Annotated in this window: 44 protein-coding genes, 2 tRNA genes and 1 pseudogene (1 of these 47 only partly in view); 27 read left to right on the forward strand and 20 right to left on the reverse strand. The window is 52.3% G+C overall.

Annotated elements, in window-relative coordinates; genetic code table 11:
- The 6 genes in view from OEW58_02315 to OEW58_02340 are tightly spaced (at most 46 nt apart) and all read left to right on the forward strand, a layout consistent with a single transcriptional unit that may run on beyond the window.
- Positions 1 to 735: the 3' portion of an outer membrane beta-barrel protein gene (locus OEW58_02315; GenBank protein ID MDH5300180.1), read on the forward strand. 387 nt of this gene lie to the left of the window's left edge; 735 of the gene's 1122 nt are visible here — the last part of the coding sequence; its start codon lies beyond the left edge, outside the window; it ends in the stop codon at positions 733 to 735.
- Positions 736 to 781: 46 nt separating this feature from the next.
- Positions 782 to 1480 carry an SLBB domain-containing protein gene (locus OEW58_02320; protein ID MDH5300181.1) on the forward strand — a complete coding sequence of 233 codons (699 nt, stop codon included), beginning with the start codon at positions 782 to 784 and terminating at the stop codon, positions 1478 to 1480.
- Positions 1481 to 1489: 9 nt separating this feature from the next.
- On the forward strand, positions 1490 to 3646 hold the full coding sequence (locus OEW58_02325) for a polysaccharide biosynthesis tyrosine autokinase (protein ID MDH5300182.1): 2157 nt from the start codon (positions 1490 to 1492) through the stop codon (positions 3644 to 3646).
- A 21-nt stretch (positions 3647 to 3667) separates the two neighbouring features.
- Positions 3668 to 4345, forward strand: a complete 678-nt coding sequence (locus OEW58_02330) for a hypothetical protein (GenBank protein MDH5300183.1) — start codon at positions 3668 to 3670, stop codon at positions 4343 to 4345.
- Entirely contained in the window at positions 4338 to 5819 is a 1482-nt protein-coding gene (locus OEW58_02335; protein ID MDH5300184.1) for an O-antigen ligase family protein, read from the forward strand. Before OEW58_02330 ends, OEW58_02335 begins: the two co-directional genes overlap by 8 nt.
- Positions 5816 to 6415, forward strand: coding sequence for a hypothetical protein (locus OEW58_02340; GenBank protein ID MDH5300185.1), 600 nt, complete (start codon positions 5816 to 5818; stop codon positions 6413 to 6415). The genes OEW58_02335 and OEW58_02340 overlap by 4 nt, the downstream gene beginning before the upstream one ends.
- A gap of 5 nt (positions 6416 to 6420) precedes the next feature.
- Here the strand turns inward: OEW58_02340 and OEW58_02345 are convergent, their stop codons facing one another.
- Positions 6421 to 7167 (reverse strand): endonuclease, encoded by a 747-nt coding sequence (locus OEW58_02345; protein MDH5300186.1) that lies wholly within the window; start codon positions 7165 to 7167, stop codon positions 6421 to 6423.
- Positions 7168 to 7313: 146 nt separating this feature from the next.
- Between OEW58_02345 and OEW58_02350 the strand changes: the two genes are divergently transcribed.
- The 3 genes from OEW58_02350 (at position 7314) to OEW58_02360 (ending at position 9966) form a co-directional block, all read left to right on the forward strand.
- Positions 7314 to 7769 (forward strand): hypothetical protein, encoded by a 456-nt coding sequence (locus OEW58_02350; protein ID MDH5300187.1) that lies wholly within the window; start codon positions 7314 to 7316, stop codon positions 7767 to 7769.
- A 175-nt stretch (positions 7770 to 7944) separates the two neighbouring features.
- A complete protein-coding gene (locus OEW58_02355) occupies positions 7945 to 8511 on the forward strand; it encodes a hypothetical protein (GenBank protein ID MDH5300188.1) in 567 nt (188 codons plus the stop codon).
- A 117-nt stretch (positions 8512 to 8628) separates the two neighbouring features.
- Positions 8629 to 9966, forward strand: a complete 1338-nt coding sequence (locus tag OEW58_02360) for a DUF3422 domain-containing protein (protein ID MDH5300189.1) — start codon at positions 8629 to 8631, stop codon at positions 9964 to 9966.
- A gap of 56 nt (positions 9967 to 10022) precedes the next feature.
- On the opposite strand, the gene OEW58_02365 is transcribed toward OEW58_02360, so the two are convergent.
- Together OEW58_02365 and OEW58_02370 are read right to left on the reverse strand one after the other, a co-directional pair.
- Positions 10023 to 11114, reverse strand: coding sequence for a multicopper oxidase domain-containing protein (locus OEW58_02365; GenBank protein MDH5300190.1), 1092 nt, complete (start codon positions 11112 to 11114; stop codon positions 10023 to 10025).
- Between the two features lie 135 nt (positions 11115 to 11249).
- Positions 11250 to 11642, reverse strand: a complete 393-nt coding sequence (locus OEW58_02370; protein MDH5300191.1) for a hypothetical protein — start codon at positions 11640 to 11642, stop codon at positions 11250 to 11252.
- A gap of 129 nt (positions 11643 to 11771) precedes the next feature.
- Here OEW58_02370 and OEW58_02375 point away from each other — a divergent pair, with 129 nt between their 5' ends.
- The 3 genes from OEW58_02375 to OEW58_02385 are packed head-to-tail and all read left to right on the forward strand — an operon-like array spanning position 11772 to position 13322.
- Positions 11772 to 12299 carry a glycine cleavage system protein R gene (locus tag OEW58_02375; protein ID MDH5300192.1) on the forward strand — a complete coding sequence of 176 codons (528 nt, stop codon included), beginning with the start codon at positions 11772 to 11774 and terminating at the stop codon, positions 12297 to 12299.
- 9 nt (positions 12300 to 12308) lie between these two features.
- A complete protein-coding gene (locus OEW58_02380) occupies positions 12309 to 12560 on the forward strand; it encodes a zinc ribbon domain-containing protein (GenBank protein MDH5300193.1) in 252 nt (83 codons plus the stop codon).
- A gap of 3 nt (positions 12561 to 12563) precedes the next feature.
- Positions 12564 to 13322, forward strand: a complete 759-nt coding sequence (locus OEW58_02385; protein MDH5300194.1) for a methyltransferase domain-containing protein — start codon at positions 12564 to 12566, stop codon at positions 13320 to 13322.
- A 5-nt stretch (positions 13323 to 13327) separates the two neighbouring features.
- On the opposite strand, the gene OEW58_02390 is transcribed toward OEW58_02385, so the two are convergent.
- Complete coding sequence (locus OEW58_02390) at positions 13328 to 13816, reverse strand: hypothetical protein (protein MDH5300195.1); 489 nt, start codon at positions 13814 to 13816, stop codon at positions 13328 to 13330.
- Positions 13817 to 14038: 222 nt separating this feature from the next.
- Between OEW58_02390 and OEW58_02395 the strand changes: the two genes are divergently transcribed.
- Together OEW58_02395 and OEW58_02400 are read left to right on the forward strand one after the other, a co-directional pair.
- A complete protein-coding gene (locus tag OEW58_02395; GenBank protein MDH5300196.1) occupies positions 14039 to 14245 on the forward strand; it encodes a hypothetical protein in 207 nt (68 codons plus the stop codon).
- A 289-nt stretch (positions 14246 to 14534) separates the two neighbouring features.
- The gene (locus OEW58_02400; protein MDH5300197.1) at positions 14535 to 14693 is read left to right on the forward strand and encodes a hypothetical protein; all 159 of its coding nucleotides are present in this window, start codon (positions 14535 to 14537) and stop codon (positions 14691 to 14693) included.
- Between the two features lies 1 nt (position 14694).
- Here the strand turns inward: OEW58_02400 and yacG are convergent, their stop codons facing one another.
- From yacG to ispB, 5 genes and pseudogenes are all read right to left on the reverse strand, one after another.
- Entirely contained in the window at positions 14695 to 14889 is a 195-nt protein-coding gene (gene yacG, locus OEW58_02405; GenBank protein MDH5300198.1) for a DNA gyrase inhibitor YacG, read from the reverse strand.
- Positions 14886 to 16385 (reverse strand): cell division protein ZapD, encoded by a 1500-nt coding sequence (zapD, locus tag OEW58_02410; protein MDH5300199.1) that lies wholly within the window; start codon positions 16383 to 16385, stop codon positions 14886 to 14888. Before zapD ends, yacG begins: the two co-directional genes overlap by 4 nt.
- Before the next feature lie 2 nt (positions 16386 to 16387).
- Positions 16388 to 17246, reverse strand: a pseudogene (locus OEW58_02415) (A24 family peptidase).
- Between the two features lie 438 nt (positions 17247 to 17684).
- Positions 17685 to 17761 (reverse strand) — tRNA-Pro (locus OEW58_02420).
- A gap of 6 nt (positions 17762 to 17767) precedes the next feature.
- Positions 17768 to 18736, reverse strand: coding sequence for an octaprenyl diphosphate synthase (ispB, locus tag OEW58_02425; protein ID MDH5300200.1), 969 nt, complete (start codon positions 18734 to 18736; stop codon positions 17768 to 17770).
- A 212-nt stretch (positions 18737 to 18948) separates the two neighbouring features.
- Here ispB and rplU point away from each other — a divergent pair, with 212 nt between their 5' ends.
- From rplU to proB, 4 genes are all read left to right on the forward strand, one after another.
- Entirely contained in the window at positions 18949 to 19260 is a 312-nt protein-coding gene (gene rplU, locus OEW58_02430) for a 50S ribosomal protein L21 (protein ID MDH5300201.1), read from the forward strand.
- 37 nt (positions 19261 to 19297) lie between these two features.
- Positions 19298 to 19555 (forward strand): 50S ribosomal protein L27, encoded by a 258-nt coding sequence (gene rpmA, locus OEW58_02435; protein MDH5300202.1) that lies wholly within the window; start codon positions 19298 to 19300, stop codon positions 19553 to 19555.
- Positions 19556 to 19681: 126 nt separating this feature from the next.
- Entirely contained in the window at positions 19682 to 20767 is a 1086-nt protein-coding gene (gene obgE / locus OEW58_02440; protein ID MDH5300203.1) for a GTPase ObgE, read from the forward strand.
- A complete protein-coding gene (gene proB, locus OEW58_02445; GenBank protein ID MDH5300204.1) occupies positions 20757 to 21869 on the forward strand; it encodes a glutamate 5-kinase in 1113 nt (370 codons plus the stop codon). Before obgE ends, proB begins: the two co-directional genes overlap by 11 nt.
- Positions 21870 to 21965: 96 nt before the next feature.
- Here proB and rpsT read toward each other — a convergent pair whose 3' ends face one another.
- The gene (gene rpsT / locus OEW58_02450; protein ID MDH5300205.1) at positions 21966 to 22226 is read right to left on the reverse strand and encodes a 30S ribosomal protein S20; all 261 of its coding nucleotides are present in this window, start codon (positions 22224 to 22226) and stop codon (positions 21966 to 21968) included.
- Between the two features lie 190 nt (positions 22227 to 22416).
- Here rpsT and murJ point away from each other — a divergent pair, with 190 nt between their 5' ends.
- From murJ to OEW58_02475, 5 genes are all read left to right on the forward strand, one after another.
- Positions 22417 to 23979, forward strand: a complete 1563-nt coding sequence (gene murJ / locus OEW58_02455) for a murein biosynthesis integral membrane protein MurJ (GenBank protein MDH5300206.1) — start codon at positions 22417 to 22419, stop codon at positions 23977 to 23979.
- 39 nt (positions 23980 to 24018) lie between these two features.
- Entirely contained in the window at positions 24019 to 24954 is a 936-nt protein-coding gene (ribF, locus tag OEW58_02460; protein MDH5300207.1) for a bifunctional riboflavin kinase/FAD synthetase, read from the forward strand.
- 64 nt (positions 24955 to 25018) lie between these two features.
- Positions 25019 to 27802: an isoleucine--tRNA ligase gene (ileS, locus tag OEW58_02465; protein MDH5300208.1), complete on the forward strand. Its 2784-nt coding sequence runs from the start codon at positions 25019 to 25021 to the stop codon at positions 27800 to 27802.
- Between the two features lie 24 nt (positions 27803 to 27826).
- Entirely contained in the window at positions 27827 to 28345 is a 519-nt protein-coding gene (gene lspA, locus OEW58_02470) for a signal peptidase II (protein ID MDH5300209.1), read from the forward strand.
- Position 28346: 1 nt separating this feature from the next.
- Positions 28347 to 29288, forward strand: a complete 942-nt coding sequence (locus OEW58_02475) for a Nudix family hydrolase (GenBank protein MDH5300210.1) — start codon at positions 28347 to 28349, stop codon at positions 29286 to 29288.
- Positions 29289 to 29302: 14 nt separating this feature from the next.
- Here the strand turns inward: OEW58_02475 and OEW58_02480 are convergent, their stop codons facing one another.
- Positions 29303 to 29737, reverse strand: coding sequence for a hypothetical protein (locus tag OEW58_02480; protein MDH5300211.1), 435 nt, complete (start codon positions 29735 to 29737; stop codon positions 29303 to 29305).
- A 242-nt stretch (positions 29738 to 29979) separates the two neighbouring features.
- On the opposite strand from OEW58_02480, the gene OEW58_02485 reads away from it, so the two are divergent.
- Together OEW58_02485 and OEW58_02490 are read left to right on the forward strand one after the other, a co-directional pair.
- Positions 29980 to 30162 (forward strand): DUF4266 domain-containing protein, encoded by a 183-nt coding sequence (locus OEW58_02485; protein MDH5300212.1) that lies wholly within the window; start codon positions 29980 to 29982, stop codon positions 30160 to 30162.
- Entirely contained in the window at positions 30153 to 31385 is a 1233-nt protein-coding gene (locus OEW58_02490) for a DUF3570 domain-containing protein (GenBank protein MDH5300213.1), read from the forward strand. The genes OEW58_02485 and OEW58_02490 overlap by 10 nt, the downstream gene beginning before the upstream one ends.
- Here OEW58_02490 and OEW58_02495 read toward each other — a convergent pair.
- The 4 genes from OEW58_02495 to OEW58_02510 form a co-directional block, all read right to left on the reverse strand.
- Entirely contained in the window at positions 31382 to 32815 is a 1434-nt protein-coding gene (locus OEW58_02495; GenBank protein MDH5300214.1) for a DUF1501 domain-containing protein, read from the reverse strand. The genes OEW58_02490 and OEW58_02495 overlap by 4 nt on opposite strands.
- Positions 32805 to 34322 carry a hypothetical protein gene (locus OEW58_02500; GenBank protein ID MDH5300215.1) on the reverse strand — a complete coding sequence of 506 codons (1518 nt, stop codon included), beginning with the start codon at positions 34320 to 34322 and terminating at the stop codon, positions 32805 to 32807. The genes OEW58_02495 and OEW58_02500 overlap by 11 nt, the downstream gene beginning before the upstream one ends.
- A gap of 88 nt (positions 34323 to 34410) precedes the next feature.
- A complete protein-coding gene (locus OEW58_02505; GenBank protein ID MDH5300216.1) occupies positions 34411 to 35301 on the reverse strand; it encodes an FAD:protein FMN transferase in 891 nt (296 codons plus the stop codon).
- A 14-nt stretch (positions 35302 to 35315) separates the two neighbouring features.
- Positions 35316 to 36926 (reverse strand): RluA family pseudouridine synthase, encoded by a 1611-nt coding sequence (locus tag OEW58_02510; protein ID MDH5300217.1) that lies wholly within the window; start codon positions 36924 to 36926, stop codon positions 35316 to 35318.
- 125 nt (positions 36927 to 37051) lie between these two features.
- Here OEW58_02510 and OEW58_02515 point away from each other — a divergent pair, with 125 nt between their 5' ends.
- The gene (locus tag OEW58_02515) at positions 37052 to 37549 is read left to right on the forward strand and encodes a peptidylprolyl isomerase (GenBank protein ID MDH5300218.1); all 498 of its coding nucleotides are present in this window, start codon (positions 37052 to 37054) and stop codon (positions 37547 to 37549) included.
- A gap of 2 nt (positions 37550 to 37551) precedes the next feature.
- Here OEW58_02515 and OEW58_02520 read toward each other — a convergent pair.
- The 5 genes from OEW58_02520 to rpsU form a co-directional block, all read right to left on the reverse strand.
- A tRNA-Ile gene (locus tag OEW58_02520) sits at positions 37552 to 37628 on the reverse strand.
- A gap of 177 nt (positions 37629 to 37805) precedes the next feature.
- Positions 37806 to 39638: an RNA polymerase sigma factor RpoD gene (rpoD, locus tag OEW58_02525; protein MDH5300219.1), complete on the reverse strand. Its 1833-nt coding sequence runs from the start codon at positions 39636 to 39638 to the stop codon at positions 37806 to 37808.
- A gap of 105 nt (positions 39639 to 39743) precedes the next feature.
- Positions 39744 to 41567, reverse strand: coding sequence for a DNA primase (gene dnaG / locus OEW58_02530; GenBank protein ID MDH5300220.1), 1824 nt, complete (start codon positions 41565 to 41567; stop codon positions 39744 to 39746).
- Between the two features lie 64 nt (positions 41568 to 41631).
- Positions 41632 to 42081 (reverse strand): GatB/YqeY domain-containing protein, encoded by a 450-nt coding sequence (locus tag OEW58_02535; protein ID MDH5300221.1) that lies wholly within the window; start codon positions 42079 to 42081, stop codon positions 41632 to 41634.
- A gap of 21 nt (positions 42082 to 42102) precedes the next feature.
- The gene (rpsU, locus tag OEW58_02540) at positions 42103 to 42348 is read right to left on the reverse strand and encodes a 30S ribosomal protein S21 (GenBank protein MDH5300222.1); all 246 of its coding nucleotides are present in this window, start codon (positions 42346 to 42348) and stop codon (positions 42103 to 42105) included.
- 265 nt (positions 42349 to 42613) lie between these two features.
- Here rpsU and tsaD point away from each other — a divergent pair, with 265 nt between their 5' ends.
- Positions 42614 to 43627, forward strand: a complete 1014-nt coding sequence (gene tsaD, locus OEW58_02545) for a tRNA (adenosine(37)-N6)-threonylcarbamoyltransferase complex transferase subunit TsaD (protein ID MDH5300223.1) — start codon at positions 42614 to 42616, stop codon at positions 43625 to 43627.
- Positions 43628 to 44124: the final 497 nt, after the last annotated feature.

Genomic DNA, 44124 nt, shown 5'->3' on the forward strand with positions numbered 1-44124 from the left:
AATTTCCTGTTTCGGCTGGGGACGCGGCGATCACAAGGTATGTTTGAATCGCAATTGGCGGGAACTTCGCTGCGCTATACCACACGTGAGGCACAAACCGCGGGCCGGAATAACGATTACATTTCCGGACGACTGACCTACCATTTTAATCTTTCCAGCAAAACCAGTTTGCTCGCAGAAACGCGTTATGGGCAGTACGACTACATCAACGAAACCTCGCTCATTCGTCGTGACAGCAGTGAGCAGCACTATTATCTCGGGTTGTCGTGGGAGCTCAGTAGTCTTAGTCGAGGTTCCATCAGAGTCGGACAGCAAAAAAAGATATTTGTTGATCAGGCATTGATGGCGGATAGCAGCAATAGTTGGGAAATGAAGCTGTTCTGGAAGCCAACACCACTGGCGAGCATCAAATTCGGTACGTCTGCAAAAAATCAGGAAAGTGTGGGAATGGGCAGTCATGTTTACAGTGAGGCTGGATTTTTCGCGATCAAAAACTCACTGACCAAGCGGTTGGGCATGGATATGAGTACGCAAATCACCAAGAACAGCTATCGCCCAAGCGGACGCAACGAGCTGTTGGGAGCAGTTGCAGCCAAAGTGATTTATAGCTCGAATCGCTGGATACATCTAGATTTCGGCATAGATCATGAACAACGTAGAAGTGACCAGGCGATGATGAATTATCGCCGAAGCATCGTCAGCATGGGGATTCGAATCAGTCCGAAAGATGATTAAGCCAAACGTAGCACGGATATGGATTGGGATATGGCTGTGCTTGCTGGTGGCAAGTGCTGGTGCGTTTGATCGCGCCTACACATTGGGTACCGGTGATGTAGTGTCTATTCAGGTATTTGGTGAACCGGAATTAAGCCTGCAATTGCGCATTGATGACAGTGGAAATATTGCCTATCCCCTGTTGGGAGAGTTACCCATCGCTGGTCAGACATTGAATGGACTGGAACAAATTTTGATTACTCGCCTTAAAGGTGGCTATCTGATCGATCCCAAAGTCAGTGTGTCGGTGATCGAATATCGGCAGTTTTTCATAAATGGCGAAGTCAGCAAGCCCGGAGGGTATCCATACATTCCCGGTTTGACTTTGCGCAAGGCGATTGCTCTTGCCGGCGGCATGACTGAATTGGCGTCGGTTGATCGTATTACCTTGATTCGTGAACACGATGTATCACGCACCGAAGTTTCAGTAGATATGGAAGCCAAGGTATTGGCTGGCGATATCATTACGGTTAAAGAATATAAAAAAATATTTATTCATGGCGAAGTAAGGAAACCGGGAAGCTATGGTTATAGCCCTGACTTGACCGTGAGAAAAGCGATCGCGTTGGCTGGCGGTTTAACTGAGCGAGGTTCGGAAGGCAAGGTGACATTGCAGCCGGACAACGGAACAGGAAAGCGCGTCGAATTGCTGGACGAAAAAGTGACCCCCGGGGATTTAATAACCGTTGGTGAACGGTTTTTTTGAGGGATGTAGGTGAAAAAACAGGATCATGCACGGCAGGAGCAGCCTGACGACGAGATCGACCTGCGCGAATATTGGCGAGTAATTAATCGACGCAAGTGGTCGATATTGGCGTTCGCCGGTAGTGTTTCACTGATTACCACGTTGGTGGTCTATTCTTTATCCCCGATATATCAGGCGACAGCGACTGTATTGATCGAATCGCCACAAAAAAATGCGACCAGTTTGGAGGAGGTTTATGGACTGGAACGAGTCGGCAATGAGTTTTTCAAAACCCAAGTCGAGATACTGAAATCCCGCGAATTGGTTGATCGAGTTGTCGGTGAACTAGGGCTGTTGGAGAATCCTGAATTTTCCATGAAAAACAATAATGGATATCGGGAGAAGTTAGCATCTATTCTTCCATTTCTCCATCAGCCAGAGAAGGAATTAACAGTTGAAGAGCGGAAAAATGAGATTGTTCGTAGCATCTCGAGTAGTTTGAATGTTTCTGATATTCGCGGTACCCAGCTTGCCAAAGTTAGTTTTGAAAGCCATGACCCGGTGATGGCAGCCAAAGTAGCTAATAAATTTGTCGATGCCTACATTGAGTACAATTTTGATATTCGTCTGGCAGCCCGAGACAAGTCATTGGCATGGTTAAATGAACGGTTGGGGCCGCTTAAAAATTCGTTGTCTGAGTCAGAAAAAAAGCTGCAGCAATATCGTGAACAGCAAGGGTTGGTGGATGTCGAGGGTGTCAGGAGTCTGGTAGCCAAAGAATTGAATGAAATCACCGTGGATTTTGTTGAAGCCAGGACAAAGCGGGCGCAGCTGGAAAACGTGCTTCAACAAATTGGAAATGGTGATGAATGGATCAACAATCCGACGATACTAAATCACCCTGCGATGCAGAAATTGATTGGTCAGCGGGCCGATGCAGAGCAGCAGTTGTCCGAATTGGGGAAAAGGTATGGGGCAAAGCATCCGAAAATGGTTGCGGCACAGAACCAGCTTCTGGCCGTTCAGAAAAATATGCAGCAGCAGCTTTCAGGTGTGGTTGAAAGCATTAAAAAGGATTACCTGATAGCAAAAAATAATGAAAATTCGCTACAAAAAAACATGGATAAAGTAAAGGAAGAAGTCCAGGATATAAATCGCAAGGAGCATCAGCTTAATGAGCTTGTGCGAGAGGTGGATGCCAATCGCAAAGTATATGAGTCATTTTTAACCCGGTTTCAGCAAACGGGAGCACTTGGAAGTTATGATCAGGTGAATATTCGTTTGGCTGAAGCTGCGGCCGTCCCTATTTCTCCATCAAAGCCTAACAAAAAACTTATTATCGCACTGTCATTTATGGCAAGTATTATGTTGGCTGTTATGGCTGCTTTCTTTCTTGAGTTTATCAATAACGGTGTTCGCCGGATTGAAGATGTTGAAAATAAATTGTCGCAGCGATTGCTGGGTATTGTTCCCCAGGTTGCGGTTGATGATGAAAGCAGACTAAAACCAGAGAGCATATTTTCGGATGAAAATCTTCGTTCTATGGCGGAGTCAATGCGTGCCGTGAGAACGGCCATGTGTCGTTCAGGTGCGGAAAAATCCAAAATTATTTTGGTCACATCCTCTTTGCCTGGCGAGGGGAAGACGACGGTGTCATGCGCGCTTTCCTATGCATTCGCGCAGATTGAAAGGGTGCTGTTGATTGATGCGGATATGCGGAAGCCATCGGTTAGTAAACTATTTTCCATTCCGCATAAGCATAGGGGCTTGAGCAATCTGATTGTTGGTGAGCCCAATGTTAGGGATTGTTTTTTAGTGCAGCCAAATGCCAATCTGACGGTTGTTCCATCTGGGGTTGTTCCTGCAAATCCATCGGAGCTTCTATCTAGCGATCGGTTTGCTATGATGCTGAAAAAATTGGCGAAACATTACGATCGAATAATTATTGACTCACCACCGATTCATGCAGTCAGTGATGCACTGATTATTTCTCGTCTGGTGGATGAGGTGGTGTATGTCGTTAAATCGGATGCGACGCCCTTGCCGGTTGTGAAGGAAGGTATTGCCCGTTTGCAGCAGGCGGATGTCAAAATGGCCGGGGTTGTTCTGAATCATTTTAACGTACGAGAGGCTGATTACTATCAGTACTACTATGGCAGTTACGACTACACTACAGCAAAGAGCTAGGCGATTGTGTTTGTAGGAAAGATGAAAAAAATCGTAATTGTATTTGTCATGGTTTTCATCGCATATGTTGTCGTTCAGGCGAGTCGAATATTTTTAAGCAGTGCCAATGCATCCAGTGTTTACGCCCAGATTGCTTATTTGGAGTCCAAGCCATCGGTAGATGGCTTTCAGTGGCAAACTTTGGCGGAGAAGCTAAGTTTTTCACGTTGGCTGAATGGGGATAGCCCAGATTATCGTGATGTAGAGCAAATGCTTCTGCTGCGGTCGGGTGAAGTGCGGCCTGGAAGTGTCCTGGAGCAATATCGATTACTGCTCAGGCAGCGGCCTTCGTGGCCCTATGCATGGTTAAATCTTCTGGTAGCCAAAGGTCACGCCAAAGAGTTTGATGAAGAATACCATCACGCCTGGGCGCGGCTGGCGGTGTTGGCACCGTGGGTCAAAAAAGTGAATGCCGCACTTCTGGTGGAAGGTTTGCGTGATTGGGATGAATTGGACGACGCTACCCGTGCATTGGTAGTCGATGTTGTCGCAAACGGCTTGTCTATGCATCCCTCAATTGTCGACGTACAGTTGAAAGAATATCAACGGAGGTTCCAGCTTTGTGCGGAACTGGAGGTAAATCAACGCGCCGTGCTGTCATGCACTGACGATGCATCATTCGATGCCGTTTTATCAACAGGCGACGAAGCGCATGAGTAGTCCTTATTTCTCTCATGAACGATGTGGTGTTGAGAAAGCGATTTTTACATTGCTGCTGGTCGTTTTGTTTATTGCGCCATGGCCACTGGGAAGTAATCGGGATTGGGCATGGCCGGTGATTTCTGTCTTGCTGGCGATTGCCGCCTTGCTCTATGTTTGTTTTTACGGTATTTGCTTCACGGCCAGTGCGGCGCTGCGACAGGCGCGCTGGGCTGTTGCTTGTTTTTTGTTGCTCATTATCTGGCAAGTGCTGCAATCGTTGCCATTACCTACTGCTTGGATAAATGCTCTGTCGACTGGTGCGGCACAACTTTATTTGGCAACAGATGCGCGACTGGAAAATGTGCCGTTATCGCTTGACGCTTATGCGACGTCGCTGGCTTGGATGAAGACGCTGACTTATGTGCTGATGTTTGTGTTGTTGTTGCAACTGACAACCAATCGAACTCGTCTTCAATGGTTGTTTGGGGTGGTGGTGATCAGTGGCTTGTTGCAGGCGTGTTATGGCAGTTTAATGGCGTTGACCGGCGCGTCTCAGGGTGTCTTTATTCAAAATAATGATGTTTCATCAGCCACAGGCAGTTTTGTGAATCGCAATCATTTTGCGGGGTTCCTAGGTTTGTGTCTGGCAATGGGCACGGGCTTGTTGGTGGCAAAATTATCAACGACACCGGCAACAAATTTGCGCCAGTTTGCGCGCCAATCCCTTGTTACATTGCTGGGTGAAAAGGCGCGTCTACGCCTAGCGCTGGCGATGATGGTGATTGCATTGGTGCTGAGTCACTCCCGAATGGGGAATAGCGCATTTTTTATCAGTTTGTTGCTGACGAGTGTGCTGGCGTTGGTAGTGCTGTGGTGGCGACGCAAGCGCAATGGCAATCGGCGACATCATCGTCACTGGCGACCGGTGATATGGCTAGTGACCAGTTTGATGGTGATTGACATTGCGATTGTTGGTGCATGGTTTGGGGTCGATCGAGTGGTTGAGCGCTTGCAAAATACCTCCATGCAGACTGAGTCCAGGGATGAGGTTAATCAGTACGGAATGGCGGTGCTGGAGGATTATTGGCTCACTGGGGTGGGCGGCGGAGCCTATTACGTGGTGTTACCAGGCTATCAAGATGAGAAATTCACTGGATTTTATGACCAAGCTCACAATGATTACCTGCAGTTTGCCATAGAACTGGGGGTGCCGGCCGCTATAGTTTTGGCAATGGTGGTGTTTTTGGCGCTGGCGGCGGCTTTGAAGGCGCTGTTGTTGCGCCGTTCCACGTTTTATTTTGGGGTGGCATTTGCAGGATTTATGGCTGTTTCGGGTTTATTGATGCACTCATTTGTCGATTTCAATTTGCAGATTCCTGCCAATGCGCTTTATTTTGTGACTGCGTTGGCGTTGTGTTTTATCGCTGAAACACTGGAGTCGAAGCGCTACCATCGTGGCGATGTGCCCACCCATGGAGAGCATTCATCATGAAAAAATATCTGGTTGTGCTGATTTTGTTTGGCTGGTTGTTGGGTGCGCCAGTTCATGCCGGTGTGGCAGAGGATATTCGTGCTGGGGTGTCGTACAAAACGGCAATTGCCAAAGGTTTGCGGGCGGGTGAAACTATTGAACAGGTGTTGCGACAAGCGTTATTTGCTGCCCCCAAGCAAAAAGCGGCGGTGCTTGCAGCTGCATTAAATACTGCGCCGAAGATGGCTGATCGTATTGTGCGTGCCGCTATTGGCATGGGTATCCATGCGGGCGATATGGTGAAACTGGCGGTGCGGGTTTTGCCAAAGCAATCTGAGCTGATTGTTGCGGCGGCGGTTGATGTTGCTCCAGCGAAATTGTCGCAAATATTAAAAGGCGCAGTGGCGGGTGGAATGTCGCAAGCTTCTGCAGTGGAAGCGGCAATAAAGCAAATGGGTAATTTGGCGATGGAGGGTCCGATGACTGCGGCATTGCGAAATAACAAAGCACTGGACGCAGTAGAGCCCGAGCTGGAAGAAGACGCCGTTGCGATGCCGGTAATGATTGTTATTCCGCCCAGCCGTGGTGGTGATGCGGATGTGGTTAGTTTTAACTAGGTTCGTCAGTGCGGTTTGGATTCGCTGATGAACGGTTGTGGGTTGCCTTGAATGCGCTGGATGCGTTTAGCCCTTTCTCTTTCCCAATCGCTGACAGGATCTGCACTGTTCCATTCATTAAATAATTGGCGTTGCTGATTATTGATTGGCAGTCCATACGTTTTTTCAAAATAAAAATAGGTTCTGGCAATATCTCCCCGCAACGCGGGCGCAGGCTCGGTAATTTTTGCACGACTATTGACTTCAAAATCGCAGGCGCCGTAGCGGCGTTCTTCGCCTTCAATTATGCCAAATGGGAAATTGCCCCGCTCGCTGTTGAGTTCGCCCACTGCAGGAACGAGATTGTATAAATCGCTGACCATGGCGTTGAACATCGGGTCGACTTTGCTGCAGCAATTTCGACCATTGAGCCATTTGCCATTGTTCTTCTGGCATTGGGAAAACTCGCGTGGATTTTTCCAGCACTGTCGCGTGTGACCAAAATCATAGGCGGGGACGACGTGTTCCCATTCGACATGCTGGCCGCGGCGCGGGTCTTTGGCGGCCTTGTAGCCGCACTTTTCAGCGGACACATTTTTCTTCGCATCAAAATCACAGCCGCAATAAAAGGTAGTGCGGCGATCGGCGTAAATTCCTTCAGCGAGTTTTTTTGCCTCCTGAAAGGAGCCAATGGCATGCGGCAGGGGAGGCTCTTGGTGCGAGCTGCAACCCATCAATAGAAACAGGCATATACAGGCGTAAAACGATTTCATGGGACATCCAGGCCGTTGGTGGATGGGATTGTAACGTCTTGAGCCGGGCGAAAACAGGCTCTGTGGCGCTTTGGCTAGGAAAAATAGCGGTCTAACGATACAATCAATCTGGATTGAGTCACCATTGGAGTCGGTTGGTTGGAGAGATGAGAGCGCTTATATTTGTTACGGTTATTGCTATTGCCGCCTTTATCATCATACAGAGCATTAAAACGCCGCCGGAAAGCATGATGAGTGAGAAGGATAAGATTGAGCGATTCCTGACCGATTACACCTTCAATACGCCTGCAGAAATTACCGTGTTGCATGACCAGGAATCGTTGGATCAGGATACCCGAATGCGGGTCAGAACCCTGTTGTTGAAGAGTAACGAGGAATATCTGCCGATGTCGCCGCGGATTTCGGATCAGGCGGACCGGGTGTTGGGCGCGCTTAAATCCACGGTTTCTGGCTATGACTTTGGTGTGCCGGTGGAGGGTGGTGCCAGCTACTTTCAGTGGCTATCGCCAACCTCAGAATGGAAAGTGTCATCACTCCAGACCGACAAAGGTCATTTTTCGCTGTGGGAACGGCGCGCTGATGTGTATCAGTTGACCAATTGATTTGTTGTCAGCGCGTCGCTGACAATGGCGCAGATGCCGTTTTTTCGGTGTCTGCGTTGACTTGATGAGCAATTAAGTTTGCGTTAAGCCCCTACCAAGCACAATCAGGCAACAAAAATATCTTGCCGCTGTTCCGGCGTGAACTGTTGTGTGGCTGAGTAGGGAGATGAGGCGCATGAAACAGATCATACCGTGGCTGTGGTTACTCGTATTGTTCCCCATCGTCGTGTTGACGATATCCAATCCAATAAAAATTCTATTGCCCCAGCTGGCTGGCGTGAAATGTGTCGAGACCTGGCTTTGCGTGGAAGATCTTGCTCAGGCGGATAAAGCTCGGCAGTTGTATTTGCGGGCATTGGGGCGAGTGGAAAATAAATTATCCGCATTTCAGAACAAGCCTTTGCTGGTTTTTTGTACAAGCCAGTCGTGTTTTTCCAGTTTTGGTTTTAAAAATGAGGCCGGGCAATCCATCGGTAGCATGGGTGCGGTGATTGCACCGCGAGGCTGGCTGCTGCATTTTGTGGAGCATGAGCTTATTCATCAATGGCAGGCGCAGCAGTTTGGGGTGGCGGCGACCTGGGCGGCACCCCGGTGGTTGTCCGAGGGAATGGCTTATTCCATGAGTGGTGATCCCCGACACCAATTGGTGGCGCCGTATCAAGGCTATCGCGAGATATTCGAAGCAAAGTTTAGCCATTTGTCCAAAGATGTATTGCTGTTGATGTTGCGAGCGTCGTTTTAATTAGCAGCACTTTTTTGCAAAAGAATGGGTGTTGCAGTTGTCACATTCTTGTAGTGAAACTATGATCATATTGGCCTTGTTTAAAGGCGTATACAAAATCAATAGATGAGAAAACCTATGAGTTCCGAAGTTGTTTCCGGTGAGGGTCTTGTTCCAGGCCGTACTTTGCTAGGTGTTGCGGAACACAGTCAGCGTTATGGTTTACAAAACGAGTTGCATGTGGGTGCAGTTGAGTTGTTGAGTGCCCCAGTGCAAATTTCGCATTTGGCATTGTTGTGTCACAGTGGTCGCGCGGATGACGAGCGAAAATTAATTGCTGAGTTGTGCGAGCGTTTTGGCGTGTCGCCACCAACAGCGCAAAACTCGCATTTTAATGCGCAGTTAGGCATGTTCAAATTTAATTGGGAAAGACATACCGAGTATTCCACCTATACCTTTTTTCATGCGGCGCCGTTTGATGTGCCGTTTGCCGAGCCGCCGATAAAATTGGTGCCCAAGGATTGGCTCGCCAAATTGCCAGGTGAAATTATTGTGGCGGTAAACATTGCGATGGAAGACCGGAAGCGTCCTCGCCGTACGCTGGAGGAGTTGGCAGCGGTATTTGCCTCGAATACTGTCATCGGGGCGGAGGTGGCAGCGGGTAGTGCGGTGGTGTGGACGGATAACCAGATTCACCGGGATGGATTCGGGCGGATATTGATCCATGATGTGGATTTGAAAAAACGCCAGGCAGGACGATTGGTGCAGCGTCTGCTGGAAATCGAAACGTACCGTATGCTGGCGATGTTGCCTGTGCCGTTGATGCGCAGTTATATTCCGTTGTTGCCTACATTCGACCAGCGTCTTGCGCAGTTGACGGGGGATAATATCCGGGTGGGCTGCATTGAGGATGAGCAGCGACAATTGAATCAATTAATGGGGCTGGCGGCAGAAATAGAAAGTATTTTTGCCAAGACGCATCAACGGTTTAATGCCTCATCCATGTACTACGAAATTGTTCGGCTGCGAATTTCCCAGTTGCGCGAGAAACGCATACAGGGTTTGCAGATGTTCGAGGAATTCATGGAACAGCGATTGTCTTCCGCCATGGGGACGTGCAAGCTGGTGAACCAAAAGCTGGAGACCTTATCAACCCGGGTTGAGCGAGCCTCGTCATTGTTGCGCGCGCAGATAGAAATTTCGATGGAAAAGCAAAGTCGCGATTTGTTGCGTTCGATGGATGAGCGGGCGCGGATGCAATTGCGTTTGCAAGAAGCTGTTGAAGGTTTGTCCATTGTGGTCCTCAGCTACTATTTGCTGGGATTGGTAACCTATGGATTGAAAGCGATCAAAGCCAGCGGATTTTATTTGGATGTCGAGGTGGCAACCGGCGTGGCGATTCCTGTTGTGGTGGGCGTTGTGTACATGTCAGTCAGTCGGTTTCGTCGCCGTGCCCACAAACGCAGCACTGAATAAGATTCGATTTGTCTGTTGCAGAGAAGGCGCAGTGAGATACTGCGCCTTTTATTTTTCTAGGGGCTGACTTTCCACAGAGCCGTCATGCCGGCGGTAATGTGGTCAGTGACATGGCAGTGAAACATCCATTCTTCGGCGGCATTGTCGGCAATCATGTCGACGGTTTTCATGCTGGTGGGTAGTAGTTCGACGACATCGGTACGGCGGCCATTTTCCAGTACGGTCTCACCATGCCAGTGGGCGGTGTGTAGATCGACTTCGGTTCCCATGCCCAACAAATACCAGCGGACCTTCTCGTTCTTCTTCGCCTCCAGGCCAGGTAGATTGGCAAAAATATAACCGTTGATGGCGTGCTTAAGATTGGACTCTTCCTTTTGTTCGTCGCTTAATTCGACAAACTCGCCGCCGCCTGCCATGCGGTGCATGTCGCGCTCGCTGTGGTGGCGCTCGTGCATGCCATTTTTGGTGGTGGCAATGGGCACGGCTTCGCGGCCATTTTCGTCGAAGATCATGAACATGGTGGTGAACTCGCGATCAACATCTTTGGGGCGGGGATCGGATTCGCTGCGAGTCATGCCTTTTTTGGTGATAACGATGGAGCCGATCAGACCATCATAAATTTCGGTGACCGAATCCACATGCGAATGGTAGGCCCAGACGATGGAGGACGGGTCGCTCGGGCCGGGGGCTGAACCGCTGTCAGCAGTCCAGGTGTAGGTGTATTTTTCCCCTGGTTTCACTGCGGAGCCGGGCTCACCATGCATGCCAGCACCTTCGTTATTTTTGTCGTAATGAACGCCGTGAGGATGAATGCTCAGGGGTTTATCGGCTTTGTTGTAAAAGTGGACTTTGATGGTGTCACCCTCTTCGGCGCGAATTTGTGGGCCGAGCATGCCCATCCAGGCAGGTTGCTCTACCGGCTGGCTGAAGCTGGCATCGGAATATTGCAGGTAACGATATTTTTTGTAGGTGGTTTGATAACCCCAAATACCCATGCCCATCTCGGGATGCATTTGGTTTTCGCCACTGGGGGCGTAGTCCCAGTCGACTTTTTCGGCGCTGATCCAGTATTCGCGGGTTGCGGCGCTGGCGCTGGTTGTTACGCAGGAGAGCAAAAGGCAGGCGCAAAGTAGCAGTTTTGACTTCATTGGTGAATTTCCAGGCTATGTCTCAATAATGGCCGGGATTATGCCTTTGGCGGAATATAAACGCAAATGATTCTCATTAACTATGGAAGACAAAAAAAACAGCGCCCTGAGGCGCTGCTGAAGGGGGTAAGGCGATTATTGCAGTGAGCTGAGTTCGATTTTGTCCTGGCGGCTGGGGGCGTGGTTGAGGTCGTGAACAATTCTCGCCAGGGTGCGAACATCGGTGCCGGCGTTTTTGTCGCTGATGATTTGCTGCAGTCTGGTTTTGTCCTGATTGGTGGCACTATGCTGCAGATTGATAATGGCCTGGGCGACGGAGCGCTCGGCCGGTGTATTGCTGGTGCCATCGACAATCTTTTGCAGCGTTTGTTTTTCTTGGGTAGAAGGGAAGTGATTGACGTTCATCAGAATTTTGGCCATGGCCTGGACGGCTGGCGAGGTTTGTTTGGCTTGTTCGCTAGCCATGACATCGCTGAGAAGATACATCGATGTGACGACGGCTACACACAGGCTGAATAGTGACTTCATGCGGACCCTCCAATAGTTGTGCTGAAGACTGTTGTAACTATAGGCGAAATATTAGTTGAGCATAAAGGTTTGTTGCTGCTGCTCAAACCGCTTAAAATTAGGGGATTGGGCTTAGGTGCGAGGTGAAATATGGAAAGTTGTTTGGTAGTGACGGCCTTAGGGCGGGATCGTCCGGGAATAGTGAAATCGTTGACCAAGGCGTTGACTCGTCATCAGGCCAATATTTCCGAAAGCCGCATGACGGTGCTCGGTGGGGAATTTGCGGTGATGATGCTGGTCGCGGCGTCAGATGCGGCAATTGCCAGTCTGGAGCAGGAACGCCCCGCGCTGGAGAGCGAACTGGGCTTGAACATTCACATGAAGCGCACGTTGCCCAGGCCGTTGGCATCCGGGGTGGTGCCCTATGTGGTGACCGTGGTGGCGATGGATCATCCGGGTATTGTGCATGATGTGACCGACTTTTTTGCAGCCAAGGGGCTGAATATCGAAAGTCTGGAAACCACCAATTATGCGGCAGCGCATACCGGGACGCTGATGTTTTCGCTGAGTATGGTGGTGGCCGTGCCCAGCGCCATCAAGGCGTCGCAATTGCGCAGCCAATTTGTTGATTTCTGTGACGATCTAAATCTTGACGCGACTCTGGAATTGCACGATTAGGAGTGAAGTATGCCAACCTATGATTACAAATGCGAAGCCTCCGGTCAGGTGGTGGAAGTAAAGCACCGGATGAGCGAAACGGTGGAAACATGGGGACAGTTGTGTGAGCTGGCGGGAATTTCTCCTGGCGAGACGCCACTGACCGCGCCAGTAAAGCGTTTACCCACTGGCGGCAATATTGTGAAATCGGGTGGTGGGGAGTCTGTGCCGCCGTGTCAGATTGGCGGCGGTTGTCCGGGCGGAGGCTGCGGTAGCTTCTAGCAGATGTCCGGCCCTCTTTTCGATCATTTGGCGCAACGGTTTGCCAGCAATATCTACGACAGCCCCAAGGGTTGGATTCGGCTGCAGCTATTGCTCGAGGATCTGGCGTCGCTGCCGGGCTACGAGCAGGGAGGCTGGTCGGTGCTGGATGGCGGCTGTGGTCAGGGCAATGCTGCCGAGTTTTTGCTGGCGCGGGGGCATACGCTGGATCTGTGCGATATCTCCGAACCGATGCTGGAGGTGGCGCGTCAGCGGTTGCAGGATTATTCAGCGGATCGGGTGAGATTTCATTGTTTGCCCGTGGAGCAGTTGGCTTCGCAGTTGCCGGGGCCATACGACTTGATTTGTCTGCATGCGGTGCTGGAGTGGTTGCCGGATCCCAGGGCGGGTTTGACGGCGGCACTGTCGTTGCTCAAGCCCGGCGGTCATTTGTCCCTGCTGTTCTACAATCGGGATGCGCTGGAATATCGGCACTTGCTGCACGGCAATTTTAATCGCCTGAAGCGGCCGCTGGAGGGGTTTGGCGGCACGCTGACGCCGATCAATCCGTTGATTCCGCAGGAAGTGGAGCAATGGGTGTCCCAGGCGGGCCTGGAGATCAAGGTTCGTACTGGTATGCGGGTGTTTTTTGATTACATGCAGCCTGCGATCCGCAAGGAGCGTTCGTTTGAAGACGTGTTTGCCATGGAGCGCCAATACAGCCGTCGACAGCCGTTTCTATATCTAGCGCGTTATATCCATTTGCTGTGTGAAAAGCGCTAACCGAATCAGCGCCCGGCCATTTTGTCCTTGATGCGGTTGAACATTTTCTCGGTATCTTTGTCTACTATCTGAACTTTTTTGTTGGAGAGTTCTTTTTCCACATCCATCATCTTGTCGATTTCAGTGATGACGATGCGTGATAGGTGAGAACCATTGAATTCGGTTCGCTGACACTTCTTTTTAATTTCCTGGATGATCTGGAGGAAGATTCCGTGTTCTTCTGACAATAGCTGGTGCTTGTCCTGAAGTCGCTTGTGATCGACCTTCAATTTGGCCAATTCGCGGCGCTCGCTTTGTAGTTCCATGACTTTGTCCATTTCCAGCTTGAGCAGGCGTTTCTGGTTGAGGACTTCGTGTTCCTGCTGCTGGACGCGCATTTCGGCGTCTTCGATTTTCCGTTTTATTGACATGGTGTTGTATTCGGCAGTGATCCACACGCCCAGGAACAGCAGGATGAAGAATATACCGATGATGACGAGTGAGTTCAGTTCCATGAGTATTGTTTTCTGAGGTTGGTCCCAAGGTTATCGATGAAACTGGCTTGAAGCTTTACCTGTGAATGCCAAATTGTGACCAATTAGTCGATGATTTTTACGGAAATGCGTTCGTCCAGGCCGGCGAGGGCGTGGCTGAAAGCCTGAGGTTTTTGCCGTATAATGGCCGGCATGGGTGTGGATATCTAAAAACTCTTTGTTTTCAAATTGATAGGAGTGTTTATGCGGGATATGTTGCGGTTTTTGGGGTATGGCATCAGTTCGCTGGCGGTGATTTTTTTGCTGATTTACGTGAGCTCCAGTGAGTCGGGCGCCGGTGGCGGCGGGTTGCTGTTGGCTCTGTTTTTGGTGGTAGTCGTGCCGGTTGTGCTGGGGATTGCGCTGGTCAATCGCGCCAAGCGCAAGGAAGCTGCACAGGAGAGACGCTAAGCCTTTTCCCGAAAAGGCATGGTTGAGGCCGTCATTTTTTTGGCAAATTTGTAAATTTATATCTTATAAAAAAACTCTATAAAGCGATTGATTGCGATTATGGGTTGCTAGGTTCTTGATCGCAAATGGTGATTTTTTGTTCGATACGGTTTTGTCGCGATTTTGCCGGCTTTTGTGGTGCTGGCATAGTCGATGCACCGTCCATTTTGAGGCTTAAGCAGTTTGTTTTTTAGCCGAATTGCTTAGTGAAGGGGCTCCCCTTTCGACTTTTACGTTAAGGAGGCTTGAAATGGATATGGTGGGTTATATGGCGGAGATTGTGTTGGTGTCTTTCTTGGTGGGTGGAGTGGTTGGCGCAGTGATTACGGCGCATCTGTTGGTGAAGCCACGCCAAGTTAGTGCGACCGAATCAGAAGCTGTTCCTGTTAAGGTGAAGGCCAAGCGTTAGTTCAGGTGTCGTTGCTCTGTGGAGGAGCGTGCTGATCCAGATTCGGGGTTTCGTTGGTCGGTATTTTGTAACTTTCGTCTGCCCAGGCGCCCAGGTCAATAAGCTTGCAGCGTTGGCTGCAGAATGGTCGCCACTTGGATTGATTATTCCAGGCAACATCCTGTCCGCAATGAGGGCACTGAACAATGGTGGTCATAGCGAACAGCTACTTAGCAGAAATTGAACGTCTTTTTTTAGTGCAGTGGGGCGACTGGTGCCGTTAGGTTTTAGGAAGTGAATAGTAAAACGGTGCTGGCCCCCACTGATTTCTGCGCACAATTCTTCTTGTTCTTTTATCTCTACGCGAATCATGTTGTATGTTGATCCTGGGTCAAGAGTGGCCTGATAAAAGCCGTTTTTGGCGGTCAACTCTTGTGGAATAGAGCTTTCTCTCAGAATTCGCAGTAGCAACTGTGTGCCGGTTTGAAGTGGTAAAAACTCGGCAAGCCACTGATCAATATCATTGAGACGGGTCTGACGCGGTGAATTCAGCCAGTGTGCAAAGCAGGGCACGTCCAGCGAGGTGGCTCCACCGGGAACGTTCTCTTTTTGTTTGAGCTGATTGATAAGATCATTTTTGCGAAAAATTTCACCTGGCTTGCCGGCCTGCGCGCGCAATGCAGAAGCTGTTTGGCGCAACTCATCACGTATCGCGCTGAGTTTTGATGCATCAATATTTTTGTGTTGCGTGTAGCGACCGAATAGCGCGTAAAAGCGGTCGCAGTCTTTGATCATTTCAGTTTTGGTGTCCGGCCGCTGATGAAATACCTGCTGAATGCTGAGTAATACGCGGATGGCGTTACGTGAACTCCAAATGCAATCATCGCGGCGGTAGTGGTCGAGTTCAGCAAACAGGGCCTCCAGGCGCAGAAATGTGCGCAGGCGTTCTTGTAACGGAACTTCGAAAACATTGGCACTGGGCTTGTTATCTTCTGGCGTCATAGTGGTATTCGCGAATTGCGTAAGCCACGCGGGCGTTGCTTCTGGTTGGGTAGGCAGGACGCTGGTGTCGGATTTCTGTTTATCTCCAAAGCTGGATGCACGAGCGGAAGTGCCTTTATGTTGGGCGAGTAGCCGGTATTTCTTGTCCAGTCTGTCTACCGCGTTATAGAGAGAGTCGATATCGCCAATATTATGAATGACATCGTCGGCAAACGAAAGGCGGGTTTTACGCGTGGCTTGTGTCGCAATGATGGCTTGTATTTCTTGGCGCGAACAGCTGTCGCGCAGTGATGCGCGGCAAATCTGTTGTTCTTCGGCGGAATCAATGACCAGAACGCGGTCAACGGTTTGATGTTGTCCGGATTCGACCAGTAGTGGAATCATGAAAACGCAGTAGGGCGCCTGCATGGTGCTGGTTCTTTCCTGCATTTCGCGCTGGATTAGCGGATGCAGGATATCTTCGAGCGTCTTGCGCAACTCGGGGTTGGCAAATGCCAGTTCGCGTAACCGCTTGCGATCGATGTGCCGCTCGGGATCCAGAATGTCATGGCCGGCGCGAACAATGATTTGCTGATAACCAGCCTGGCCAGGTTCGCACAGATCTCTGGCTACCTGGTCAGCGTCAATCACTGGAATGCCCAGTGCCTGGAAACGGGCGCCGGCGGCGCTTTTACCGCTGCCAATTCCTCCGGTTAGACCGACGATCAGCATAATCAATTCGCTCCGTGCAGCATGTTTGTGTAGGCGCGCGTCATGTCATCCCCCCAGAGTAGCGCAATGAACCCGGCTGAAGCAAGGTAGGGGCCAAAAGGGATTGGACGATCCTTGTCGTGCTGTTTGAAGGCGATCAGTGATAATCCTACCAGCGTCCCGCACAGTGACGAGAGCAATATGATCTGAGGTAACATTTGCCAGCCTAGCCAGGCCCCGAGCAGGGCGAGTAATTTAAAATCGCCATGTCCCATGCCTACTTTGCCGGTTATCAGTCGGTGCAGATGAAATACACTCCACAGCAGCCCATAACCCGCAACTGCGCCCATAATACTATCGATGCTGTTGGTAAAGAGTGATTGTGTGCTCAAAATTAACCCAAGCCAGAGGAAAGGCAGGGTGATGGCATCGGGGAGTAACAGTTGGTTCAGGTCAATGAAGGTCAGGCAAATCAATGCCCAGGTGAGCAACAGTGCAGCCAGTCCCTGAGCGCTCAGTCCAAAGTGGTATGACTAGTGTGGTGAGTGACGCGCTGAGCAGTTCGATCAGTGGGTAGCGTGCGGGGATGGAGTGAGCGCAATGGCGGCACTTTCCCCGTTGCAACAGAAAAGACAGCAGCGGAATGTTTTCGGTGATTCCAAGGGGGTGCTTGCACGCTGGACAATGTGATGCGGGTAGTGCCAGGGATAGTTGTGCAGTCTCGGATGTGGGCGAAACAGCGTCGTCTTGTGCCTGAATCAACATAAGAGGGAGGCGATAAATGACTACGTTAAGGAAGCTGCCAATGATTAATCCGAGGACGGCAGCAGTGCCCAACAGCAGGCTGGGATGGAGATTGAGGGTTGTGCTTAGTTCGTCCATGGGGTGTGTTTAGTGAACACGTCTCCAGATGTGTGGCCTTAACAATTGACTGAAAAGCATACAGTTTTAGACGAAGTTTGCAAAGACCTACAAACAGAGCGGCTAAATGGCGATTTCAGTGCGATACGCCCGGTAGCGACGGAAAACGTCACTGGCTTGAGCGTTCTGTGATCATTTTTGGTTATTTGGGGGCGTGTTCTCGGCAGTAAAAACGATTACCGTGCTTTTGCACGGCGACGTGCTCGGGTAGGTGGGCTCCACACTGAGTGCAGCGGACCATTTTTTGTTGGTCTTGCTGTGGCGGTATGTTCTGTTGGTTTTGAGCTTGATTCTTGCGCAGGTAATTTTTGATCATGAACCAAGCGATCCAGACCAAGAGGCCAATAGCGAGTATGCGCAACAAAGTCATAATAGTTTCCGTGTTAAATAATGCGGGGCTGGTCGGGGTGAGAGGATTCGAACCTCCGACTTCTGCCTCCCGAAGGCAGCGCTCTACCAGGCTGAGCTACACCCCGTCGTGCTTAATGGTTCCGGTTTACTGCGAATTCTGCTAGCGAAATCAATGCCGTTTTATAGGGCGACGGCGGGATCAAATCAAGCTGCGAGGTGGCCAACAGGGCTTCTTGCTGCGCAGCCTTGATCGTGTAGTCGATGGCCTTGGTGTCGTGAATGGCCTGAATGACGGCATCGATATGGTCGCGACCGCCCTGCTCAATGGCATTGCGAATCAGGGTGCGCTGCTGCTCATTGCCAACGCGCATGGCATAAATCAGTGGCAGGGTGGGTTTGCCTTCGGCAAGGTCATCACCGACGTTTTTGCCCATTTCCTCGCTGCTGGAGGTGTAATCCAGTGCGTCATCAATCAGTTGGAAGGCGGTGCCCAGGTGCATGCCGTAGCTGGCCATGGCGCGGATTTCGCGTTCACTGCGCTGTGCCAGGATTGCGCCCAGCTGCGATGCTGCTTCAAACAGCTTGGCGGTTTTGTAGCGGATGACTTCCAGGTAGCGTTCTTCGGTGGTGTCGGGCTCATTGCAGTTCATGAGCTGCATGACCTCGCCTTCGGCGATGACATTGGTGGCGTCTGACAAAACGGCCATAATGCGCATGGAGTTGGCTTCTACCATCATCTGGAAGGCGCGAGAATAGAGGAAATCGCCTACCAGTACGCTGGCGGCGTTGCCAAACAGGGCGTTGGCAGTCTCGTTGCCCCGGCGCATGTCGGACTCGTCGACCACGTCATCGTGCAGCAGGGTCGCGGTATGGATGAATTCCACCACGGCTGCCAGCAGGGTATGATGGCTACCTTGGTAGCCAAAGGCGCGAGCGCTCAGTAGCAGGAGCTTGGGGCGTAGCCGTTTGCCGCCGCTGCTGATGATGTAATGGCCTAGTTGGTTCACCAATGCAACGTCTGATTGCAGCCGGGTACGGATGTGTTTATCCACCGCCTGGGTGTCGGTGGCGATTAGCGAGTTGATCTCCGAAACGCTCATGTGCTCGACTTCGGAAGAACGTTGTTTAACCGTATCTAGATGCATTGGGACACAAACTGTTAAAAAGCCTTAGAAAATAGTCGAGCGATTATATAGAATACGGGCTGGTCGTTAAAACGATATTTTTTGATCAGGCCGATTGACGGCAAAAGCCTTAATTTGTACAATTGCGCCCCTTTCATTGACCTGATGTCAAGTGGAGTAAACGAATAATGTATGCGGTTATCAAAACCGGTGGTAAGCAATATCGCGTCACCGAAGGACAAACCATCCGTGTTGAGAAGTTGGAAACCGAAAAGGGTTCTACTATCGACCTGAACGAAGTTCTGATGGTTGCTGATGGCGAAGCCATCAAAATTGGTACCCCATTTGTTGCCGGCAGCAAGGTTTCTGCCGAAGTGACTGCTCACGGCCGTGCGGACAAGATTACTATCATCAAGTTCCGTCGCAGAAAGCATCACCGTAAACAGATGGGTCATCGTCAGTATTTTACTGAATTGAAGATCACTGGTATCAGCGCTTAAGGCGTACCGGTATCCGAGAAACAAGAGGCTGTAAGAAATGGCACATAAGAAAGCAGGCGGCAGTACACGTAACGGTCGCGATTCGGAATCCAAGCGCCTTGGTATCAAGCGCTTTGGCGGTCAGGAAGTATTAGCAGGTAACATCCTGGTGCGTCAGCGCGGTACCAAATTCCATCCTGGAAGCAATGTGGGTCGTGGTAAAGATGATACTTTGTTTGCAACTGCGGATGGCCGCGTTGTATTCGAGGTAAAAGGCCCTAAGAACCGCAAGTTCGTTAGCGTCGTATCCGCATAAGTTTCAGGTTGCTTCTGCAATCTCGTGGATTTCCGCGTGGGTTGCTAGAGGGATGCTGACACAGTGAAAAGGTCCCTGAAGGGGCCTTTTTGCGTTCTGGCTGTAAAATTACGTGGCTGAAAAATTATGAAATTCGTCGATGAAGTAGTGGTAACTGTTGAGGCTGGCAAGGGTGGCAATGGCTGTGTCAGCTTTCGTCGCGAAAAATATATTCCCAAAGGTGGTCCTGACGGTGGGGATGGTGGAGATGGTGGCAGTGTTTTTCTGGTCGCCGACGAGAACCTGAACACGCTGACAGATTACCGTTTTCAGCGTTTTTTCAAGGCGCAGAACGGCGAAGGCGGTATGGGGAAGAATTGTACCGGCGCCAAAGGTGAAGATTTCTACATGCCGGTGCCGATCGGGACGGTGGCTACCGACGTGACCACCGAGGAGCTGATTGGTGATTTGACCCGTCATGGTCAGGTGCTAAAAGTGGCTCAGGGTGGGTTTCATGGTTTGGGTAATACCCGCTACAAGAGCTCTACCAATCGCGCGCCGCGTCAGTGTACGCCGGGCTCGCCGGGCGAGCGCCGTGATCTGAAATTGGAGCTGCGGGTGTTGGCAGACGTGGGTCTGCTGGGCATGCCCAATGCGGGTAAGTCTACGTTTATTCGCGCTGTTTCGGCGGCGCGCCCCAAGGTGGCAGATTATCCGTTTACTACCCTCTACCCTAATCTGGGGGTGGTGCATGTGGGTGAGCACAAGAGCTTTGTGGTGGCGGACATTCCCGGTTTGATCGAAGGGGCTGCTGAAGGTGCGGGCCTGGGTGTGCGCTTCCTGCGGCATTTGTCGCGCACGGGCCTGCTGTTGCACATTGTGGATGTGGCATCGCCCTCTGATGATCCAGTGGACAGCGTGCGTAAAATTGTCGCTGAGCTGGCTAAATACTCTAGCGAGCTGGTGGCGCGTGAGCGTTGGCTGGTGATCAATAAGCTGGACTTGTTGCCTGAAGATGAGCGCAAGGCGGCGGTTGAGCGCATTGTTGCTGAATTGGATTGGCAAGGGCCGGTGTTTGGAATTTCGGCGATCAGCGGCGGCGAAGTTAAGCCGTTGGTGTATGCAATTATGGATTATCTGGAAGCGCGCCGCGAAAATCTCAAGCCTGAAGATCGCGATGTGTTTCCTGATGATGAGGATGATTTGCCTGTCGGAGGTATGGATGAGGCGTGATCGCTGTTGGGTGATCAAGGTTGGAAGTTCGCTGGTAACCAATCACGGCGTGGGACTGGATCCGGAAGCGATTCGTTCCTGGGTGCGGCAAATCGCCGAACTTCGTCAGCAAGGTATTGATGTTGTTCTGGTTTCTTCCGGTGCGGTAGCAGAAGGTCTGGTTCGGCTGGGTTGGAAAAAGCGGCCGTCGGCGCTGCATGAATTGCAGGCTGCGGCTGCGGTCGGGCAGATGGGTTTGGTGCAACAGTATGAAAGCTGCTTTAGTCAGCACGGTCTGCACACTGCGCAGGTGTTGCTGACCCATGACGATTTGTCCCATCGGACGCGCTACCTCAATGCGCGCAGCACACTGCGGACTTTGCTGGATATCGGTGTTGTGCCTATCGTTAATGAAAACGACACTGTCGTGAACGATGAGATCAAGTTTGGCGACAATGACACCTTGGGGGCGTTGGTGACGAACCTGATTGAGGCCGAGATTCTGGTGATTTTGACCGACCAGAAGGGTATGTACACCGGCGATCCGACCCTGGATCCGACGGCGGTATTGATTGAAAAGGCCGAGGCTGGTGACGAAGCGTTGCTGAGCATGGCCGGCGGCGGCAAGCCGGGTTCGCTGGGGCGTGGCGGGATGTATACCAAGGTGTTGGCGGCGGCGCGCGCAGCCCGGTCTGGGGCGAGTACGGTGATTGCCTATGGTCGACGCCCTGGAATTTTGCAATCAGTGGCCAATCAAGAAATAGGTATTGGCACTTGGCTGATGGCGGAGCAAGAGCCCATGGCTGCACGCAAGCGCTGGATGGCGGGATACCTGCAATTTCGCGGTAGCGTGAAGTTGGACGCCGGGGCAGTGAACGTGCTGCGCAACAAGGGTTCCAGTTTGTTGGCGGTGGGAGTGGTTGCGGTGTCGGGTGATTTCAAGCGTGGCGAAGTGGTGCAGTGTCTCGGGCCGGACGGTTTGGAAGTGGCGCGGGGGCTGATCAATTATTCGGCTGAAGAAGCGCGCAAGATTGCGGGCAAGCCAAGCGATGAAATTGCGCGGCTACTAGGGTATGTGGGTGAACCTGAGTTGATTCACCGCGACAATCTAGTCGTTATGTGAGTATTGGTGTGTGGCCACTTCCGTTGGGGGTGGCTGCAGGCAATAAAAAAGCCGCTTTTCAGCGGCTTTTTTATATAAAAACGTGCAAATCTGCAATTACATTGCGCGAATGCTGTCGTTCAGACGGGATTTGTAACGAGCAGCGGTATTCTTGTGCAGAATGCCTCTGTTAGTCATGCTATCCAGTACTGGTGCAGCTGCGGCAAAGGCAGCCTGAGCGGCTTCTTTGTTGCCAGTGGCGATGGCAGCACGCACTTTTTTCACGAAGGTACGCATCTTAGAGCGTTGGCCGACGTTACGCTGACGACGGTCCTCGGCTTGACGAGCACGTTTTTTGGCTTGTGGAGAGTTAGCCAAGGTCTTTCTCCCGTTAAATTCTGTTCCAAAGAGCGCGGCATTATGCGGATAAGTTGAGCTTTTGTCAATTGTCGGCAGGAGCGAATTGTTAAGAAGTCGGCCAATCTGGCGATTATGGTGGATAAAACAGTCGCTTAGCTTTGGTGTAAACTAGCGGTGAGACGGTGTTGAAGGCTGAAGGAGAAGGGTTCTGACCGGGAAATTATTAAAATCGACCGCCGTGGTGAGTGCCATGACCATGGTGTCGCGGGTGTTGGGTTTTTTGCGTGATATCGTGGTGGCGCGGATGTTTGGCGCGGATGCGACCACGGATGCGTTCTTTCTGGCATTCAAAATCCCGAATTTTCTCCGCCGTTTGACGGCAGAAGGTGCATTTTCACAGGCATTTGTCCCGGTTTTTACCGAATACAAGGAACAGCGCAGCGAGGCTGAGCTCAAGGAGTTGCTGGACCGGGTGGCGGGCGCCTTTGGTTTGGTGCTGTTGCTCATTACGCTGATTGGGGTGGTGGCAGCACCGCTGCTGATCATGGCGTTTGGGCCAGGATTCCTGGAGGACGAGCATAAGTACGGCCTGGCCGTCGACATGCTGCGAATAACCTTTCCCTACATTTTGTTTATTTCGCTGGTGGCGTTTGCGGGCGCGATTTTGAATAGTTTTGGCAAATTTGCGGTGCCGGCACTTTCACCGGTGTTGCTGAATTTGTGTTTGATCGCTGCCGCCATTTGGCTGTCGCCGATGATGGATGAGCCTGTCTACGCTTTGGCCTGGGGGGTGTTTGTCGCAGGGGTGGCGCAGTTACTGTTCCAATTGCCGTTTTTGATGAAAATTGGCTTGTTGCCCCGGCCTCGCTGGGGCGCAGCGCACGAAGGGGTGCGGCGGATTGGTCGTTTGATGTTGCCGGCGATTTTTGGCTCATCGGTGGTGCAAATCAACCTGTTGCTGGATACGGTGATTGCCTCGTTTTTGGTGACGGGCAGTATTTCCTGGTTGTACTACTCCGACCGTTTGGTGGAGTTTCCGTTGGGTGTGTTTGGTATTGCGCTGGCGACGGTGATTTTGCCCAAGCTGTCCAAGGATGTGGCGACCAAGTCGATGGAAACCTTTTCGCAGACACTGGACTGGGGGATGCGCTGGGTGCTGGTGATAGGCGCGCCGGCGACAGTGGGCTTGATTCTGCTGGCTACTCCTCTGATCACTACGCTGTTTTATGGTGGCCAGTTTGGCGAAGATGATGTGAAAATGTCGGCATTAAGCCTGATTACCATGTCGATTGGTCTGTTGGCCTATATCATGGTGAAGGTGTTGGCGCCGGGGTTTTATGCTCGCCAGGACACTAAAACCCCGGTGCGCATCGGCATTATCGCCATGGTGTGCAACATGGGTTTGAATATCGTGATAGTGGTGCCATGGGTGATGCTGGGCTACGTGGGGCCGCATGCCGGTCTGGCGTTGGCGACGGCGGGTTCGGCGTTTCTCAATGCCGGCATGCTGTTTCACCGGCTGCGCAAGGACGGGGTGTACCACGCCCAGCCCGGTTGGGCGCTGTTTGGTTTGCGGGTCGGTGCAGCGGCGCTGGTAATGGGGGCGGTACTGTTCTGGTTTGTGGAGCCGCTGGAGGTCTGGACCCAATGGTCGGGGATGGAGCGGGCAATGCACCTGATGCTGTGGCTGGCGGTTGGGTCCGGAGTCTATTTTGCCACCCTGGTGCTGAGCGGATTTAAGCTGAAGCGGTTCTTGCGCGGCAGTTTTTAACTGTGAGACCCGGAGCGCGTCCGGTATAATCGCCCGCCTATGGAAATCATTCGCGGGCTCAACAATCTCAAGGCGCGTCATCGTGGCTGTGTGGCGACCATCGGCAATTTTGATGGTGTACATCGCGGCCATCAGGTGATTTTGCAGCGTTGTCGTGAACTGGCAAAACGCATGAATTTGCCGCTGCTGGTGATCACCTTCGAACCCTATCCCGATGAATTTTTTGCGCGGGGCAATGAGCCACCGCGGCTGACGCGTTTTCGTGAAAAATGGGGCTTGCTCGCCCAGCAGGGCGTGGATCGGGTTTTGTGTCTGCGGTTCAATCAATCGCTGGCCGGGATGGATGCCACTGATTTTATCCGCCAGGTGTTGGTGGAGGGATTGGGTGTGCGCCATTTGGTGGTGGGCGACGATTTCCGCTTTGGCAGGCAGCGGCAGGGCGATTTTGCTATGCTCTGTCAGGCAGGCAAACAGCATGGTTTTGTGGTGGAAAACACCTCAACAGTGGCGATCGACAGCGATCGTGTCAGTAGTACCCGGGTGCGTAAGGCACTGCAGGCGGGGGAGTTGAGTCAGGCAGCACAAATGCTGGGGCGGCCCTATTTCATCTGTGGCCACGTTGCTCACGGTGACAAGCGCGGCCGAACCATAGGCTTTCCCACGGCGAACATCCACATGCATCGCAAGGTGGTGCCGCTGAAGGGGGTGTTCGCGGTCAGTGTAGACGGGTTGGCGGCGAATGCCTTGCCCGGCGTGGCCAATGTGGGTTTGCGACCGACGGTGGATGGTAGCCGCATGCTGCTGGAAGTGCACTTGTTTGATTTCGAACAGCAGATTTATGGCCGCCATGTGCAGGTAAATTTTCATCAGTTTATCCGTGCCGAGAAAAAATTCGATGGCCTGGAGGCCCTGAAACAACAGATCGCAGCGGACAGCACTGCTGCGCGAAACTTTTTTAAATTGCAGTCCAACTAGGAAAATATCCGTGTCCGAGAACAGCTACAAACATACTCTGAATTTGCCTGAAACCGACTTCCCGATGCGCGGTAATCTGGCGCAGCGCGAACCGAAAATGTTTAACGAGTGGTTTGAACAAGGGCTGTACGAACAAATTCGCGCGGTGTCAAAAGGACGTCCCAAGTTTGTGCTGCACGATGGCCCTCCCTACGCCAATGGCGAAATTCATCTGGGTCATGCGGTTAACAAAGTACTGAAAGACGTGATTGTTAAATCGAAAACGCTGGCCGGATTTGATGCGCCCTACGTGCCCGGTTGGGACTGTCACGGTTTGCCGATTGAATTGCAGGTTGAGAAAAAAGTTGGCAAAGCCGGCGAAAAAGTGTCGGCAAAACAATTCCGCAAAGCTTGTCGCGAATACGCTGGCAAACAAGTTGAACTGCAAAAGGAAGGATTCAAGCGTCTGGGCGTGTTGGGTGATTGGAATAATCCCTACCTGACGATGAATTTCAAATTCGAAGCCGACATCGTGCGCGCGTTGGCGAAAATTATCGACAATGGTCATTTGCACAAAGGCTCCAAGCCTGTGCACTGGTGTGTGGACTGTGGTTCGGCACTGGCTGAAGCGGAAGTTGAATACGAAAACAAGCGTTCACCGGCGATTGATGTGCGCTTCTCCGTATTGGATGACGCAGCGTTTTTGGATCGTTGCCATCACGTGGACAACGTCGGCAGTGGCCCACTGTCCGTCGTGATCTGGACAACCACGCCCTGGACCTTGCCCGCAAACGAAGCGGTGGCACTGAACGGTAATCTGGATTACGTCATCGTCGAATGTGTTGGTGAACACGGAACCGAGCGTCTGCTGTTGGCCGAGGCAATGGTCAAAGAAGTGATGGGACGCTGGAAATTTGAAGAGCACCGCGTCATCGCCTATGCCAAGGGTGAAGCGCTGGAAGGCGTCAAACTGCAGCATCCGTTTTATGACAAACAGGTGCCGATTATTCTTGGCGATCACGTGACTACCGATGCCGGTACTGGTGCAGTTCACACTGCGCCTGCACATGGTCAGGAAGACTATGTGGCCGGTTCGCGCTACAACCTGCCAGTGGAAAATCCTGTGGGCGGCGACGGCAAATTTATTCCCGGCACTGCGTTGTTCGAAGGACAGCATGTGTTCAAGGCGAATGACAGTGTGCTGGAAGTGTTGCGCACCAATGGCAAATTGGTACACGCAGAAGCATTGAATCATAGCTATCCGCATTGCTGGCGTCACAAAACGCCGATTATTTTCCGCGCCACGCCGCAGTGGTTTATTTCCATGGAACAAAATGCGCTGCGCGATCACGCTAATCAGGCAATCAAAAACGTGCGCTGGATTCCCGAGTGGGGTCAGGCGCGTATCGAAGGCATGGTGGAGAAACGCCCCGATTGGTGCGTGTCTCGTCAGCGTACCTGGGGTGTGCCTATCGCCGTGTTCGTCCACAAGGACACTCAGCAGTTGCATCCGAAAAATGCCGAACTGATGGAGCAAGTTGCCCAGCGCATGGAACAGGCAGGAATCGATGCCTGGTTTGATCTTGAGCCGGCAGAATTGTTGGGCGCAGATGCGGCCAATTATGTGAAGGTTATTGACACGCTGGATGTGTGGTTTGACTCGGGCGTGACGCACTACGCGGTGCTGAATCAGCGTGATGATTTGCACTTCCCCGCCGATTTATATCTGGAAGGTTCTGACCAGCATCGCGGCTGGTTCCAGTCTTCGCTGTTGTCGTCGATTGCCGTGCATGATGTGGCGCCCTACAAACAAGTGTTGACGCATGGTTTTACCGTGGATGAAAAAGGCCACAAGATGTCCAAATCCCAGGGCAATGGCGTCGACCCGAAAAAAGTATGCGGCGACTTGGGGGCAGATATTCTGCGTCTGTGGATTGCCTCGGCGGATTACCGTGGCGAGATGACCTATTCACCAGAAGTGATGAAGCGCGTTGCGGATGCTTATCGCCGTATTCGCAACACCGCGCGTTTTTTCCTTGCCAACCTGAACGGGTTTGATCCTGAAACCGATTTGCTGCCTGCGGATCAGTTGCTTGAGCTTGATCGTTGGGCGGTGGCGCGTGCTGCCAGACTGCAAACCGAATTGCAGACTGCCTACGAAAAATATGAATTCCACGTAGTTGTGCAAAAGCTGCAAAATTTCTGTTCGGTGGAAATGGGCAGTTTTTACCTGGACGTGATTAAAGACCGTCAATACACCACCAAGGCGGATGGTGTGGCGCGACGTTCGTGTCAGACCGCCCTGTATCATGTGGTGCAAGCGTTTGCCCGCTGGATTACGCCGGTGTTGAGTTTTACTGGCGAGGAAATTTTTGCGCAGATTCCAGGTCAAAGCGACAAATCTGTTCTGTTGCAGACCTATTATGATTTTCCGGCATTGAATGTCAGTGCGGATTTTGACGATGCGTTCTGGATGGAAGTGGTTGAGGTGCGCGAAGCAGTCGCCAAGCGGCTGGAAAAGCTGCGCGTCGATGGCAAGATTGGTTCTTCGCTGGATGCGGAAGTGACGTTGTCCTGCGGTCAGGAGTTGTTTGCCAAGCTGTCGCGCCTGCAGGATGAATTGCGATTTGTGTTGATCACGTCTGCTGCCAAGGTGCAGCGCGAAAGTGCCAAAGGCAGCAACGACACGCATATTAAACTAGAGGGCGGCGATGAAATGTGGATTGCTGCGGTGGCAAGTGAACACGCCAAATGCGCACGCTGTTGGCATCTTCGTGAAGATGTTGGAACGCATGCAGAACACCCGGAGTTGTGTGGTCGCTGTGTGGAAAACGTGGTCGGCGATGGCGAACAACGTCAATTTGCGTAAGCGAAATTAAGAGACAGAACAATGCTGAAGAAGTGGGTTTGGCTGGCAGTGCTGGCGGTGGTGCTGGATCAGATCACCAAAATTTGGGCAAATGGCGCGCTGGAATTGCATCAGCGCGTGGATTTTCTGCCGATGCTGAACATTACCCTCATGTACAACGAAGGTGCGGCATTCAGCTTTTTGAGTAATGCCGGTGGCTGGCAGCGCTGGTTTTTTACCGTGCTGGCGATTGCCGTTTCCATTTTCATTATCGTCTGGCTGCGCAAGTTGCCTGAGGATGAAAATGTGCAGGCAGCGGGCTTGTCGCTGGTGTTGGGTGGTGCGATAGGTAACGTGCTTGATCGAATGATGCATGGACACGTTATCGACTTTATTGATTTCTTCTATCAAAGCGAAAGTTGTTTTGTGGGCTTTTATTACGGTGGCAACGGTGAGTGCCATTGGCCAGCGTTCAATATTGCAGACTCAGCCATTTTCCTTGGCGCGATTTTGCTGATTGCGACCAGTTTTAAATCCGAGAAGAAAAACCCGCAGGAGCTATAACGTGTCCCAGCGAATTCATGTGGTCGCTGCGGCCATCGTTAATGCGCAAGGCGATGTGTTAATTGCCAAACGCGCAGAGCATTTGCATCAGGGTGGCTTGTGGGAATTCCCTGGTGGCAAACTCGAATCGGGCGAAACCGCGCGCGATGCCTTGTCGCGTGAATTGCACGAAGAACTTGGCATTGATGTGCTGGAAGCCCGTCCCCTGATTCGCGTCAGTCATGACTACAGCGACAAGTCGGTGTTGCTCGATGTGTGGCAGGTGTCGCGCTTTGCGGGACAGCCGCACGGACGCGAGGGGCAGCCGATTGCGTGGGTGGCGAAGGCGAGTTTGCAAGATTACGCGTTCCCTGCGGCGAATCAGCCTATTGTCGATGCGCTGCAATTGCCAACGCATTATCTGATCACCCCTGATCCTGCCGACGAAGCGACGTTTCTTGCCGGTTTGCAACGCAGTCTGCAGGCGGGCATCAAACTGATGCAGTTGCGCGCCAAGGGTTTAAGTGAAACCGATTATGCTGCGCTGGCGAAAAAAGTAATTGAGCTGGCACATGCGCATGATTGTCGGGTGCTGCTCAATGCTGCGCCGGAAATGGTGCAGCGTTTGGGAGCCGATGGCGTGCATCTGGATAGCAAGCGTTTGGCGGCAGCTATAACGCGACCGCTGCCGGATTCGTTGTTGGTGGCGGCTTCGGGTCACAGTCTGGACGAATTGAAAAAAGCCGAAGCCATCGGCGCGAATTTCGCGCTGCTGTCTCCCGTGAAGTACACCAAATCACATCCGGATACCGAACCGCTGGGCTGGGAAATGTTTGGACAGATCGTTGATCAGTTGGCATTACCAGTGTACGCCCTGGGGGGCGTGAGTGATGTGGATGAGGCTGAGGCGTTTGCGCACGGCGCACAAGGTTGTGCCGGAATCCGAGGTTATTGGCGCGAATAACCTCGGGGGTGTGGTTAGGCTTTGCCCGCAACTTTCAGACGTACCACCGAGTCGATTGCGGTCGGGCTCTCCGAGCGTGCGACGGCTTTTTTTGATTCTCTTTCCAGTTTGATTCCCAGATAGCGATTGATTGCCGCCAGACCTTTGTTGGCGACGACCGCTGCGCCGAAATGGTAATAGCTTAGTTGGCAGCGCACAGGCTCATGCAGTCCGCGGCCAGTGGCTTGGAAGTCGGTCCAGGCCACAATCGGCAAGTCATTTTGCAAATGATCTACAACGACCCAGGAATCTTCATCGATTATGACTTCCAGATGCTCGTATCCTTTGATCGGGAAGCGCACAACTTTGGCTAGGCGGTAAAGCGCCAATCGGGCAGCGTTATATTGTTTGGAGTCGACCAGGGTGTCGGCGCAAGAGTATTTGGGCAGGTTTTTGAGTCTTGACATCATGACGCGTTCCTCCGTGACGAAAGCCTCAGTGCTGTCAACGCAAGGAGTATGCCGGAGTGTGGTTGTGCCGGTTGTCGGAGTCTGGAGACAGTATACAGAGGGGTATATCTGTGATAAAAATTGCGGAATTTCTCGCTTTATTCTTTCCTCACGAAGATAAGGGCGTCGCTGGATTCCTCATGTCATTTGCTTACCGCATTTTGTTTTGCCTGTTGCTGCTGTTGACGCAATCGGGATGTGCCATGTTCAAAGATATTGCTGATGTGCAGGACATCAAGGCGTGGGAGCGTGACATTGTTGCGCAAGATAAAATGCAACTCGATGCCAATTCACTAGACAGAATGGCAGACGATAAAATTTATTTTAGTCGTGAAGCCTCTCGCGGCGGCGGCAGTTTTGGTGGTGGAGGCTGCGGATGCAATTAAAAAAACGACAGATACGTCAAGCGCTGGCGACAGCGACGTGCAGTTTGCTGGCAGGTGTTGCTGCTGAATCGCAAGCAAAAGATGGTGAGTGGGAAGTAAAAGCGTCAACGCTGTTTTACAAAGAAATTGATCGCATCAATGTTTACGAAGAAACCTTGTCGCTGAAAAAAGAATTGGCGCAGGACGAAAGCATTTCCTTGAAGCGCACCCATGACATCATGACAGGAGCTTCACCGACAGGTGCCGCTGCGCCGACGGCGACACAGACATTTACCACGCCCTCAGGCAGCGATGTAACCAATACGGCAGGCGAGTCGCCGCTGGGAAGATTTCAGGATATTCGTACCGCCTACAACGTGACCTGGGACAAACCCATGAGTCGCTTGTTGAAGGCAAGCTGGGCGGCGAATTTTTCGTACGAATACGATTACACCTCCGGTGGTTTGAGTGCCTATTTCAGCAAGGATACCGAGAAGCGACGCGTTACCTGGAATTTTGGTGCATCGGCCAATTACGATCGCATTCGTCCAAACGGTGGGGTACCTACGGGGTTGGCGGCGACCACGGACACGGCGCGTTATCCATCGGATCAGAAATTTATGATGGACTGGTTGCTGGGGTTTAGCTCGGTGATCAATCGCAACACGCTGGGTTCGATGACGTACATGGGCGGATTTAGCGCCGGCTACATGAATGATCCCTACAAAGTGATCAGTCGTTTGAATGTGGATGGTTCACCAAGTGGTTCGGAGCAGTTTGAAAAGCGTCCCGACGAGCGCAACTACAACAGTTTGCATTGGCGTGCGGTGCATCAGCGCAAAGAATCACAATATGCGGGTGACGTGGTCGATTTGAGTTATCGCTTTTACTGGGATGACTGGGAGATGGACTCGCACACTTTGGAAGGTCGTTATCGTCACGATGTGAAAAACGGCAGTGACGGCGAATACTGGCAGGGGCATGCGCGTTTGTATCGCCAATCGGCAGCCAGTTTTTATCACTATGGTTTGCCTGTGCTCAGTCCTGATCCGGGGTTTGCCAGTGCCGATTATCGTTTGGCGACGGCAGTGACCTCCACGCTGGGTTTGCTGTATGGCCGTAAAATTTTCAAAGACATTGATATGACGGTGCGCGGAGAATATTTGCGTCAGTGGTACATGAGCGGCGATATCACGCCGCTCAATGCAATTGCAGTACAGGGCAGTTTGTATTATCGATTCTAGAAACCAGCGATGACCGGCTCGCCGCTGAACACTTGCGGATTTTTCACGCCGAAATAGTGATACATGCTCGACGCCAGCGCAAACGGCTCGAACTGATAACTGCCAGCAGTAGGTGAAGTAAATTGGCGATTCACGCCACTGTCGCCGACGCGTTCGGTGGTGCCGACGATTTCGCCCAGTTTGCGTGCGTTGGCTGACAAGCCTTTACCGCCAAATGTGTACAGATTCTGATTGGTGCCGTGATCCCAGCCCAGGGATTCGTTTAGATTTACATTGCGGCCAAATTCGCCATACACGTTGATGATCACCTTGTCCGCATGGGCCACGCCTTGGGCGGTGGCCGCTTCAAGGTGTTTTACTGCGGCATTGATCGCGACAAACAATTCTTCCATCCGTGCCGGATAGCGGCGCATCATTTCCGAGTGATCATCCCAGCCGCCTAGGCCACCACTGCCGACACTGACAAACAGAGTGTCAGGGTTATTAAGCACCAAACTGACGGCGGAGCTGAGGCGTTCGCCAAAATTGCCAGTGCCGTAACCATAGGTGGCGGCGTTGTCGGTGACGTTACCAATTTTTTCGTTGATATGAACAGCAGCTTCGGCGCGTTGAATTAAACTTTGGTGCGTCATCGGATAGGCGCTGGCTGCGCTGGTTTGGCGTGCGAGTTCTTCAATCGCCAAATCAATCGCGCCACCGTTGTTGAGCCCGGCGGTAGTGCGATCAGTGCGCACATACGGATTGAGCACTTTGGCATTGAGTGCAATAGGTTTTAGTTCGGGCAGGATGGCAAGATCGCTGGTGTTGAAGACTTTGGATTCGCCTTCAAAACTGACGAAGGGAAATACCACATCAGACAGCGGTCGCACTGAACCATCGGCATAGCGGAATGGATTGTTGTTCTGCAAAATCCACGCGAGCGTGGTTGCCATGCCGGGTGTGTAGACATTCAGATTGCCCACCAGATTTTGATGTACACAAATGCCGTGGGCACGATTGGTGTCTTTGAGGCGATTCATGGTGCGATAAACAGTCATGTCGCCGGAGGCGAGCAAACTTTCCATGATTTCGCCGCCTGCGCCTTTCCAGAATGCATTGGGCGTCACCAGTGAATTGGCTTCGTTGGGATCGAAGCCGTAACTGACACCATCGATAGTGGTGCGTGGATAGCGGTTTTGTGAATTGGCGTTAATGTCGATGATGTTGCTCAAATTGCCGGCAAGCTCTGACGGACCGCCATACAAAAAAATGTTAATGAAACGCGGCATGCGATCAACCGTGAGCGTGGTGTCAAATTCCACGTCCAGTTGATCGTAACCGGCAGCCATGATTTTGCCGGAAAACAAACTCGTGGTGATCAGGCCGGGAACCGCGAGGTTGGCGCCGATAACGCCTAATCCCTGGAGAAAACGGCGGCGATTAATATTCATGCTGCGGAACCTCTTCAAATGCAGGCAGGTGATAGGTTTCGGCCAGGCGCGAGGTGTAATCAAAAACGATGTAGGCGCGATTCATTCGTGTGGTGACGTTGTTGGTTTGAAAAATGGTTTGCATTGCCTGCAGCTCCGCTGGTGTTGCCTTGCGCATCACTGCGTTCAGGAATAAATAGTGAATGAAGTCCTGATCCGACAATGCGTTCACTTGGGGTGATGTAATTAAATCCGTTGGCCATTGGCCACGGGTACGCAAAAACAGTTCGTCGCGAATTGATTTGTGATAATTGGCCAAGCTAAGTGAATCCATGGGGATCTTCCACGGTCTGCCCAGTTTGTAGGTCATGCTTTTTTGCGTCATGTTGGCCAGGTTGGGCACGTTGCTACTGGTGTCCTCGCTGGTTTTGCCGCTGAAAAAACCATTGGCGGCAACCCAGCGCAGCCGGCCGGCACCGGCGAGGAAATTTTCCTCGTAGGAACGTGGCCGTGTGACCTTGGTGAGATATTCGTAACTGAAAACGATGGCGTCGAATAGTTCATCAAAATGCACCGGATTGGCGGCGGTGACCGAATTGAGGAAGGCTTGTTTAAACTCCACGCTGTAGCCGTAAAAGAAATGATCAATCAGGCGTGATGTGATCGATGGAATCAGGCTCGGGTGTTCGGCAATGGCGCGATAAAACTCGTCACAGGTGCGGATGCTATCGCGATTGAGCAAGCCCAGTTGCGGCTGCTGATTGACCGGCGCGCCGTCGTATTGCAGCATATAACTGTTGTTAACATTCAAAAACCAGTTTTTACACGCAGTTGATGCCTTGGGTACTTCGCTGTCGTCGAAGCGCAACAGGAAAATTTCCATCATCTCGCGAGTATTGTCTTCCGGTGAACGAAAACGCCGCCAGTTTTCCTGGCTTATCATGTGCTGGTAAACGATATCGCGAATGGTGTGATTTTGTTCCATCGAATGAATGAGGCGCTCATACACCGTCTGCGCATCTTTTGGAAATACGCTGTCGAGTTCTAACCCCGGAGAAAACATGATGTTATTAGTGAGCTGGTAGGCGATCCAGTGATAATAGTACGTGCGGGTGATGGGCATTTCGTGCAGCATTGCCATCGCGTAGGCCGCAGGACGTGGATTGTCCATGCCCAATGAGACGCCGTGTTTTTGTTGCACAAGATTGGCGTAGTAAGTGTCGTCCACCACAGACTTGTGCAAGTTTTGTTTGAGCTGACGAATGCGCAGGCTGTGTTGCTTGAGTTGCGGATTTTCCAGACCTTTACTCAGATCAAAAAAATCAGCAGCGGGTTCGCCTTTATACAGCGTGGACAGTAATTTGTTGTAGACCTGGTATTGCTGCAGTGGCGTCATCGCCGCAAGATCGCCGTCGTTGATGGGGCGAGCAAAGCCGGTGGGCTCTGCCGAATTGAGCGGCTGTTTGGACTCGATACAGCTGGCCAGGGGCAAGCAGGCGGCGAGACAAAGAATGATGGGGAACCGCATTGACTACTCCATAGTGCCTTGTGTGGTTATCGTCCCTGGGGACAGTTTTTCCCGGCTGCATTGTTTGGCCTGAGAGCGAGTTCACGCATTAGCGTTGAACCCAATGTTTAACTTGTTGTTCCTGCAGAAATTGTTCTGCGAGCTTGCCGTGCAGCATGGCAAAGGTGGCCAGTATGCCGGCCTCAACGCAGGTTGACGCATGCACGGTCACAGTGCGTGGTGCTTCTGGCACTGGCCAGCCGGTGTGCGGGTCCAGAATATGGCTGTAGCGCACGCCGTCTTTTTCCAGATAGCGGTACGTATCACCGCTGGTGGTCAACGCGCCGTGATGCAATTGCAGGCGTTTGATATGTGCCTGTGCCGGATCAATGCGGTCCATGCCCACCAACCAGGGACTGCCGTTTGCGCGTGGTCCCATCGCCAGTAAGTCACCGCCAAAATTTACCAGAAAATGACTGAAACCTGCCTGCGAAAGTAGCAGCGCCGTGCGATCCACCGCGTATTCTTTGCCGATACCGCCCAGATCAATTTCCATGCCCACTTGCAGTTGAATGCTGGGCCGCTGCCAGATAATTTTGTTCCAGCCCACCAGAGGCAAGAGTTGCGCAACCTGATCGGTGCTTGGCAGGTGATCACTGCGATCGAATTTCCACGCGCGGCGCAGCACGCCGGAAGTGATGTCAAACAGGCCATCGCTGAGCTCGTAACAGGTGGTTGCGTAATCCAGCAATTGTGCGGTTTCTGGATCAACGCTGACCGGGGCGCCGTTGTTGTGATTGATCTGAAAAATAATATTGTCGTTGCGGTAGCGACTGAATTTTTGCTCAATTCGCAGGGCTTCCTGCTGCGCAATTTGTGCGGCAAGCGTCGCCTGTGAGCGACTGACCTGATCGATTAGCAACTCGCACGGGCTGGCCATGGCAGAAAATTTTACCAGCCAACAGTCGTCGCGTTGTTCCATTTCAAAGGGAGGATTCATGCGGGCCCATCATGTCAAAACGGTGAGGGTGCTTCAATGCAAACTTGCTGGCCGGTGGTTGGATGAATAAATTGCAATTGCTGCGCGTGTAGCATTAATCGCGGCCCAGGTCGACCATACAAATCATCGCCGATGATCGGTGCATTTAATCCGTGTGCGTGAGCGGCATGGACGCGCAATTGATGGGTGCGGCCTGTTTGTGGAAAAAAATGTACCCGCGTGCTGCGGTCGTCGCGATCAATGACCTGCCAATGGGTGAGTGCCGGCTTGCCGTAGTTGTAACAAACCATTTGTCGAGGCCGGTCGAGCAAATTGACGCGCATCGGCAAGTTAATGTCGCCGCTGAGTACATCATCCGCCAGGCGGCGATCGAGCAGTGCGACGTAGCGTTTCTGCAGCGTGTGCTGCACAAACTGACGTTGCAACAGTTTGTGGCAGCGCGAATTTTTGGCGGCGAGCAGAAGACCGGAAGTTGCCAGATCCAGGCGGTGTAGCAGCAATGGTTGATCTGGATGAGTTTGCCACAATCGCTGTTGAACAGAATCGGTGATGTCAGTGCCGGGAACTGACAGCAAGCCAGCAGGTTTGTTGATGATGACAAGTTCATCATCCTCGAACAGAATATCCAGCCCGGCTGGAAGATGGTTGTCGACATGCACTGGCGCAGATTCTACGGCCAAACCATCCAGTAAAAACGGCAACAACACATGGCAGCGACTACGACAGCAGGGATAGTGTTGGCGATGATGGCGAATTTCATCGTTGGTATCCGACGGCCCCCACCAGAATTCACTGAGCGCGATCGGTGTGAGCTGATGTTGATTGGCAAAGTTTAACAATTTTGTTGCGGCACATTCCCCGGCAGTGTGAGGAATCGTTTGTCCGGCAAAAAAACTGGCCACGCCGCGTTTGTTTCCGCTGCGGTTGTGCAATTCTCCCAGATCAATCAGTAGCGTATGTTGTTGTGCCTGCAGTTTGTTTAAGCGCAGTTGCCATTGCTGCAGTTGTTGTTCTGCACCGAGCAGAGCGGCTTCGACGTCGGATAATTGTTGTTGCCAGTGGCGTTGGCGAGCCTTCATTACGCGCCTGTCCTGCTGGCTTTGCTGGGCAATCAACCGCAGTTGTTCATCGTAGGTTTCAGTATTTTCATCAAGCGCTGCGCGCTGTGCATCGCGATTAATTTTGTTGTGCTGATGCTGGTCGTGCAACGCTTGCAGTTCAGTTTGCCGTTGCTGTTGCCATAGATCGCGTTGTTGTTGCCAGTGTAAAAATTCCGGGTCCTGGTGTAGGAGGGCAATGGCTTGCAGGCATTGCTGTTGTTGCTGTTCGTTGTGGATTTGCGCACGTCGCTGGTCGATGGCAGAAAAAATGGCCGGGACAAACAGGTCGTGCTCAGCGTGATTGAGGGTGGTGCCCTCGAATGCGCTTAAATAGCCGAGCGAGTTATCCGGATGGCGCACAACCAGCACGCCAAACATGCGATTTTCGCCGATAGCGAGCCGTGCAAGTTGTTGCTGCAGCAATTGAGCGGCGTGTTGTGCCAAGGGGTGAGCCTGGCTGGCAAACGGGCTGGGAATGCGTTCGGGCAGGGAGGCGTCATAGGTCAGAGGCTGAATCAGCGACATGGCGGCGTGTTTCGCAAAAATCGAACTCCGGATTTTACATTAGCCAAACGCCAAGATGATGTAAAATTAGCGCAGTGATCATCGGGCGGGCTGTATTCCGCCATAGTTAAACTCTGGAGCAACAAATGATAGACAAGAACAAGGTTGTGGCACTGCACTACCGCTTGACCGACGTTGATGGCGCGGTACTGGAAGATTCGCAGGAGGTTAATCAGCCGCTGCATTATCTGCATGGTCACAATGGTTTGATGCCGCCGTTGGAGCAGGCGCTGCAAGGCAAGAACGTGGGTGACAAGGTCAGCGTGACGCTGGAACCAGCCGATGCGTTTGGTGAAGTTCAGCAGGATGCGACCCAGCGCGTGTCGATCAATCACGTGCTACGTGATGGCAAAGGCAAGCCCAAGTTGAAGCCTGGCATGGTGATCCAATTGAACACCAAAAACGGTCCTCGCCCGGTTACCGTGGTGAAGGCAGGTTTGAAAACGGTAGACGTGGATTTGAATCATCCGTTTGCCGGCAAGAGCGTGACATTCAATGTTGAAGTGTTGTCGGTGCGTGATGCGAGCGATGAAGAAATCGAGCACGGTCACGTGCATGGTGAAGGCGGTGTGCACCACCACTAGGGTGGTGCCCCCGGTAGGACTTGAACCTACGACCAACGGATTATGAGTCCGCTGCTCTAACCAACTGAGCTACAGGGGCATAACGTTTTATCGAGTTTGAAGGTGGCTGGTGCTACCTTCATTCGGGCTTCGCCCGAAACCAACTGTACCCTGACGGGCATAAAAGCTACAGGGGCAGATAAAACGGGCTTAAGTATAAACAAAAAACCGACCGCTGTGCAGACAGGGTCGGTTTTTTTTGCGGCGTTTTTTCCTGTTATTCCAGGAAGCTACGCAGCTGCTCGGAACGTGAAGGATGACGCAGCTTACGCAATGCCTTGGCTTCGATTTGACGAATACGCTCGCGGGTAACGTCGAACTGTTTGCCGACTTCTTCCAGCGTGTGATCCGTGTTCATGTCGATACCAAAACGCATGCGCAGTACTTTGGCTTCGCGTGCAGTCAGACCTTCCAGGACTTGCAAGGTGGCTTCACGCAGGCCTTCGAAGGTCGCAGAATCTCCGGGGGAGATCATGTTTTGATCTTCGATGAAGTCGCCCAAGTGTGAATCTTCGTCGTCGCCAATCGGTGTTTCCATGGAGATTGGCTCTTTGGCGATCTTCAGTACCTTGCGGATTTTGTCTTCAGGCATGTCCATGCGCACGGCCAATTCTTCAGGGGTGGCTTCACGACCCATTTCCTGCAGCATTTGACGGCTGACGCGATTGAGCTTGTTGATGGTCTCAATCATATGCACCGGAATACGAATGGTGCGGGCCTGATCGGCGATGGAGCGGGTAATCGCCTGACGAATCCACCACGTCGCGTAGGTAGAGAACTTGTAACCGCGACGGTATTCGAATTTATCGACCGCTTTCATCAGGCCGATGTTGCCTTCCTGGATCAAGTCGAGGAATTGCAGACCACGGTTGGTGTACTTTTTGGCGATGGCGATAACCAGACGCAGGTTGGCCTCGACCATTTCTTTCTTGGCGCGACGCGCCTTGGCTTCACCAATCGACATGCGACGGTTGATGTCTTTGAGCATGCCGATGGGCAGGCTGGCAATTTGTTCAACTTCCGCCAGTTTCTGCTGTTCGCGGCGAATGTCATCTGCTGCAGCGGCGAGCTTGGCGGCGTATTTGAATTTGCCTTCCAGGAAGCCGTCTACCCACGCAGGATTGGTTTCATTTTCAGGGAATGAGGAAATGAAATCCTTGCGCGGCATGCCACAGACCTTGACACAGGTGTGCATGATGGCGCGTTCGTGTTTGCGAACTTCATCGATAAGCTGGCGCAATTGTTCGGCCATAAGATCGACAAAGCGAGGCGCCAGTTTGAATTCGGCAAAAAACTCAATGACGTCGTTGGCAGCTTTGACGGCCTTGGGGTCATGCGCGCCATGTTTGTCCATGGCCTTGAGGTGCTTTTCGTGCAGCTCGCGCATTTTGGCGAAACGGATGCGGGCTTCCTCGGGATCGGGGCCGGTATCCTCTTCGTCTGAACTGGAGTCATCGCTTTCGTCGTCATCGCTGTCGTCATCCGCAGCCGCAGCCACGTCAGGTTTGATGACATTGATTTCAGGCAATTCTTCCGGTGCATTGGGGTCGATGAAACCGGTGATCAAGTCGCTGATGCGACGACCTTGCGTTTCGATTTCGTCAGCAATTTTCAGGAAGCTTTCGATGGTTTTTGGATTGCAGGAAAGTGCGGACAATACTTCGCGTTGCCCTTCCTCGATCCGTTTTGCCAGCGTGATCTCGCCTTCGCGAGTCAGCAGCTCCACTGTGCCCATTTCACGCATGTACATGCGCACCGGGTCTGTAGTGCGACCAAAGTCGCCATCAACCGCAGCCAGGGCTGCCGCCGCTTCTTCAGCGGCATCTTCATCTGTCACCGATTCATCGGTCATGAGAATGCTGTCGGCATCGGGTGCATGCTCGTGCACCGGGATACCCATGTCATTGATCATAGCGATGATTTCTTCGATTTGTTCAGAATCGACGATCTCATCGGGCAGATGGTCATTAACCTCGCGGTAGGTCAAGAATCCCTGTTCTTTTCCTTTTGCGATCAATAGCTTAATTTGAGACTGCTGATCTGAATTCATAAGGCCTTTATTTTCAAATCTCAGTGCGTGGAAAAAATAGCGGGCTAGTATACACTAATTTCCAAACAGCGAGCATAAGTTGTACACAATTATGCGGCGAGGTAATTAGCGTTCGCGTAGCAGGCGGTTGAGTAGCGACTTTTCCTGCTCGTCCAAACCCACCAAGGTGGATTTTTTTAGCAGTTGATCCAGGCGTTGCTCGGCCGATTTTTTTTCCAGCACAGTTATCGTATCCAGAAACTCCTGTCCGACCTGATCCTCGGTGAGCAGGGGCTCCTGGGTTGCGAGTTTGTTCAGTGACACGCCTTCTTTGGTATGTCGCCAATGTTCTAATACGGCACCGGTACTCATATTGGGGCGATGGTGCAAAAGTTCAAGTAAATCGAGCAACAGTCGCATGCCGGGAAGTTCCAGCGCCTGCAGCGCGGGGCTGATGCTGACTTGTTCAGCCAGTGCCGGGCGGTGCAGCAGCAGCGAAATCGCATGACGTACCGGTGACGGTGTATCTCGCGGCGCGTTGCTGCTCATCGCCGGCCCTTGGAGCGAGTTGTCGCGCGTTTTGTTCCAGCGATCGCGAGGTTGCCATGGCTTCTTTGGCTCGCGTTCCGCAGGCGGCGTCGTGACGGCGGTTGTCGGCGTTTGTCCGTCCAGCAGCGCCTGGAGTTGCTGGCTTGGCATGTTGATCAGTTCTGCCAGGCGAGCAATCATCAGTTGTCGTACAACCTTGTCCTCGACCTTTTCGAGCAGGGGGCGGCAGAGTTGCAGCAGCTTTGCCTGCCCGTCTAACCCACGGATATCGGCCTGGCGCAGCAGATTTTCAAAGAAAAACTGACTAAAAGCTTGGGCTTTTTCCAGCAGGTTTTCGAACCCGTCCCGGCCGATCTTTTGGACCATGGTGTCGGGGTCTTCGCCGTCGGGCAGAAGCAGAAATTTCAGTTCGAGTCCTTGGCTGAGTTTGGGCAGCGAGGTTTCGACCGCACGCCAGGCGGCCTGCCGGCCAGCGCGGTCGCCGTCAAAACAGAAAATCACCTTGTGACAATGGCGCATCAGTAGCGCCAAATGGGCTTCGGTGATGGCCGTGCCCAGGGTGGCTACGGCGTAGCTGATGCCTTGCTGGGCCAGGGCGACCACGTCCATGTAGCCCTCAACGACAATCAATTGTGTCAGTTCGCGATTGGCCTGGCGGGCCTGGTATAGACCGTACAGTTCTTTGCCTTTGTGGAATAACGGGGTTTCCGGCGAATTGAGGTACTTGGGTTCGCCTTTATCCAGGATTCGACCACCAAAGCCGATGGTGCGGCCACGCCGGTCGCGAATCGGGAACATGATGCGATCGCGGAAGCGGTCGTACATTTCGCTATTGTCGCGTTTGATCAGCATGCCGCCCTGTTCGAGTTGCTGCTTGATCGTCGAATTGCTGCCGGCCAGTGCGTTTGCCAGGTGGTGCCAGCCATCGGGGGCGTAACCGATTTCAAACGCGCTGACGGTTTGGCCGGTCAGGCCGCGTCCCTTCAGGTAGGCGATGGCGCGCTCGGAGCCTTTGAGCTGATGGCGATAATACTGGGCGGCTTTTTCCATCAGGTCGAACAATTGCGGCGGTGCGCTGGCGGCGTTAGCAGGTGTCTGTTCGCTGACCGGCATGGCCAGTCCAACGCTGTCAGCCAGTTCGCGGACGGCTTCGGGAAATGCAAAATTTTCATATTGCATCAAAAAGCTGATGGCGGTGCCGTGAGCACCACAGCCGAAGCAATGGTAAAACTGTTTTTGCTGACTGACGGTAAAAGACGGGGTTTTTTCGCCGTGGAACGGACAGCATGCCTTGTATTCGCGACCGGCTTTTTTGAGCGGTACGCGACGATCAATGACGTCAACGATATCTACGCGTGACAGTAGATCATCGATAAACGTTTGCGGAATGCGTGAGCTCATGTGGCGTGCTTCCCGTGCCGGCTAATGCGGTTGCATTGTTGCGGTCGGCACAGGAGCAACAGGATCAGGCGAGCTTGCTGCGTACCTTGCCGCTGATGGCGCCCATGTCGGCGCGACCCTTGAGCTTGGTCTGCAAAATGCCCATGACCTTGCCCATGTCTTTGATGCCGTTAGCGCCGGTGGCGGCAATGGCTTCGCTGATGGCTTGGTCAATTTCGGCATCGCTTGCAGGCTCAGGCAGAAATTCGCCGATGATGGCGATTTCACTGGCTTCTTTATCGGCCAGATCGGTTCTGCCGGCGGATTCGTATTGGGAGATGGCTTCGCGACGTTGCTTGACCATTTTTTCCAATACGCTCAACACCTGCTCGTCGTTCAGCTCGATGCGCTCGTCCACCTCCCGCTGTTTAATGGCAGCCGTGATCAAACGCAGCGTGCCAAGGCGATCTTTGTCCTTGGCACGCATGGCATTCTTCACGTCTTCCTGCAGGCGGGTTTTTAGGCTGTCGCTCATGGCAGGGGCGGCGTCAGGCAATTAACGGCCAGCGCGGCTAGAAGCGCGACCAGCACGACGACCACGTTGCATTGCAGTTTCGCGCTGTGTGCGCTTCAACTGACGCTTAACAGCAGCCGCTTGCTTGCGCTTGCGAACTTGAGTGGGCTTTTCGTAGTGTTCACGACGACGTACTTCAGACAGTACACCTGCTTTCTCGCAAGAACGCTTGAAGCGGCGCAGGGCAACATCAAAAGGCTCGTTTTCTCTTACTTTTACTGAAGGCATTCGCTCTCGTATCCTTAATTACTGAATTCTGTGTTAGCACCATAAAAAACGGCCTCGGCGGCCTTTTTGGCTTATAAATCAAATGATTGCAGCCAGATTCGCCAAGGGTTTTTTGTAGCGGCGGTCAAAATATAGACCGACCCTTTAGCGGAACGGCGAATTCTAGCGCGTTGCTGGACAAAGCGCAAACATTCGCGGTGGGTTTTGCACATCGGCCGATACGGGTGATAATTCCCACGCAAAGACAACCAAGTGGTGGGCGTAAGTGAAAGTACTGGGTATTGAAACATCGTGTGACGAGACGGGCGTGGCCATATATGACACCCAACAGGGGTTGTTGTCCCATGTGCTTTATTCGCAAATCGCCCTGCATGAGGAGTACGGCGGGGTGGTGCCGGAGCTGGCATCGCGTGACCACATCCGCAAATTACTGCCCTTGATCCAGGAATCGCTAGACCAGGCAGGCTTGCAGAAATCCGAGCTGGATGGCGTTGCCTATACGCTTGGCCCCGGCCTGGCGGGAGCGCTGATGGTGGGGGCGGCCACCGGCCGGGCGATGGCCTGGGCGCTGGGACTGCCGGCCATTGGAGTGCACCACATGGAAGGCCATCTGTTAGCGCCGTTGCTGGAAACGCCCCGTCCAGAATTTCCATTCGTCGCCCTGCTGGTTTCCGGCGGCCACACCCAGTTGGTGAAGGTTGAAGGGATTGGTCAATACGAATTGCTGGGCGAATCGGTGGACGATGCTGCCGGTGAAGCCTTCGACAAAACCGCCAAAATGCTGGGGTTAGGCTATCCCGGCGGGCCGATCCTGGCCAAGCTGGCGCAACAAGGGGTGCCGGGACGCTACAAATTTCCCCGTCCAATGACCGATCGCCCCGGGTTGGATTTCAGTTTCAGCGGTTTGAAAACCTTTGCGTTGACTACCTGGCAAACCGAGCCACAAACCGAGCAGACCAAAGCCGACATCGCCTACGCGTTCGAGGAGGCGGTGGTCGAAACCATGGTGATCAAATGCCGCCGTGCCCTGCAGCAGACTGGTTATTCCCGCCTGGTAGTCGCCGGCGGCGTTTCCGCCAATCTGCACCTGCGCCGCCGGCTGCAGGAAATGCTGCAAAAGCAAAACGGCGAAGTGTTCTACCCGCGTCTGGCTTTCGCCACCGACAACGGCGCGATGATCGCACTGGTGGGGGCGTTGCGTCTGGAAGCGGGCGAGCGGGCGGAGCTCAATTTCAAAGCCCGGCCACGCTGGGATATGGCGAGTTTGGGGGCGGTTTGAACGGCTTTGGCGCAAAATGTTGTGTACTATTTTATTTGTTTATTTGTTGTACTATATGTGGTAGGCTAGGAACACTTTAAAGCCGCTCTAGCGGCTTTAAAGTGTTCCTGCCATCTGAAAAAACTTTTCTTTAATTTCAAAAAATTACTCTCAAAATACCGTTTGAAAGAACGTTTGATTGCGTTCATGGTTCGTCTCCTTGACGGGATAATAATACGTGTGATTATAACATATTTCTTTTGGTAACTAGTTGTTATTAAAGAGTTTATCTGTTTTGTCTGCTTGATGAGCAAGTAGGGGGCCGCTCCCGGATTCCGCTTCTCCGCATCCGGGTTACCAAAAACAATCCTGTTCGAGTAGGGTGCGCCGTGTGTACAGACCGGGGACATAGGTAACACCCTGTTCGGAGACATGGGTTACACTTTTATTTTCGCAAATCTAGTACACCTACTTTTTGATGTCGATAAAAGACGGCCAATATGCCGTCTACATTCGTT

It is taken from the genome of Gammaproteobacteria bacterium, assembly GCA_029884425.1.
Classification (GTDB): Bacteria; Pseudomonadota; Gammaproteobacteria; order S012-40; family S012-40; genus JAOUHV01.

What these genes read in the sequence shown, in the direction of transcription:
- OEW58_02330 (MDH5300183.1), top strand. Translation starts at nt 3,668, where the DNA reads ATGAAAAAAATCGTAATTGTATTTGTCATGGTTTTCATCGCATATGTT.
- OEW58_02335 (MDH5300184.1), top strand. Translation starts at nt 4,338, where the DNA reads ATGAGTAGTCCTTATTTCTCTCATGAACGATGTGGTGTTGAGAAAGCG.
- OEW58_02340 (MDH5300185.1), top strand. Translation starts at nt 5,816, where the DNA reads ATGAAAAAATATCTGGTTGTGCTGATTTTGTTTGGCTGGTTGTTGGGT.
- OEW58_02345 (MDH5300186.1), bottom strand. Translation starts at nt 7,167, where the DNA reads ATGAAATCGTTTTACGCCTGTATATGCCTGTTTCTATTGATGGGTTGC.
- OEW58_02350 (MDH5300187.1), top strand. Translation starts at nt 7,314, where the DNA reads ATGAGAGCGCTTATATTTGTTACGGTTATTGCTATTGCCGCCTTTATC.
- OEW58_02355 (MDH5300188.1), top strand. Translation starts at nt 7,945, where the DNA reads ATGAAACAGATCATACCGTGGCTGTGGTTACTCGTATTGTTCCCCATC.
- OEW58_02360 (MDH5300189.1), top strand. Translation starts at nt 8,629, where the DNA reads ATGAGTTCCGAAGTTGTTTCCGGTGAGGGTCTTGTTCCAGGCCGTACT.
- OEW58_02365 (MDH5300190.1), bottom strand. Translation starts at nt 11,114, where the DNA reads ATGAAGTCAAAACTGCTACTTTGCGCCTGCCTTTTGCTCTCCTGCGTA.
- OEW58_02370 (MDH5300191.1), bottom strand. Translation starts at nt 11,642, where the DNA reads ATGAAGTCACTATTCAGCCTGTGTGTAGCCGTCGTCACATCGATGTAT.
- OEW58_02375 (MDH5300192.1), top strand. Translation starts at nt 11,772, where the DNA reads ATGGAAAGTTGTTTGGTAGTGACGGCCTTAGGGCGGGATCGTCCGGGA.
- OEW58_02380 (MDH5300193.1), top strand. Translation starts at nt 12,309, where the DNA reads ATGCCAACCTATGATTACAAATGCGAAGCCTCCGGTCAGGTGGTGGAA.
- OEW58_02385 (MDH5300194.1), top strand. Translation starts at nt 12,564, where the DNA reads ATGTCCGGCCCTCTTTTCGATCATTTGGCGCAACGGTTTGCCAGCAAT.
- OEW58_02390 (MDH5300195.1), bottom strand. Translation starts at nt 13,816, where the DNA reads ATGGAACTGAACTCACTCGTCATCATCGGTATATTCTTCATCCTGCTG.
- OEW58_02395 (MDH5300196.1), top strand. Translation starts at nt 14,039, where the DNA reads ATGCGGGATATGTTGCGGTTTTTGGGGTATGGCATCAGTTCGCTGGCG.
- OEW58_02400 (MDH5300197.1), top strand. Translation starts at nt 14,535, where the DNA reads ATGGATATGGTGGGTTATATGGCGGAGATTGTGTTGGTGTCTTTCTTG.
- yacG (MDH5300198.1), bottom strand. Translation starts at nt 14,889, where the DNA reads ATGACCACCATTGTTCAGTGCCCTCATTGCGGACAGGATGTTGCCTGG.
- zapD (MDH5300199.1), bottom strand. Translation starts at nt 16,385, where the DNA reads ATGCTGATCGTCGGTCTAACCGGAGGAATTGGCAGCGGTAAAAGCGCC.
- ispB (MDH5300200.1), bottom strand. Translation starts at nt 18,736, where the DNA reads ATGAGCGTTTCGGAGATCAACTCGCTAATCGCCACCGACACCCAGGCG.
- rplU (MDH5300201.1), top strand. Translation starts at nt 18,949, where the DNA reads ATGTATGCGGTTATCAAAACCGGTGGTAAGCAATATCGCGTCACCGAA.
- rpmA (MDH5300202.1), top strand. Translation starts at nt 19,298, where the DNA reads ATGGCACATAAGAAAGCAGGCGGCAGTACACGTAACGGTCGCGATTCG.
- obgE (MDH5300203.1), top strand. Translation starts at nt 19,682, where the DNA reads ATGAAATTCGTCGATGAAGTAGTGGTAACTGTTGAGGCTGGCAAGGGT.
- proB (MDH5300204.1), top strand. Translation starts at nt 20,757, where the DNA reads ATGAGGCGTGATCGCTGTTGGGTGATCAAGGTTGGAAGTTCGCTGGTA.
- ribF (MDH5300207.1), top strand. Translation starts at nt 24,019, where the DNA reads ATGGAAATCATTCGCGGGCTCAACAATCTCAAGGCGCGTCATCGTGGC.
- ileS (MDH5300208.1), top strand. Translation starts at nt 25,019, where the DNA reads ATGCGCGGTAATCTGGCGCAGCGCGAACCGAAAATGTTTAACGAGTGG.
- OEW58_02480 (MDH5300211.1), bottom strand. Translation starts at nt 29,737, where the DNA reads ATGATGTCAAGACTCAAAAACCTGCCCAAATACTCTTGCGCCGACACC.
- OEW58_02485 (MDH5300212.1), top strand. Translation starts at nt 29,980, where the DNA reads ATGTTCAAAGATATTGCTGATGTGCAGGACATCAAGGCGTGGGAGCGT.
- OEW58_02490 (MDH5300213.1), top strand. Translation starts at nt 30,153, where the DNA reads ATGCAATTAAAAAAACGACAGATACGTCAAGCGCTGGCGACAGCGACG.
- OEW58_02495 (MDH5300214.1), bottom strand. Translation starts at nt 32,815, where the DNA reads ATGAATATTAATCGCCGCCGTTTTCTCCAGGGATTAGGCGTTATCGGC.
- OEW58_02500 (MDH5300215.1), bottom strand. Translation starts at nt 34,322, where the DNA reads ATGCGGTTCCCCATCATTCTTTGTCTCGCCGCCTGCTTGCCCCTGGCC.
- OEW58_02505 (MDH5300216.1), bottom strand. Translation starts at nt 35,301, where the DNA reads ATGAATCCTCCCTTTGAAATGGAACAACGCGACGACTGTTGGCTGGTA.
- OEW58_02510 (MDH5300217.1), bottom strand. Translation starts at nt 36,926, where the DNA reads ATGTCGCTGATTCAGCCTCTGACCTATGACGCCTCCCTGCCCGAACGC.
- OEW58_02515 (MDH5300218.1), top strand. Translation starts at nt 37,052, where the DNA reads ATGATAGACAAGAACAAGGTTGTGGCACTGCACTACCGCTTGACCGAC.
- rpoD (MDH5300219.1), bottom strand. Translation starts at nt 39,638, where the DNA reads ATGAATTCAGATCAGCAGTCTCAAATTAAGCTATTGATCGCAAAAGGA.
- dnaG (MDH5300220.1), bottom strand. Translation starts at nt 41,567, where the DNA reads ATGAGCTCACGCATTCCGCAAACGTTTATCGATGATCTACTGTCACGC.
- OEW58_02535 (MDH5300221.1), bottom strand. Translation starts at nt 42,081, where the DNA reads ATGAGCGACAGCCTAAAAACCCGCCTGCAGGAAGACGTGAAGAATGCC.
- rpsU (MDH5300222.1), bottom strand. Translation starts at nt 42,348, where the DNA reads ATGCCTTCAGTAAAAGTAAGAGAAAACGAGCCTTTTGATGTTGCCCTG.